The 55,286-nt window shown below is 70.9% G+C and carries 53 protein-coding genes, 1 tRNA gene and 1 pseudogene (2 of these 55 only partly in view); 22 read left to right on the top strand and 33 right to left on the bottom strand.

What is annotated here, in order from left to right:
• Together rph and ACIQ7M_RS30680 are read left to right on the top strand one after the other, a co-directional pair.
• Positions 1–1,998, top strand: the 3' portion of a protein-coding gene (gene rph / locus ACIQ7M_RS30685) for a rifamycin-inactivating phosphotransferase (protein ID WP_403650536.1). The gene continues 648 nt to the left of window position 1, outside the view; the window shows 1,998 of its 2,646 coding nt (coding positions 649–2,646); its start codon lies off the left edge, out of view; it ends in the stop codon at positions 1,996–1,998.
• A 44-nt stretch (positions 1,999–2,042) separates the two neighbouring features.
• Entirely contained in the window at positions 2,043–2,726 is a 684-nt protein-coding gene (locus ACIQ7M_RS30680) for a TetR/AcrR family transcriptional regulator (protein WP_403650534.1), read from the top strand.
• A gap of 151 nt (positions 2,727–2,877) precedes the next feature.
• Here ACIQ7M_RS30680 and ACIQ7M_RS30675 read toward each other — a convergent pair whose 3' ends face one another.
• The 3 genes from ACIQ7M_RS30675 to ACIQ7M_RS30665 form a co-directional block, all read right to left on the bottom strand.
• The gene (locus tag ACIQ7M_RS30675; protein WP_403650532.1) at positions 2,878–3,399 is read right to left on the bottom strand and encodes a hypothetical protein; all 522 of its coding nucleotides are present in this window, start codon (positions 3,397–3,399) and stop codon (positions 2,878–2,880) included.
• A 72-nt stretch (positions 3,400–3,471) separates the two neighbouring features.
• On the bottom strand, positions 3,472–4,260 hold the full coding sequence (locus tag ACIQ7M_RS30670) for an enoyl-CoA hydratase-related protein (RefSeq protein ID WP_403650530.1): 789 nt from the start codon (positions 4,258–4,260) through the stop codon (positions 3,472–3,474).
• A 50-nt stretch (positions 4,261–4,310) separates the two neighbouring features.
• Positions 4,311–5,309, bottom strand: a complete 999-nt coding sequence (locus ACIQ7M_RS30665; protein WP_403650528.1) for an NAD(P)H-dependent flavin oxidoreductase — start codon at positions 5,307–5,309, stop codon at positions 4,311–4,313.
• A 469-nt stretch (positions 5,310–5,778) separates the two neighbouring features.
• On the opposite strand from ACIQ7M_RS30665, the gene ACIQ7M_RS30660 reads away from it, so the two are divergent.
• From ACIQ7M_RS30660 to ACIQ7M_RS30645, 4 genes and pseudogenes are all read left to right on the top strand, one after another.
• On the top strand, positions 5,779–6,591 hold the full coding sequence (locus ACIQ7M_RS30660; protein WP_403650526.1) for an SDR family oxidoreductase: 813 nt from the start codon (positions 5,779–5,781) through the stop codon (positions 6,589–6,591).
• Position 6,592: 1 nt separating this feature from the next.
• Positions 6,593–6,967 (top strand): annotated as a pseudogene (locus ACIQ7M_RS30655) (acyl-CoA dehydrogenase family protein); the annotation flags it as partial.
• Between the two features lie 25 nt (positions 6,968–6,992).
• A complete protein-coding gene (locus ACIQ7M_RS30650) occupies positions 6,993–7,523 on the top strand; it encodes a hypothetical protein (RefSeq protein WP_403650524.1) in 531 nt (176 codons plus the stop codon).
• Between the two features lie 120 nt (positions 7,524–7,643).
• Complete coding sequence (locus ACIQ7M_RS30645; protein ID WP_403650522.1) at positions 7,644–8,513, top strand: SDR family oxidoreductase; 870 nt, start codon at positions 7,644–7,646, stop codon at positions 8,511–8,513.
• A gap of 96 nt (positions 8,514–8,609) precedes the next feature.
• On the opposite strand, the gene ACIQ7M_RS30640 is transcribed toward ACIQ7M_RS30645, so the two are convergent.
• On the bottom strand, positions 8,610–9,572 hold the full coding sequence (locus tag ACIQ7M_RS30640; RefSeq protein WP_403650520.1) for a LysR family transcriptional regulator: 963 nt from the start codon (positions 9,570–9,572) through the stop codon (positions 8,610–8,612).
• Between the two features lie 159 nt (positions 9,573–9,731).
• Here ACIQ7M_RS30640 and ACIQ7M_RS30635 point away from each other — a divergent pair, with 159 nt between their 5' ends.
• Complete coding sequence (locus ACIQ7M_RS30635) at positions 9,732–10,976, top strand: MFS transporter (RefSeq protein ID WP_403650518.1); 1,245 nt, start codon at positions 9,732–9,734, stop codon at positions 10,974–10,976.
• Positions 10,977–10,989: 13 nt separating this feature from the next.
• On the opposite strand, the gene ACIQ7M_RS30630 is transcribed toward ACIQ7M_RS30635, so the two are convergent.
• From ACIQ7M_RS30630 to ACIQ7M_RS30615, 4 genes are all read right to left on the bottom strand, one after another.
• On the bottom strand, positions 10,990–12,498 hold the full coding sequence (locus tag ACIQ7M_RS30630) for a serine/threonine-protein kinase (protein WP_403650516.1): 1,509 nt from the start codon (positions 12,496–12,498) through the stop codon (positions 10,990–10,992).
• A 189-nt stretch (positions 12,499–12,687) separates the two neighbouring features.
• Positions 12,688–14,133, bottom strand: coding sequence for a 3-hydroxybutyrate oligomer hydrolase family protein (locus ACIQ7M_RS30625; protein WP_403650514.1), 1,446 nt, complete (start codon positions 14,131–14,133; stop codon positions 12,688–12,690).
• A gap of 181 nt (positions 14,134–14,314) precedes the next feature.
• Positions 14,315–15,796 (bottom strand): PHB depolymerase family esterase, encoded by a 1,482-nt coding sequence (locus tag ACIQ7M_RS30620; RefSeq protein WP_403650512.1) that lies wholly within the window; start codon positions 15,794–15,796, stop codon positions 14,315–14,317.
• Between the two features lie 184 nt (positions 15,797–15,980).
• On the bottom strand, positions 15,981–16,691 hold the full coding sequence (locus ACIQ7M_RS30615; RefSeq protein ID WP_403650510.1) for a TetR/AcrR family transcriptional regulator: 711 nt from the start codon (positions 16,689–16,691) through the stop codon (positions 15,981–15,983).
• A 70-nt stretch (positions 16,692–16,761) separates the two neighbouring features.
• Here ACIQ7M_RS30615 and ACIQ7M_RS30610 point away from each other — a divergent pair, with 70 nt between their 5' ends.
• Positions 16,762–18,369, top strand: coding sequence for an FAD-binding oxidoreductase (locus ACIQ7M_RS30610; RefSeq protein ID WP_403650508.1), 1,608 nt, complete (start codon positions 16,762–16,764; stop codon positions 18,367–18,369).
• 57 nt (positions 18,370–18,426) lie between these two features.
• Here the strand turns inward: ACIQ7M_RS30610 and ACIQ7M_RS30605 are convergent, their stop codons facing one another.
• Complete coding sequence (locus ACIQ7M_RS30605; protein WP_403650506.1) at positions 18,427–19,788, bottom strand: beta-1,3-glucanase family protein; 1,362 nt, start codon at positions 19,786–19,788, stop codon at positions 18,427–18,429.
• Positions 19,789–20,148: 360 nt separating this feature from the next.
• Here ACIQ7M_RS30605 and ACIQ7M_RS30600 point away from each other — a divergent pair, with 360 nt between their 5' ends.
• Genes ACIQ7M_RS30600 through ACIQ7M_RS30590 form a run of 3 tightly spaced genes read left to right on the top strand, consistent with a single transcriptional unit; the run spans position 20,149 to position 22,385 of the window.
• Entirely contained in the window at positions 20,149–20,769 is a 621-nt protein-coding gene (locus ACIQ7M_RS30600) for a dihydrofolate reductase family protein (protein ID WP_403650504.1), read from the top strand.
• A 54-nt stretch (positions 20,770–20,823) separates the two neighbouring features.
• On the top strand, positions 20,824–21,147 hold the full coding sequence (locus tag ACIQ7M_RS30595) for a YciI family protein (protein ID WP_403650502.1): 324 nt from the start codon (positions 20,824–20,826) through the stop codon (positions 21,145–21,147).
• Positions 21,144–22,385: an RNA polymerase sigma factor gene (locus ACIQ7M_RS30590; protein WP_403650500.1), complete on the top strand. Its 1,242-nt coding sequence runs from the start codon at positions 21,144–21,146 to the stop codon at positions 22,383–22,385. The genes ACIQ7M_RS30595 and ACIQ7M_RS30590 overlap by 4 nt, the downstream gene beginning before the upstream one ends.
• Before the next feature lie 63 nt (positions 22,386–22,448).
• Here the strand turns inward: ACIQ7M_RS30590 and ACIQ7M_RS30585 are convergent, their stop codons facing one another.
• From ACIQ7M_RS30585 to ACIQ7M_RS30575, 3 genes are all read right to left on the bottom strand, one after another.
• The gene (locus ACIQ7M_RS30585; protein ID WP_403650498.1) at positions 22,449–22,826 is read right to left on the bottom strand and encodes a hypothetical protein; all 378 of its coding nucleotides are present in this window, start codon (positions 22,824–22,826) and stop codon (positions 22,449–22,451) included.
• Positions 22,827–23,317: 491 nt separating this feature from the next.
• A complete protein-coding gene (locus ACIQ7M_RS30580) occupies positions 23,318–24,046 on the bottom strand; it encodes an SDR family NAD(P)-dependent oxidoreductase (protein WP_403650496.1) in 729 nt (242 codons plus the stop codon).
• 15 nt (positions 24,047–24,061) lie between these two features.
• Entirely contained in the window at positions 24,062–24,955 is an 894-nt protein-coding gene (locus tag ACIQ7M_RS30575; RefSeq protein WP_403650494.1) for a helix-turn-helix transcriptional regulator, read from the bottom strand.
• Positions 24,956–25,140: 185 nt separating this feature from the next.
• On the opposite strand from ACIQ7M_RS30575, the gene ACIQ7M_RS30570 reads away from it, so the two are divergent.
• Together ACIQ7M_RS30570 and ACIQ7M_RS30565 are read left to right on the top strand one after the other, a co-directional pair.
• Complete coding sequence (locus tag ACIQ7M_RS30570) at positions 25,141–26,157, top strand: zinc-dependent alcohol dehydrogenase family protein (RefSeq protein ID WP_403650492.1); 1,017 nt, start codon at positions 25,141–25,143, stop codon at positions 26,155–26,157.
• A 63-nt stretch (positions 26,158–26,220) separates the two neighbouring features.
• Entirely contained in the window at positions 26,221–26,661 is a 441-nt protein-coding gene (locus tag ACIQ7M_RS30565; protein ID WP_403650490.1) for a cupin domain-containing protein, read from the top strand.
• 343 nt (positions 26,662–27,004) lie between these two features.
• Here ACIQ7M_RS30565 and ACIQ7M_RS30560 read toward each other — a convergent pair whose 3' ends face one another.
• From ACIQ7M_RS30560 to ACIQ7M_RS30550, 3 genes are all read right to left on the bottom strand, one after another.
• The gene (locus tag ACIQ7M_RS30560) at positions 27,005–28,777 is read right to left on the bottom strand and encodes an MOSC domain-containing protein (RefSeq protein WP_403650488.1); all 1,773 of its coding nucleotides are present in this window, start codon (positions 28,775–28,777) and stop codon (positions 27,005–27,007) included.
• 297 nt (positions 28,778–29,074) lie between these two features.
• Complete coding sequence (locus ACIQ7M_RS30555) at positions 29,075–29,464, bottom strand: hypothetical protein (RefSeq protein ID WP_403650486.1); 390 nt, start codon at positions 29,462–29,464, stop codon at positions 29,075–29,077.
• Between the two features lie 267 nt (positions 29,465–29,731).
• Positions 29,732–30,559: an SDR family NAD(P)-dependent oxidoreductase gene (locus ACIQ7M_RS30550; RefSeq protein WP_403650679.1), complete on the bottom strand. Its 828-nt coding sequence runs from the start codon at positions 30,557–30,559 to the stop codon at positions 29,732–29,734.
• A 63-nt stretch (positions 30,560–30,622) separates the two neighbouring features.
• Here ACIQ7M_RS30550 and ACIQ7M_RS30545 point away from each other — a divergent pair, with 63 nt between their 5' ends.
• Both ACIQ7M_RS30545 and ACIQ7M_RS30540 read left to right on the top strand, forming a co-directional pair.
• The gene (locus tag ACIQ7M_RS30545) at positions 30,623–31,297 is read left to right on the top strand and encodes a TetR family transcriptional regulator (protein ID WP_403650484.1); all 675 of its coding nucleotides are present in this window, start codon (positions 30,623–30,625) and stop codon (positions 31,295–31,297) included.
• Positions 31,298–31,320: 23 nt separating this feature from the next.
• The gene (locus ACIQ7M_RS30540; protein ID WP_403650482.1) at positions 31,321–31,989 is read left to right on the top strand and encodes an NAD-dependent epimerase/dehydratase family protein; all 669 of its coding nucleotides are present in this window, start codon (positions 31,321–31,323) and stop codon (positions 31,987–31,989) included.
• Between the two features lie 16 nt (positions 31,990–32,005).
• Here the strand turns inward: ACIQ7M_RS30540 and ACIQ7M_RS30535 are convergent, their stop codons facing one another.
• The 4 genes from ACIQ7M_RS30535 to ACIQ7M_RS30520 form a co-directional block, all read right to left on the bottom strand.
• Positions 32,006–32,938: a phytoene/squalene synthase family protein gene (locus ACIQ7M_RS30535; protein WP_403650480.1), complete on the bottom strand. Its 933-nt coding sequence runs from the start codon at positions 32,936–32,938 to the stop codon at positions 32,006–32,008.
• A 62-nt stretch (positions 32,939–33,000) separates the two neighbouring features.
• Positions 33,001–34,335: an RNA polymerase sigma factor gene (locus tag ACIQ7M_RS30530; protein WP_403650478.1), complete on the bottom strand. Its 1,335-nt coding sequence runs from the start codon at positions 34,333–34,335 to the stop codon at positions 33,001–33,003.
• Positions 34,332–34,733: a YciI family protein gene (locus tag ACIQ7M_RS30525; protein ID WP_403650476.1), complete on the bottom strand. Its 402-nt coding sequence runs from the start codon at positions 34,731–34,733 to the stop codon at positions 34,332–34,334. The genes ACIQ7M_RS30530 and ACIQ7M_RS30525 overlap by 4 nt, the downstream gene beginning before the upstream one ends.
• Before the next feature lie 107 nt (positions 34,734–34,840).
• A tRNA-Trp gene (locus ACIQ7M_RS30520) sits at positions 34,841–34,913 on the bottom strand.
• 118 nt (positions 34,914–35,031) lie between these two features.
• On the opposite strand from ACIQ7M_RS30520, the gene ACIQ7M_RS30515 reads away from it, so the two are divergent.
• On the top strand, positions 35,032–35,604 hold the full coding sequence (locus ACIQ7M_RS30515; protein ID WP_403650474.1) for a MarR family winged helix-turn-helix transcriptional regulator: 573 nt from the start codon (positions 35,032–35,034) through the stop codon (positions 35,602–35,604).
• A 99-nt stretch (positions 35,605–35,703) separates the two neighbouring features.
• Here ACIQ7M_RS30515 and ACIQ7M_RS30510 read toward each other — a convergent pair whose 3' ends face one another.
• Both ACIQ7M_RS30510 and ACIQ7M_RS30505 read right to left on the bottom strand, forming a co-directional pair.
• Entirely contained in the window at positions 35,704–36,414 is a 711-nt protein-coding gene (locus tag ACIQ7M_RS30510; RefSeq protein ID WP_403650472.1) for a gamma-glutamyl-gamma-aminobutyrate hydrolase family protein, read from the bottom strand.
• Positions 36,411–37,901, bottom strand: a complete 1,491-nt coding sequence (locus ACIQ7M_RS30505) for an aldehyde dehydrogenase (RefSeq protein ID WP_403650470.1) — start codon at positions 37,899–37,901, stop codon at positions 36,411–36,413. Before ACIQ7M_RS30505 ends, ACIQ7M_RS30510 begins: the two co-directional genes overlap by 4 nt.
• Positions 37,902–38,019: 118 nt before the next feature.
• Here ACIQ7M_RS30505 and ACIQ7M_RS30500 point away from each other — a divergent pair, with 118 nt between their 5' ends.
• A complete protein-coding gene (locus tag ACIQ7M_RS30500; protein ID WP_403650468.1) occupies positions 38,020–38,730 on the top strand; it encodes a type 1 glutamine amidotransferase in 711 nt (236 codons plus the stop codon).
• A 103-nt stretch (positions 38,731–38,833) separates the two neighbouring features.
• On the opposite strand, the gene ACIQ7M_RS30495 is transcribed toward ACIQ7M_RS30500, so the two are convergent.
• The 8 genes from ACIQ7M_RS30495 to ACIQ7M_RS30460 all read right to left on the bottom strand — a co-directional run bounded on the left by ACIQ7M_RS30495 (position 38,834) and on the right by ACIQ7M_RS30460 (position 46,860).
• Positions 38,834–40,294, bottom strand: coding sequence for an APC family permease (locus tag ACIQ7M_RS30495; RefSeq protein WP_403650466.1), 1,461 nt, complete (start codon positions 40,292–40,294; stop codon positions 38,834–38,836).
• Between the two features lie 170 nt (positions 40,295–40,464).
• Positions 40,465–41,091 (bottom strand): TetR/AcrR family transcriptional regulator, encoded by a 627-nt coding sequence (locus tag ACIQ7M_RS30490; RefSeq protein ID WP_403650464.1) that lies wholly within the window; start codon positions 41,089–41,091, stop codon positions 40,465–40,467.
• Positions 41,092–41,341: 250 nt separating this feature from the next.
• Entirely contained in the window at positions 41,342–42,187 is an 846-nt protein-coding gene (locus tag ACIQ7M_RS30485; RefSeq protein ID WP_403650462.1) for a fumarylacetoacetate hydrolase family protein, read from the bottom strand.
• Between the two features lie 9 nt (positions 42,188–42,196).
• Complete coding sequence (locus tag ACIQ7M_RS30480) at positions 42,197–43,132, bottom strand: 3,4-dihydroxyphenylacetate 2,3-dioxygenase (RefSeq protein WP_386977172.1); 936 nt, start codon at positions 43,130–43,132, stop codon at positions 42,197–42,199.
• Positions 43,125–44,588: an aldehyde dehydrogenase gene (locus tag ACIQ7M_RS30475; protein WP_403650460.1), complete on the bottom strand. Its 1,464-nt coding sequence runs from the start codon at positions 44,586–44,588 to the stop codon at positions 43,125–43,127. The genes ACIQ7M_RS30480 and ACIQ7M_RS30475 overlap by 8 nt, the downstream gene beginning before the upstream one ends.
• A 40-nt stretch (positions 44,589–44,628) precedes the next feature.
• A complete protein-coding gene (locus ACIQ7M_RS30470) occupies positions 44,629–45,435 on the bottom strand; it encodes an acetoacetate decarboxylase family protein (RefSeq protein ID WP_403650458.1) in 807 nt (268 codons plus the stop codon).
• Between the two features lie 22 nt (positions 45,436–45,457).
• Positions 45,458–46,666: an NAD(P)/FAD-dependent oxidoreductase gene (locus tag ACIQ7M_RS30465; protein ID WP_403650456.1), complete on the bottom strand. Its 1,209-nt coding sequence runs from the start codon at positions 46,664–46,666 to the stop codon at positions 45,458–45,460.
• A 5-nt stretch (positions 46,667–46,671) separates the two neighbouring features.
• Positions 46,672–46,860 (bottom strand): ferredoxin, encoded by a 189-nt coding sequence (locus ACIQ7M_RS30460; RefSeq protein WP_326783586.1) that lies wholly within the window; start codon positions 46,858–46,860, stop codon positions 46,672–46,674.
• Between the two features lie 364 nt (positions 46,861–47,224).
• Here ACIQ7M_RS30460 and ACIQ7M_RS30455 point away from each other — a divergent pair, with 364 nt between their 5' ends.
• Together ACIQ7M_RS30455 and ACIQ7M_RS30450 are read left to right on the top strand one after the other, a co-directional pair.
• On the top strand, positions 47,225–48,580 hold the full coding sequence (locus ACIQ7M_RS30455) for a glutamine synthetase family protein (RefSeq protein ID WP_403650453.1): 1,356 nt from the start codon (positions 47,225–47,227) through the stop codon (positions 48,578–48,580).
• 30 nt (positions 48,581–48,610) lie between these two features.
• Entirely contained in the window at positions 48,611–49,927 is a 1,317-nt protein-coding gene (locus ACIQ7M_RS30450; protein WP_386977157.1) for a cytochrome P450, read from the top strand.
• Between the two features lie 92 nt (positions 49,928–50,019).
• On the opposite strand, the gene ACIQ7M_RS30445 is transcribed toward ACIQ7M_RS30450, so the two are convergent.
• Positions 50,020–51,393, bottom strand: coding sequence for a DUF3500 domain-containing protein (locus tag ACIQ7M_RS30445; RefSeq protein WP_403650451.1), 1,374 nt, complete (start codon positions 51,391–51,393; stop codon positions 50,020–50,022).
• 93 nt (positions 51,394–51,486) lie between these two features.
• Entirely contained in the window at positions 51,487–52,116 is a 630-nt protein-coding gene (locus tag ACIQ7M_RS30440; RefSeq protein WP_403650449.1) for a GNAT family N-acetyltransferase, read from the bottom strand.
• A 137-nt stretch (positions 52,117–52,253) separates the two neighbouring features.
• Here ACIQ7M_RS30440 and ACIQ7M_RS30435 point away from each other — a divergent pair, with 137 nt between their 5' ends.
• Both ACIQ7M_RS30435 and ACIQ7M_RS30430 read left to right on the top strand, forming a co-directional pair.
• Complete coding sequence (locus ACIQ7M_RS30435; RefSeq protein ID WP_386977148.1) at positions 52,254–52,979, top strand: siderophore-interacting protein; 726 nt, start codon at positions 52,254–52,256, stop codon at positions 52,977–52,979.
• A gap of 144 nt (positions 52,980–53,123) precedes the next feature.
• Complete coding sequence (locus ACIQ7M_RS30430) at positions 53,124–53,723, top strand: hypothetical protein (RefSeq protein ID WP_403650447.1); 600 nt, start codon at positions 53,124–53,126, stop codon at positions 53,721–53,723.
• 131 nt (positions 53,724–53,854) lie between these two features.
• On the opposite strand, the gene ACIQ7M_RS30425 is transcribed toward ACIQ7M_RS30430, so the two are convergent.
• On the bottom strand, positions 53,855–54,700 hold the full coding sequence (locus ACIQ7M_RS30425) for an NAD(P)H-binding protein (RefSeq protein WP_403650445.1): 846 nt from the start codon (positions 54,698–54,700) through the stop codon (positions 53,855–53,857).
• Positions 54,701–54,848: 148 nt separating this feature from the next.
• Here ACIQ7M_RS30425 and ACIQ7M_RS30420 point away from each other — a divergent pair, with 148 nt between their 5' ends.
• Positions 54,849–55,241, top strand: a complete 393-nt coding sequence (locus ACIQ7M_RS30420) for a winged helix-turn-helix transcriptional regulator (protein WP_403650443.1) — start codon at positions 54,849–54,851, stop codon at positions 55,239–55,241.
• Between the two features lie 25 nt (positions 55,242–55,266).
• On the opposite strand, the gene ACIQ7M_RS30415 is transcribed toward ACIQ7M_RS30420, so the two are convergent.
• Positions 55,267–55,286, bottom strand: partial view of a hypothetical protein gene (locus ACIQ7M_RS30415; protein WP_403650441.1) — the 3' end only. Its footprint extends 973 nt past the window's final position; only the last 20 of its 993 coding nucleotides appear in the window; its start codon lies beyond the right edge, outside the window — the gene reads right to left on this strand; its stop codon occupies positions 55,267–55,269.

The following is a 55,286-nucleotide window of genomic DNA, read 5'->3' as shown; positions in this document are numbered from 1 at the left end:
ACGGGCAACCGGAAGGTCGCCACCGTGGACGCCGGGTTCGGCCTCGGCGAGGCGCTGGTCTCCGGACTGGTGAACCCGGATGTCTTCAAGGTGCGGGACGACGTCGTCGTCGAGCGGACGATCGGCGCCAAACAGCGTGCCGTTCAGGCGCTGCCGGCCGGTGGTACGCGGGACGTGGCGGTCGACGCGCGGCGGCGGGAACAGCCGGCGCTGACGGATGAGCAGGTCGTACGGCTCGTACGGCTGGGGCGGCGCATCGAGGCGCACTTCGGCAGCCCTCAGGACATCGAATGGTGCCTGGCCGACGACGACTTCCGGATCGTGCAGAGCCGGCCCATCACGACGCTGTTCCCGGTCCCGAAGGCCGACGACCAGGAGAACCACGTCTACGTCTCCGTCGGCCATCAGCAGATGATGACCGACGCGATGAAGCCGCTGGGCCACTCCATGTGGCGGCTCACGGCCATGGTGCCCATGCACGAGGCCGGCGGGAGGCTCTTCGTCGACGTCACCCGGCGGCTGGCCTCACCCGCGAACCGGGCCGCCCTCCTGGACGTCATGGGGAAGGGGGACCCGCTGGTCAGAAGCGCCCTGGAGACCGTACTGGACCGCGACGGCTTCGTCCCCTCGCTCCCCGATCCGGCCCCCGGCGGGCCCCCGGCAGCCGACGGGTCCACCCCGGCCGAGGCCGATCCCGCCATCGTCGCCGAACTCATCGAGCGGAGCCGGGCGTCCGTCGCCGACCTGGAGCGCGGCATCCGTACGAAGACCGGAACGGAACTGTTCGACTTCCTGCTGGAGGCCTTCGAGGAGCACAAGCGGGTCCTCGGTGATCCGCTGAACATGCGGGCGATCATGGCGGGGATGGAGGCCACCTGGTGGCTCAACGACAAGCTGCTGGAGTGGCTGGGCGAGAAGAACGCGGCCGACACGCTGACGCTGTCCGCTCCCGACAACATCACGTCGGAGATGGGCCTGGACCTGCTCGACGTCGCCGACGTGATCCGATCACGGCCGGAGGTGGTGGCGTTCCTGCGGGGCGTCGACGACGACGGCTTCCTGGACGAGCTGCCGAAGCTCCCCGGCGGGACCGAGGCCCGCGACGCCATCGAGGCCTACCTCGACCGGTACGGCATGCGTTGCGTAGGCGAGATCGACATCACGCGGCCGCGGTGGCGCGAGCGCCCCGCCACGCTCGTGCCCGTGATCCTCGACAACGTCAGGAACTTCGAGCCGGGCGCGGCCGAACGGCGCTTCGAGCAGGGACGGCACAGAGCGCTGGAGAAAGAACAGGACGTACTGGCACGCCTGCGAGCCCTGCCGGACGGGGACCAAAGAGCCGACGCGACCAAGCGGATGATCGACCAGGTCAGGGCCTTCGCCGGATACCGGGAGTACCCGAAGTACGGCATCGTCAGCCGCACCTTCGTCTACAAGCGGGCTCTGCTGGAGGAGGCCGAGCGGCTCGTGCGGGCGGGCGTGCTCGCCGAGAAGGAGGACGTCTTCCACCTCACGTTCCAGGAGGTTCACGAGGTCGTGCGCACGAACCGGGTGGACGACCGGCTCGTCCAGCGGCGCAAGGAGGCGTTCCGCTCGTACCAGGCGCTCACCCCTCCCCGGGTGCTCACCTCGGAGGGTGAGGCGGTCAACGGGGCCTACCGGCGTGACGACGCGCCCGACGGCTCCCTGATCGGCCTGCCCGTGTCCGCCGGGACGGTCGAGGGCAGGGCCCGCGTCATCCTCGACATGGCGGACGCCGATCTCGAACCGGGCGACATCCTGGTCACGCCGTTCACCGACCCCAGTTGGTCGCCGCTGTTCGTGGCGGTCGCGGGCCTGGTGACGGAGGTGGGCGGCCTGATGACCCATGGCGCGGTGATCGCCCGGGAGTACGGTCTGCCGGCCGTCGTGGGCGTGGAAGGGGCCACCCGGCTGATCCGGGACGGTCAGCGGATCCGCGTGCACGGCACCGACGGGTACGTCGAGCTCCTGTCCTGACCGACCGCACGGACGGGGTCGGGCACGGTGCGATGATGGGGGGCATGGGACGACAGAGGACCAAGCCGGCTCCGACGCCGCCGACCACCACGCGTGGCCGGCGGACTCGTGACGCGCTGATCCTCGCCGGGCGCGACGTCCTGGAGCGGCAGGGATGGCCGGCCTTCAGCCCCGAGGCGGTGGCCCAGGCGGCGGGCGTCTCGTACGGCACCTTCTACACGTACTTCGAGTCCCGGGAAGACCTGCTGCACCACGTCGTCCGATCGGTCGCCGGCGAGATGTTCGCGTCCAGTCTGGTGCCGCCGGACACCGCGGACGACGCGTACACGAAGCTCGTGGAGGCGAACCGTCTGTACCTGCGTGCCTGGGACAGGGCGTCGAAGGTGCTGCGGCTCGTGGACCAGGGGGCGGCCGCGGACAAGACCTTGCGCCAAATGGTCCTCGAGATCCGGGAGTTCTACGTCAGCCGCGCCACGAGGGGCGTGCGGCGGCTCCAGGAGGCGGGGCTGGCCAATCCGAACCTGGACGCCCGGCTGACGGCGCTGGCACTGGGATCGATGGTCGAGCAGGTCGCCCACGCGAGATCCTCCATGGATGAGCCGTACGACGAGGACACGGTCGTCGACCATCTCTCACGGCTGTGGGCGGCGGCCATCGGACTGCGCGGGGCACCGGACGAGGACTGGGCCGACCGTGCCGGCGCCTCCGCCGGCACACCAACCGGCTGACGCGGGGGGTCGGTTGGTGTCCGGCTGCTGAGGACGCTCCCGCGCCGCCACCGTTCGGGCTCCCGCGCCGAGGCCCTTCGGTGTCTCCCGTCACGGATCACGACACCGTTCCAGGACGTGTCGCCTCAAGGCATTGGTGCCTCGGTCGCCTTCACGGCCTGGCGGGGTCCGTGTCGTCGTCGAGCAGGGGGCTGTGGCGTTCGGTGAGGGGGCCGACTCCGAGGTCGTCACGCATCAGCCGGCGCATCTTGGCGGCCGCTATGCCGCGTGCCTCCCAGCGGGCGCGGTCCTCCGGACTGCTCACAGCGGTGCCCTCGACATAGCCGTCGCAGATGTGGCGCAGGCAGTGGAACACACCGTTGGAGGCCTTGACGACGGGTTCGGGTGCGGTGAGCCACATCCGTTCCGACGCGATGCCGATGCCGGAGTCCCGGAAGGCCTCGCGCAGCGCGTGCGCCCGCGCGTCGTCGGAAGGGTGCTCGCGCCCGGCCAGGGCCCGCAGGGTCTCACCGAGGACCTTCACGGTGGTGGTGTACTGCGTGTAGACGTCGAGCCGGAGGCGGACTCCGTCCTTGGCATCCTCGCGCTTCCACCGATTCCGGTCGGCGATGAGGGTCGAGCCGATGCCGATCGCGGCCCCGGCCAGGGTGGAGAGCAGTGGCAACCAGTCCATGCGGGCCAGCTTGGGCCATCCCGCACCGGCCGCACCAGGTGTACCCGGAAGGTCGGGGGCCGCGCGGACGGTTCAGCACCCGGTGAACTCGGGCTTCCTCTTGGCCAGGAAGGCGTTCAGGCCGGCTTGGTAGTCGACTGAAGCGCCGGTCTCGGCGATCTGTGCCGCCTCGCATTCCAGCGCGTCGTCGAGCGTCGATCCGGAGGCGAGGGTCACGGCGGTCTTGATGGCGGCGAACGCACGGGTGGGTCCGGCGGCCAGTTCGGCCGCGCTCCGGCGAACCGTGTCCTCGAACTCCTCGTCGGCGACGACCTGTTGCAGCAGTCCCAGGTCGAGCGCTTCCGCCGCACCGAGGAGCCGGGGGCGCAGCAGCAGGTCGAGCGCCACCGCGCGTCCGGCGACGCGGGGCAGGGTCCAGGAGATCCCGGTGTCGCAGGACAGGCCGATGCCGGCGAAGGCGGTGGTGAACGTCGCGGACGCGGCGGCGATCCGGACATCGCAAGCGAGCGCGAGTGCCAGGCCGGCACCCGCGGCGACCCCGTTGACCGCGGCGACCACGGGCTTCGGCATGGCCAGGAGCGTCCGTACGAGAGGGTTGTACTGCTTCCGGACGGCGTCGGCCATGGCCTGTCCGTCGCCCACGGTGCTCGCTTCCTTCAGATCCTGGCCGACACAGAAGGCCCGTCCGGTTCCGGTGAGCACGACGGCGCGCACGTCCGGGTCGTCGGCCGCGGTCCGCAACGCGTCCAGGAGACGGGCCTTGGCGTTCAGGTCCAGGCTGTTCATCCGGGTCGGCCGGTCGAGCCGGATCGTCCGGACGTGTCCCTGTGTGGACGTGGTGACAACGGCGGCGTTGGGCATGGTGATTCCGTTCCTGGCTCGGTGCCGGATCGACCGACGGGGAGTGGGCTTCAGGTGGTTGTCGACGGAGCCGCGTGGATCGAGGTTTTCGCCGCGAGACCGCGCAGCGCATCGTCGTACTGCGTCTTGAGCGTCGCGACGAGTTCGGCGACGGTGCGGCTCTCCTTGACGGCGCCGATGCCCTGTCCGGATCCCCAGATGTCCTTCCACGCCCGGGCGTTCGTGTTGCCGCCGGAGCCGAAGTCCATGGCGGAGGGGTCGGACTCGGGAAGGTCGTCGGGGTCGAGTCCGGCCGCGGTGACGCTGCCGCGCAGGTAGTTGCCGTGGATGCCGGTGAACAGGTTGCTGTAGACGATGTCCTTGGCGGTGCTGTCCACGATCATCCGCTTGTAGGCAGGTGGGTTGTTGGCCTCGGTGGTCGAGAGGAACGCCGATCCGATGTAGGCCAGGTCGGCGCCCGCGGCCAGGGCCGCCAGGATCGACCGGCCGTGGGCGATGGCGCCGGACATGAGCAGCGGGCCGTCGAACCAGTCGCGGATCTCCTGGACGAGGGCGAAGGGGGACTGCGTTCCGGCGTGGCCGCCGGTGCCGGCGGCCACGGCGATGATGCCGTCGGCGCCCTTCTCGACGGCCTTACGGGCGAACGCGTCGCTGGTCACATCGTGGAGCACGGTCCCGCCGTACGAGTGCACCGCGTCGTTGATCTCGGGACGCGCCCCGAGCGAGGTGATCACGATCGGCACCCGGTGCTTCACGATCACGTCCATGTCGCGTTCGAGGCGGTCGTTCGAGCGGTGCACGATCTGGTTGACCGCGAACGGGGCGACGACGGCGTCCGGATGCGCGTCCGCGTACGCGGCGTTCTCCTCCGTGATGCGGTCCAGCCAGTCGGACAGCAGTGACACGGGCCGGGCGTTCAACGCCGGAAACGAGCCGATGACACCGGACTGGCACTGGGCGATGACCAGTTCGGGTCCCGAGGCGATGAACAGGGGCGAGCCCACGACGGGCAGCGTGAGGGGCCGTGACAGGGCGGAGGGCAGCGGCATGGCGGGTCCTTTGACGGCGTGCGTCGAGCCCTCGGTGGCATGACGGCCAACGGCAAAGGGCTGCGGCAGGGACAAGAGCAGGGACAGGGACAGGGCAGCGATTGTGCAACTCGTTGCACAATCGGGCAAGGGCATCCACCGGCTGCCCAAGCGCCCCCGATGACGTCGACACCCGCACTCCCGACCCTCCCGCACGCGGCACGACCAGCGGCTTTCCCGAGCGCGCATCGGGCCGATCTCCGATCTGACTTTTTTGTCGAAGAGATGCGCATCACACTTGCACGTAGACGTACAGGGTGTCGCGCGCACAACCACGATCTCCAGATCTCCATGCCTATCGGGCCAGGGAGTCGTCAACTCAAGACTTGACTATTTTGTCAGCTTGATCGACGCTGCCGTCATCACAGCGTCGGCCCACCGTGAGCGGTGCGGCTGTTCGCATCCGTCAGAGGCCCAGGGAGAGACGCGCATGGACGTCCAGTTCGACTTCAGCGGCAAGCGGGTGGTGGTGTTCGGCGGCACGTCCGGCATCAACCTCGCCATCGCCGACGCGTTCGCCGCGAGGGGTGCCTCGGTGGCGGTGGCCAGCCGGAGACGGTCCAACGTCGACGCGGCCGTGAGGCGGCTCGGCACGCACGGGAACCCGGTCCGCGGCTTCGTGGCCGACGTGCGGGACATGGGCTCGGTCGCGGAGGTCTTCGCGGCGGTGCGCTCGGAGTGGGGTCCGGTCGACGTCCTGGTGTCCGGCGCGGCGGGCAACTTCCTCGCCGAGGCGGGCCAGTTGTCGTCGAACGGCTTCAAGGTGGTCGTGGACATTGACCTGAATGGCACCTTCCACGTCCTGCGCGCCGGTTTCGAGCACCTGGCGCCCGGCGCCTCGGTCATCAACATCACCGCGCCGCAGGCGACGATCCCCGTGCGCTATCAGGCCCATGTGTGCGCGGCGAAGGCCGGCGTGGACCAGCTCACCCGGGTGCTCGCGCTGGAGTGGGGCGGCAAGGGCATACGCGTGAACGCGATAGCGCCGGGACCGATCGCCGGCACGGAGGGACTGGCCCGGCTCTCCCCGTGGGACGACCCGGACGGCGCCAGGTCGGTCAGGAGCGTTCCGCTCGGCCGCCTCGGCACCACCGAGGAGATCGCCGACCTGGCGATGTTCCTGTCGTCGTCCGCCGCCGCGTACATCTCCGGTGCGGTGATCCCCTGTGACAGCGGAGGCTCGTTCGAAAGCGTCCGCGCGATCGAGGAGGCCGGCCGCCTGCTCCCCTCGGCCGCGCGATGACGCCGGAGCGGAGCGCCTGCTGGAGATCACCACACGGTGTGTGAAGGAACGTGAGGCGTTCGGGCGGCCGCCGGCCGAACTCCAGCACGTGCGCTTCGAGTTCGCGGAGATGGCGACCGAGTGCGCCGTCACCCGGGCCTTCCTGGACCGCTGCGTCGAGGAACACGCGAACGGTTCCCTGGACGCCGTCCATGCCTCGATGGCCAAATGGTGGGCGACCGAACTGCAGAAGCGTCTCGCGGACCGGTGTCTGCAACTCCACCGCGGCTACGGCTACATGACCGAGTACCCGATCGCCAAGGCGTTCACCGACGGCCGTGTCCAGACCATCCACGGCGGGACGACGGAGATCATCGGCCGCTCGTTGCTCGCCTGACCTCCGCGGTCGGTACGGTTCGATCATGTCCGCGTTTCTTCAGCAACTCCCCGCTCTCATAGGTGTCGTGATCGGTGCCCTCGGTTCCTATCTCGCACTGGTCCGCAGCGATCGCGAACGCTTCAAGCGCGATCGGGCCGGCCGGTGGGAGGAGCGGCGCCTCGCCGTGTACTCGGAGTACGCACGGTCGCTGAAGAAGTCGGTGACCCTCACCTACCGGGTCGCCGCCCACCTGGGCAACGACCCGCATCCGCACCCGTTGACGCTGGCCGAGGCCGAACCGCTCCTGGCCCGGGCCACCGACGACCGCGATCCTCCGGGAGAAGCCCTGCTCATGCTGGGGAGCCGCGCGGTGGTGGACCGGGCCCGGGTATGGGTGACCGTGGTGATGGAGATGGAACGGTTCCAGCGCGCGGGCACCCGCGATCCAGGGGCATGGCAAGCGCTCCTGGAACGTCAACGCGTCGGCCGCGAGGGCTACTACGCGGCCGTGCGCGAAGATCTCCAACTGCCTCCCGGGCACCCGGGCCGATGGCTGACGAGCCCGGAGGCGTGACCGCAGGCGTCACCCGAGGCGCGACCGAAGCGCTCTGGCGTCACACTCGTCTCGTACCGCTCGCTCGTCGTACCGCTCGCTCGTCGGACCACTGCTCCCATCCGCCCCAGGAGGAATACGTTGGCTCCCACCGATGCCACCTACGCGATCACCGGAGCCTCCGGCCGCCTGGGCGGACGGATCGCACGCCGGCTGGCCGCCACCGGCATCGCGCAGACCCTCCTGGCCCGCACCCCCTCCCGAGCGCCGCAACTCCCCGGCGCGGTCGCGGTACCCGGTGCCTACGACGACCACGAAGCCCTCGTGGCCGCCCTGCGCGGCACCGACCGCGTCCTGATGGTCTCGGCCTCGGAGTCCCCCGACCGGCTCCAGGACCACCGCACCTTCATCGACGCCGCGACCCGGGCCGGGGTCGCGCACCTGGTGTACATCTCCTTCTACGGGGCCGCGCCCGACGCGACCTTCACACTGGCCCGGGACCACTGGCACACCGAACAGCACATCCGCGCCGCCGGAATCCCCTTCACCTTCCTGCGCGACAACCTCTACGCCGACTTCATGCCCGCTCTCGTGGGCGCCGACGGCGCGATCCGCGGGCCGGCCGGTGACGGCAGCGCGGCCCTGATCGCCCAGGACGACATCGCCGACGCCGCGGTGGCGGTCCTGCGCGATCCGCGTCCGCACGCCGGCCACACCTACGAGCTCACGGGACCGGAGGCACTCACCCTCACGGAGGTCGCCCGGACCCTCACCACCATCGGCGGCAGGCCGATCACCTACGTCCCGGAGACGATCGAGGAGGCATACGTCTCCCGCGCCGGGTACGGGGCACCCGACTGGCAGCTCGCCGCATGGGTGTCCACCTACACGGCGATCGCCGACGGCTCCCTCGCCACCGTGACCACAGCCGTCGAGGATCTCACCGGGCACCGGGCGACATCGCTGGACGAGGTCCTGCGGGCAGGGGCCGACGGATCGTCGACCGACTGAGGAACCGTCTCGGAAGCAGCCGGGGGAACGGTCTCAGGAACTGCCAGAGGAACAGCTTCAGAAACTGCCTGCGGGCGGCGAGTCCCGCGGCCGCGTTCAGCGCGGGATCACCCAGCGAGGGGTCCAGGTCCCGGCCGCGTCGTGACCGGCCGCCGCACCGGCGAGGTAGGCGCGGAGCGTGGTCAGCGCCGGATGGGGATTGTCCCGGTGCCACAGGAGCGAGTGCGGATAGACGGGGGCCGGGTCGGTCACCGGGATCAGCCGCAGCCCGCGCTCGTCGCGCCAGACGTTCGGAGCACCTCCCGGCGACAGCCTGGGGAGGGTCCGCTCGCCCATGAACGTGGCGAGCGCCGGGGTGTCGGCGACGGTGTCGAGGAGCGCGTCGGAGCCGAAGTTCGGGCCGGTCGCCTCGATGGTGAGTCCGAACTCGGCGGCGAGGTCGTCGTAGTACGCGGCCCACTCGGTCCCGGGGACGATGCCCGGCATCCAGATCCGGTGCCCGACGAGCTCGGCGACGGTGACCGAAGGGGCCCCGGCCAGCGCGTGGGCGGGTCCGGTGAGCAGGTGGAGCGGCTCGTCGAGCACACGGACCGACTCGATGTCCTCGGGCAGGGGCCGGCCCGGCGCGGCGACGGCACGGAAGGACGCGTCGATCGCACCGGACCGGACGGCGCCGACGGCCGTCTCGATCTCGAACAGCATGACCACGTCGAGGTCGATCTCGGGGTACGTACCGTGGAAGCCGCGCATCAGACCGGACGCCGCGCCGCGCGAGGCGATGATGTCGACGCGCAGTGGACGGCGGCCGGTGCGCACGGACGCGACCGCGCGTTCGGACACGCGCAGCAGCTCCCGCGCGTGGGGCAGGAACGCCTGACCGTCGATGGTGAGCTCGGCGCCTCGCGGAGTGCGGGTGAACAACCGCACCCCGAGGGTCCGCTCCAGCACGGCGACGCGTTTGGAGACGGCCTGCTGGGTGACCGCCAGCTCGGCGGCGGCCTCCTGGAACTGCCCCGCGTCGGCGACGGCGACGAACGTCCGGACGGCGTCGAGGTCCACATGGCCACCCTAACGCCACAACCGATGGTTGTGGCGTGCGCTCATGCGGTTGTTTGATCCCCGGTCGCCGTGCTCGCTTTGATGTCCTCGGACGCGGATCGGTCATGCGGGTGCCGGTACGAGTGCGGGACGAGGGGCGAGGTGCGAGGGGTGTCGGGCATGCGGAGCGGGCACCGGCTGGGGCGGCCGTTCGGATGGCTCTGGGCTGCGTACGGGGCGAGCGCGCTCGGCACGTGGCTCGCCTTCGGCTCGTTCGAACTGATCGCCATCCGGGTGCTGCACGCCGGGACGGCCGAGGTGGCCGTGCTCGCCTCCGTGGGGGCGGCGGTGGGCGCGGCCGTGGCGGTGCCGCTGGGCCCGTGGGTGGAGTTCCGGCGCAAGCGGCCGGTGCTCGTGGCGATGGACCTCGTGCGGTTCGCGGCGCTGCTGACGATCCCCGCCGCGTTCGCGCTCGGTGTGCTCACCTTCGTTCAGCTCCTGCTCGTCTCGATCGTCGTCGCGGCGGCCGACATCGCCTTCCGGGCCGCCTCCGGCGCCTATCTGAAGACGCTGGTGGCGGCGGAGGACCTGCTGGTCGCGGGCGCCCGGTTCGAGTCGACGGCCTGGACGACCACGATCATCGGACCACCGCTGGGCGGCGCGGCGATCGGGCTGCTCGGTCCGGTGGCGACGGTGGTGGCCGACGGGATCAGTTACCTGCTCTCCGCTCTGGGCGTCCGCGCGACGGGCGGGCACGAGCCGCGTACCGAACGCCGGGAGGCCCCGCGGGTGCGGGCCTCGGACCTGCTCGACGGCTGGCGGTACATCCTCGCCGACGGCACCCTGCGTCCGCTGTTCTTCAACACCGCCTTGTTCAACGGCCTGGTGATGGCCGCCCAGCCACTGCTGGCCGTCCTGATGCTCGGCAGGCTCGGGTTCACGCCGTGGCAGTACGGCCTGGCCTTCGCCGCGCCCTCGATCGGCGGACTGCTCGGGTCACGGCTGGCCCGTCCCCTGGTCACCCGGTTCGGACAGCGTCGGGTTCTGGTCGTGTCCGGGGCGCTGCGCGCCGTCTGGCCGCTCGGCCTGGCCTTCGTGGGGCCAGGCACCGGAGGGCTGCTGCTGGTGATGGGCGTAGAGCTCGGGCTCATCTTCTGCTGCGGGGTGTTCAACCCTGTCTCCTCCACGTACCGCCTCGAACGCACCGCGACGGACCGGGTCGCCCGCACGCTGACCGCCTGGGCGGTGACGACCAAGGGCACGACCGCGCTCCTGACGGCCCTGTGGGGCGTGCTGGGCACCCTGCTCGGCCCGCGCACGGCCATCGCCCTGGCCGGAGTGCTCCTGCTGGCGACCCCGCTGTTCCTCCCCCGGCACACCCGAACGAACCCGACGACCACGGAGGCGGCACCGGAGCACGTCTGAAACGGGTGCCGGCTCAGCCACGCCCCTTGATGTAGCGGCCGATGCAGCTGTTGGTGGTCGTACGGCCGCGTTCCGCGCAGAACGCGAGGGCCGCGCGGTTGTCGGCGAACGGACCGGGCGCGTAGATCACCCAGTAGCCGGGGCGCAGGGGCGCGTAGTCGTCGCTGCGCAGGACGAGCGCTTCCGGCACGGACAGGCGAATGTCCGCGAGATGCCGGTCGCGGGCCGCGGTACCCGCGGAGAAGGGTTCGGAGGACAACTGGGCGATCCAGCGACCGGATTCCGCCGGAGCGGGCGGCGACTCGGAACGTGCGGGGGTGGACGCCACCGCATCGATACGGGTGGGACTGGACACCACCGGATCACTGGTCGCGGGTGCCGGACTCGCGCTCCGCTGGGGCGGCGAACTCTGAGTCGTGGTGGCGGGTGCGGCGGATGTGCTCGGGGCGGCACCTCCTGCCCGGGCGGACGGCTTGTCGTCGCCGAACGGTGCCAGGGTGAGAACCAGCGTGGTGACCGCGACGACGGTCAGGGTGAGCACGACGGCGAGGACGGTGCCGCGATGCCGGTGCGGATGTCCTGGGAGCGGGGAATCCGGCAGGGTCTGCGGTGTCGGGAAGAACGGGGCCGGGACGGGCGGGGCCGCGAAGGACGGTGCCGGGACCGCCGGGGCCGGGATCGACGCCGCCGTCAGCGTCGGCGGGTCCCATCGCGGTGAGGCGCCCGACTCGACCTGGGCAAGCATCGCGTCCAGTCGCGCACCGTCGGGGCGGGCGGCCGGGTCGCGTACGAGGAGGGACCGCAGGACCTCGGAGAGGGGACCGGAGCGCACGGGCGGTGGAACGGGGTCGTCGAGGACGGCGGCCAGGGTGGCGAGCGTGGTCACACGGCGCAGCGGGCTCACACCCTCCACGCACACGTACAGGAGCAGCCCGAGGGACCACAGGTCGGAGGCCGGGTCGTCGTCGTGGCCGCGGATGCGCTCGGGGGCCATGTACTCGGGGGAGCCGACGAGTTCGCCGGTGGCCGTGAGTGCGGTCGCGCCCTGGAGGGCGGCGATGCCGAAGTCGGTGAGCACGGCCTGGCCGTCCGGGCGGAGCAGGACGTTGGCCGGCTTGACGTCCCGGTGCTGAATGCCCGCCGCGTGGGCGACACGTAAGGCGGCGAGCACCTGCCGGCCGACGCGCCCGGTCTCCGTCGGGTTCAACAATCCTTCGGACAGACGTTGTTGCAATGACTGGCCGGGCACCAGCTCCATCACGATCCACGGGTGGGGCTGGGTGTCGACGATCTGGTGGACGGTCACGACGTGCGGATGGTTGAGCCGTGCCAGGGCCTTCGCCTCGCGCAGGACCCGTTCGCGGACGGCGTGGGACGCCTCCGCCTCCGGGTGTACGGCCTTGAGGGCGACGTCCCGGTCCAGCACGGTGTCACGAGCCCGCCATACCGTGCCCATTCCCCCGCTGCCGAGCCGGTCGATCAGCTCGAAGCGTCCGTCGATCATGTCCCCCGATGCGTTCATACGCGTCACATTAGGGCAGTTCGCGAGGGCCGAGACACGGTTGCCGTGATCGGTACGACCGACGGCGTACGGGGGTGCCGGTGCCGATGTTCACCATGAGGCGGCGCGGCACCACCGCGCCCCACGCGGCCGGTGTCCCCCGCCGGGCCGCTGCGGATGCGGCCTGGCGGGCGGGCGGCTGTCAGGGCGCTATTCCAGGGGGCATTGGGTCAGCAGTGTCGTAGCGTCCGCGTCGGCCGGGCGCGGCACGGTGTGGCCGGCCGGAGGGCGTCCGTCGCCGGCCAGCCAGCGTTCCAGTGCCGTGAAGGCCGAGCGGTGGCACGGTGTCATCGGGCGGAGCCGGTCGGGGAAGGCGTCGACGAGCGAGTCGGTGTGGGTCCCGTCCGCGATGCGGTAGTACCGCAGCAATGGGCCCCGCCCGGCCTCGCGCACCATGCGGGCGTAGACGTCCCCGTCGCGGCTGATCGGCAGCAGCACGTCGAGCGTGCCCTGAAGGGTGATCAGTGGTTTGCCGATGCGTCCGGTCAGCGCGATGCGGTCGACGGCGCGGTGCACGGACCGCGGTCTCGCGCCGTAGTCGTAGTCGGCGTCGCAGCCGGGGGTTCCGGAGGCGCAGAACGGGGTTCCGGCCTCGGTCGCCCCGTCGTAACCGGGGTCCAGTTCCTCACGATAGATGCGCTGGGTCAGGTCCCAGTAGGTCTTGTAGTGGTACGGCCACAGGAACTCCGACCCGGCCGGATAGCCGGCAGCGTGCAGGGCGTCCTGAGCCTCGTCGGCGCCGGGTCCGCCTGCCGCGTAGTCCGGGTAGGCGCGCAGCGCGGGCGGCAGGAAGGTGAGCAGGCCGCCGTCGGAGTTCCAGAGCGTGCCCTCCCAGTCGACTCCCCCGTCGTAGAGCTCGGGGTGGTTCTCCAGTTGCCAGCGGACCAGATAGCCGCCGTTGGAGATGCCCGTGGCGATGGTGCGGGAAGGGGACTTCCCGTAGCGCTCCTTGACGACCGTGCGGGCTGCCCGGGTGAGCTGCGTGAGCCGTGTGTTCCACTCGGTTATGGCATCACCGGGCCCGCGGCCGTCGCGGTGGAAGGCGAGACCGGTGTTGCCCTTGTCGGTGGCGGCGTAGGCGTAGCCGCGTGAGAGCACCCAGTCGGAGATCGCACGGTCGTTGGCGTACTGCTCGCGGTTGCCCGGTGTTCCGGCGACGACGAGTCCGCCGTTCCAGTGATCGGGGAGCCGGATCACGAACTGCGCGTCGTGATTCCAGCCGTGGTCGGTGTTGGTGGTGGACGTGTCGGGGAAGTAGCCGTCGATCTGGGTCCCGGGCACTCCGCTGGGCGTCGGCAGGTCCTTGGGCGTCAGGCCGGCGTAGTCGGCGGGGTCGGTGTGGCCGGAGGCCACGGTCCCGGCGGTGGTCAACTCGTCCAGACAGACGGCCTGTTGGTGGGCGGCGCCGGGTACCCGCGGCTGATCGTCCGTGGAACAGGTCCCGGTGTGCAGGCCGTGGCCGCCGAGAGCGGGTGACGGGCCGGCCGACGCGAGCACGCCCGAACCGGCGGTCGCGAGCACCAGCACGCAGAGCGCGGCCCGCCATCTGGGCCGTCGTCGGCCGGGTGGGGTGACGTCCGTACTGGGGTGGAGCATCCGGGACCTCGAATCCGAGTGGGATGGGGTGGGGCGGGGCAGGGTGGGGTGGACGCGCTGGAGGCTAGTGAGGCGGGACCCGTGGGGACATGTGTCGGGCCGCCATGACGGCGGTGGCGGGAGCAGCGTCGGCCACCATGGCGATCCAAGTCCCCTCGTGTGCCGCAGACCTGAGGCGCGATCAGGGGCAGCCGCCGTCGGCGATGGTGTAGGTGCCGACGGGTGACTCCTTCAGGGTGTGCGTGACGAAGGTGTTGTACAGCCCCATGTTCTGGTTCGAGCCCTTGGCGTAGGTGTAGCCGCCGCCGGTGACGGCCCGGCCGGCCTGGACGTGGGCGTAGTTGCTGCTCGTCCAGCAGGCGGCGGTGCCGCCGCCGGTGGTCGTGGCGGTGACCGTTCCCGAACGGGGGCCCGCGGTACCGGTGTTGTCGCGCGCTGCGACCGCATAGGTGTGCGTGGTGCCCGCCGTCAGTCCGGTGTCCGTGTACGACGTACCGCTCGTGGTCCCGACCGGGGTGCCGTCGCGGAACACGGTGTAGTCGGCGGCGCCGCTCACCGCCTCCCAGGTCAGACTGACGCTGGTGCCGGTGACCGCGCCCGTGGCCAGTCCGGTGGGCGCGGGCAGTGAGCCCCCGCCGGATCCGGTGTCGTCGAGACCGAAGAAGCGGGCGATCCAGTAGCTGGAGCAGATCGAGTCGAGGAAGTACGGGGCACCGGTGGCACCGCACTGCTGGGCACCACTGCCCGGTTCGACCGGGGTGCCGTGCCCGATGCCGGGTACGGCGTCGACCTCGACGGCGACCGTGCCGTCCGCCGCCAAGTATTCGTCGTGCCGGGTGGAGTCGGGTCCGATGACGGAGCTGCGGGTGGGGGTCTGGGACAGCCCCTGGACCGCCGTCCATTGGTCGCGCAGCTCGGTGGCGTTGCGCGGCACGACGGTGGTGTCCTGCTCGCCGTACCAGATCGCCGTACGGGGCCAGGGGCCGTCGTACGACGGGTAGGCGTCGCGGACCCGCTGGGCCCAGGCGCTCGGGGCGAGGTCGACTCCCGGGTTCATGCAGGTGTACGGGCTGTTGTCGCGGGTGCAGTCGTAGGGCAGACCGGCGACGACCGCGCCGGCGGCGAAGACGTCGGGGTAGGCGGCCAGCATGACCGAGGTCATGGCGCCGCCCGCGGACAGGCCGGTGACGTACACGCGTCCCGGGTCGGCCCCGTAGGCGGAGACGGCGTGGCTCACCATCTGGCTGACGGAGAGGGCCTCGCCCTGCCCACGTCGGTTGTCCGTCGTCTGGAACCAGTTGAAGCATTTGTTGATGTTGTTCGAGGAGGTCGTCTCCGCGAGCACGAGGACGAAGCCGTCCCGGTCGGCGAGTCCGGGCAGTCCGGAGTTGTCGGCGTAGGCCTGGGCGCTCTGTGTGCACCCGTGCAGGGCGACGACCACGGGCGGGTTCGCGGGCAGGGACGCCGGACGGTACACGTACATGTTCAACTGGCCCGGGTTCGAGCCGAAGCCGGTGACGCGGGTGACCGGCACGGCGGCCTGGGCGGCGGGCACCGGGCCGGTCAGGGCGGCCCCCAGGACCAGGGCCGCGATGGTGAGGAGGCGGCTCAGCAGGTGGACCGGACGGTTCCGGCGCCTTCGGGGCGGTGAGGGGCGTTGCATGGGCGGCTCCTTCTGGGGATGTCCGGCCCCCCGCACGTCCGGAGCCGTCCCTGGCTCCCCGCATGCGGGGCGTTGCGGAACCCCAGAGTCGACCGCCTGTGACCGCCATGACATGGCGTCAAGCACCACAACCGTCCGCACGTCAGTCGGCAGCGCGCGGATTGCGGGAGCGCCGCCCGGTCTGCTAGGCCGGGCCGCTGCCGGAGGGGCCTCCGGGCATGCCGGAGGCCCCTCCCTCCATCCCGGATACCCCTCCGGTCGCGTCGGATGTCGCCCACAGGTCCGGGCACAGCACCGCGACGATGCGTTCGAAGCGCGCGGCCATCTCGTCGGCCGTCTGCTCGGGGTGATGCCGCCACCAGACGACGGCGGCGCTCACGGTCCCGTACCAGAGATGGGTGACGAGATCGGCGTCGAGGGGTTCCACGGCCGGGGATGTGTGCAGGAACTCGGACACGCCCACGGCGCCCATCCGGTTGAGTTCCCTCCGGTACACCGCCGCGGCGTCGTGCAGCGGGCCCTCGGCGGGAAGCGTCCCGTCGTAGACGAGTTCCCAGTCGTGCAGGCGCGATTCGAGCGCGCGGAAGACGGCTTCCAGGGTGCGCACGGCGCGCGAGAGGTCGGAACGCCCCCGCTGGGCGGACCCGACGGCCTCGACGAGGCGGGTGCCGGCCTGGTCGAGGCAGGTCAGATAGAGGCTGTCCTTCGACCCGAAGTACTCGTAGATCATCGGTTTGGTGATGCCGGCCCGCTCCGCCACGTGCGCGGTCGACCCGCGCGCGTAGCCCTTCACGCCGAACTCCTCGGCGGCCGCCTCCAGGATCAGCCGCTCCCGGTCCTTGCGTGGCATCCCCTTGGTTCCCACGCCCTGCGTCGCCCTCGGCTGCTTGCTCATGACTCCACCCTATGCCAAAGTGACCGAGCGGTAAGTTACCCAACGTTCAATTCAAGCGCCTGGGGAGACGATGAGCGGCAAGACGCGTTCGTGGTGGGGCTGGGGAAACGTCGAGGACGCGGTGACCGGCGCGGAGCGGGCGGAACTCACCCGGCGCACCGCCGAGTTGCTTCCGGACGCGGACCTGACCGTGCGTTCGACGCCTCCGGTGGAGTCGTTCGAGGTGGCCCCGAGCCGGGTCACGGCTCCGCCCGCGCTGGCCCGGCTGGCGTCGTACGACATTCGCGACCGGCTGGCGCACAGTCACGGTCAGGCGTTCCGTGACGTCGTCCGCGCGCTGCTCGGAAAGCTGCCCCATGTGCCGGACCTCGTCGTGCGGCCCACGTCGGAGGCCGAGGTGGTGCGGACGCTGGAGTGGTGCGACGGCGCCGGCGTCGCGGTCGTCCCGTTCGGCGGCGGCACCTCCGTGGTGGGAGGCGTCGAAGCCCGTACGGGTGCCGAGTACGCCGGAGTGGTCAGCCTGGACCTCGGCTCCATGGACCGGGTCCTGGAGGTCGACGGGACCAGCCGGGCCGCGCTCGTCCAGGCCGGTGTCCTCGGCCCGCATCTGGAGGAGCAGCTCAGGCCGCACGGACACACGCTCCGGTTCTTCCCCCAGTCCTTCGAGTTCTCCACACTCGGCGGCTGGCTGGCGACCCGGGCCGGCGGTCATTTCGCGACCGGCCTCACCCACATCGACGACCTCACCGAGTCGCTGCGGGTGGTCACCCCCGCCGGTGTCGTGGAGAGCCGCCGCCTCCCGGGTTCCGGTGCCGGTCCCTCGCCCGACCGGATGTTCCTCGGCTCCGAGGGAGCGCTCGGTGTCATCACCCAGGCCTGGGTACGACTTCAGGACCGGCCACGTTGGCGGGCCGGGGCGTCGATCGCATTCAAGGACTACGAGGCGGGGGTCCGGGCCGTCCGGGCCCTGGCGCAGTCCGGGCTCGACCCGGCCAACTGCCGTCTGCTGGACCCGATGGAGGCGTTCATCAACGCGGGCAGTCCGACCGCGGTCCTCGTGCTCGGCTTCGAGTCCGCCGATCATCCCGTCACCGCCTGGATGGAACGCGCCCTGGAACTCTGCCGCGACCACGGGGGCACGCTGCCGGAGCCGCCGCGCCATACCGACACCGCGGACACGGCCGCGCGGACCTCGGCCGCCGACACCTGGCGCTCCTCCTTCCTGCGGATGCCGTACCAGCGGGACGCCCTCGCGGCTCAGGGCATGATCGTGGAGACGTTCGAGACGGCCTGCACCTGGGACCGGTTCGCCGGACTCCGCGCGGCCGTCGACGCGGCGGCCCAGGACGCCATGCGCCAGGTCGGCGCCACGGGTGTCGTGACCTGCCGGTTCACCCACGTCTACCCCGACGGCCCCGCCCCGTACTTCGGCGTCTACGCCGCGGGCGCCTGGGGCAGGACCGTCGAGCAGTGGGACGAGATCAAGCGGGCGGTCTCCGAGGCACTGATCGCGCACGGCGCCACCATCACCCATCATCACGCGGTGGGCCGGGACCACCGGCCGTGGTACGACCGGCAGCGCCCGGACCTGTTCGCCGCGGCCCTGCGGGCGGGCAAGGCCGTACTGGACCCGTCCGGGATCCTCAATCCCGGAGTCGTGATCGACCCCCTTCGCTGAGTCGACGCTGTGGGCCGCGGTCACGGGGCCGAGCCGCCCCGTGACCGCTCCCCCCGGCTACCAGCCGACGGCGACCAGCAGCCACTGCGGGCTGCCGTGGGAGATGAAGGAGGACTGGCCCGACACGTCGTCGTAGGGGAAGCCGTAGGCGAGGCCGTTGATGGCGTTGTCGTGCCAGAACTTGGCGTAGTAGTTGGCGGGCGCCGCCTTGTAGTACTGGGCGGGATCGCCCTGTTGGGAGGCCGGCAAGGTCGCCACATGACGGTTGAGCGCTGCGCACATGTTCGGGTTGCTCGCGAGGGCCGCCGCGCAGCCGAAGATGTCGGAGGTGGCCGCGTTCACGCCCACGGACTGGGCGTAGGAGGTGAAGTAGTTGGCGTTGGCGCCGCCCGCCCGGAAGCTCGGGTCGCTGCCGGGCGCGATGATCCGGTACGGGGACTGGGTCTGGGCCAGCACCTTGAACTGGTCGGGGACGGCGGCCGTGAAGCGCTGGAAGGTCGTCGCGCGGTCCTCGGCGAAGGTCTGCCGGTTCTCACCGACCTCGGCGTCGTACCCGTCCTTGGAGTGCAGGCGCATGGCGATCTTCAGCCCGAAGGCGTCGACGCGTGTGGTGTTGCCGTTGAACACGTTGCCGCCGACGGTGAATTCGATGAAGTCGTAGTAGGAGCTCGCCGGTGAGCCGAGGTAGAAGTACATGCGGCCCGCGGAGTTGGCCGGCATGTCGAGGTAGGGCTGCTCGGCGATGGAGTGGACCTGGCCGTTGAAGCTCCAGTACACCTGGCTGTCGGGGTACTTGCCGTTGGTGCGGTTGAGGACCTTCACCTCGACGGCGTTGTTCGCGGCGGGAATGTCGCTCGTGCTGCCCCAGAAGTCGTCCGGCGGGGTGGTGCTTCCGGGCCCGTACACCTGGAACTCCCACAGGGAGTAGCCGTACGGGGTGGCCCGCGTGGTTCCGAGGACGCGTACGTATCGGCCGCTGCCGGTGACGTTGATGTTCTGGGTGCCACCGGTGCCGGTCGTCGTGGAGTACACGGTGGCCCAGGTGTTCGCGTCGGTGGAGGTCTGGATCTGGAACGCCTTGCCGTAGGCGGCCTCCCAGTTCAGGGCGACGCGGGTGATCTGCTGGACCGACCCGAGGTCGACGCGCAGCCACTGGGGGTCGGAGAAGGCCGAGGACCATCGGGTGCCGGTGTTTCCGTCGACCGCGGCTCCCGCGGGGAAGGAGCCGTTCTCGACCGAGGAGGCCGTGGCGGGCCGTCCCTGGGACAGCAGTTGGTCGGCGGCGTGCGCGGGTGCCGGGCTCAGGAAGGCGACGCAGGCGGCGAGCAGGACGACGACGAGACCGAGAGCGGTACGGGCCCGAGCGGTTCTGCCCGACGACCGCCGGGGAAGGGCGCTGGCGCTGGCTAAGGACTGCATGCGGGATCTCCTCATGCCGGGTCGGCGTGTGTGGGGGCGGAGCAACAGCAGACGGAGAGCGCTCTCTCCGGGTTGTATCCCCGCATGTTCCGGACGTCAACAACTGAAGCTGAAATAGCGGGAGTTGCCGTACCGCGCCTCATGGAGCCCCGTCTGCCGCAGGCTTGCCCCCAGTCCGGGGCTCACCGTGTTCGAACTCCGACGACGCGACCGGCTCCGCGCCGGATGGGGTATTCAAGAGTTGGCCGGCCAAGAGTCTTCGAAAGAAGTCCGGGAGGCGGTGTCGGATCGGGGCGGAGTCGTTCGTAGCAAGGGTGAGACCGCCGGCGAGCGGCGGCTCCGAGGAAGGGAACCCCGATCATGAAGCTGACGACCATGACCCAGGTCAGCGTCGATGGAGTGATGCAGGGAAACGGCGGAGCGTCGCACGAGGACCGCAGCAACGGATTCGAGCGCGGCGGATGGGCGATGGGAAAGGGCGACGACGAGACCAGGGCGTTCATCAAGCGGACCTACCAACGAGCCGGAGCGTTCCTGCTCGGCCGACGGACCTACGAACTGTTCGCCGGCTCCTGGGGGACCTGGACGATCGGGGAGGCCGCCGATTGGGAGCCCGTCCGGCAGGCGTTGAACACACAGCCCAAGTACGTGGTGTCGACCACGCTCACCGATCCTGCCTGGTCGGACACCACCGTCCTCGCCGAGGACCTCGTGGCCGCCATCGAGGACCTGAAGGCGAAGCCGGGTGGTGAGCTGCAGGTGCACGGCAGCCGCACCCTGACCCGGTGGTTGCTGGACAACGACCTGGTCGACGAAATGACGCTGCTCACCATCCCGGTGATCGTCGGCCAAGGCATGCGGCTGTTCCCCGACGCGGGCCAGGACACCGCGCTCGACCTGGTCGAGTCGCGAGTCGACTCGAAGGGCGTGACGATCCAGGTCTACCGGCCGGCCGGGCGCCCGCGGTACGCAGGGAGCTGAGGCACTCGACCGCCGTGCCACCACGCCGTGAACCCACAGGAGATGATCTACACGATGCAGTACCTGGTTTCCGTGATCCACGACAGGACGGCCTCGGGTACCCCGGAGGAAATGGCTGCCATCGACGCGTTCAACGACCGGCTCCAGACCGAGGGACACTGGGTCTTCGCCGGCGGCCTCGCCGCGCCCGACGCGGCCACCGTCATCGACAACCGGGGCCAGGAGGCGCTGTTCACGGACGGGCCGTTCCTGGAGTCCAAGGAGTATCTGGCCGGCTTCTGGGTCATCGAGGCGCCCGACCTCGACGTGGCGCTCAAGCTCGCCGCCGAAGGGTCCAAGCACTGCAATCGGAAGGTCGAGGTGCGGCCGTTCCTGTGAACGGGGCCGACGTCAACGAGGCGGTCACCCGGGCCCACCACGAGGAGTGGGCCCGGGTGGTCGCCGCTCTGACCAGGCGTTTCGGCGACCTCGACATCGCGGAGGAGGCGGCGGCCGAGGCGTTCGCGATCGCCGTCGAGCGGTGGCCGGCCGACGGCGTGCCCCCCAACCCCGGCGCCTGGCTGACCACCACCGCCAACCGCAAGGCCATCGACCGGATCCGGCGCGAGAACAAACGCGACGACAAGCACAGGGAGGCTCGGCTGAGGTACGACGGCGAACCCCCCGAGCCTCTCGGGGCCATTGACGACGACCGACTCCGGCTGATCTTCACCTGCTGCCACCCTGCACTGTCGATGGAAGCCCGCGTGGCGCTGACACTCCGCATGGTCTGCGGTCTGACCGTGCCCGAGATCGCCCGCGCCTTCCTCGTGCGGGAGACCACCTTGGAACAGCGGATCACCCGCGCGAAGGCCAAGATCAAGGCGGCGCGCATCCCCTACCGGATGCCGGGTGACGAGGACCTCCCGGCACGCGTCACCGGTGTACTCGCCGTACTGTACGTCGTCTTCAACGAGGGCTACCTGGCCACCGGCCCCGGCACCGATCCCCTGCGTCCCGGCCTGACCGGCGAGACGATCCGGCTCGCCCGCCTGATCCGCGCCCTCATGCCCGACCACGGCGAGGTGACCGGGCTGCTGGCCCTGATGCTCCTCACCGAGGCCCGCCGCACCGCCCGGGTCTCGGCCGGCGGCGAACTGGTCCCCCTCGCCGAGCAGGACCGTGGGGCCTGGGACGCCGCGCTGATCGTCGAGGGCCACCGCCTCGTGCGCGAGCGCCTCGCCGCGGCCGCCGCCGGGGTGGCTCCGGGGCGCTACCAGATCCTCGCGGCGATCAGCGCCGTACACACCTCAGTCCGCGACGTACGCGACACCGACTGGTCCCAGGTCGTCGCGCTCTACGACCGACTCGTCGGCCTCGACTCCTCACCGATCATCGCCCTCAACCGGGCCATCGCGGTCGCCGAGCTCGACGGCCCGGACGTGGCGCTGGCGGCCATCGACCGACTCGGGGACAAACTGAACGGCTATCACGCCTACCACGCCGCCCGTGCCGACCTGCTGCGCAGGCTGGGCCGGAGCCAGACGTCGCGCGCGGCCTACACCAAGGCCATCGAGCTGGCCGGCAACACCGCCGAGACCGCCTACCTGACCCGCCGCCGCGACCAATTGCGTTAGCGCCCGGTGGAGGCCATGACCCCTGCGCCACGGCGGGTGGGTCGACGGAGGTCCGCCAAGAATCTATTCTCCTCGTGCCTTCTCGAGCTCAAGCGTGATCGGCGTCGTGATCCGCACCCGGGTGCCGGGGCCGGGAGTGCTGGACTTCACCGTCCACGCACCCAGCCCACTGGCCGGGTCACTCATCACATCGCGTCCGTCCGGGGCCACGGCCTCGATGTTGTCGAAGCACATGAGGTCTTTGCCGAGCGGTTCGAACGTACGGCCCTCGACGTCGGGCATGGGCTGAGGCCACTCCTGCGCCTGGCAGCGCGCGTGGACACTGTTGGCGTTGACCGACGGGGACGCTCCACCGGCCTGGGGAGCGGAATCGGCGCCGCAGCCGGTCAGGACGCCGACGAGCACGGCAGGGACCGCGATGGCCGCGACGTATCGGTGCATGGTGTTCTCCATCTACTTGCCGATGCCAACAGTTCTCGGTGTCGAGCAGCCCTGCGGGCGTCGCGGACACGACCATCAGAAACCTCAGGAGGAAACCGGCCGGGCCCTTCGGGGCGTGGCCGCTGATGACGGTCGAGAAGGTAAGAACGCCGACGTCGGCGATGACGTGCACCAGCATGCCGCCGACCCGCCCAAGGGTCCGGATGACCTGAGCGAGCGGGGACGACGTACCGCCGGAACCGGACCGGCGTGATCCGAGCGGTCACGTGGGAGTTCGGGGTTCCACGTCATCGGCACGCCCCCAGAAACGTGTACGGAGTCTGGCCATTGTGTGGAGGTTGACCACCTGAGGCCACAGGCTTCCCTCACCCGTGATCGAGCTGTGACTCTGTGCCATGGGGCTTGACGAGCGACCGAGGCCCCCGAGCCGCTCGCGCCGGACGGGGCCGATGGCGCGAACTCTGCTGACGCCCCCGTGGTGGTCCGCCCGGTCAGGCGAGGGCGGTACCGGTTTCTTCGCCCAGCGTGCGCACCAGGCGGTTCTGGAAGTCCTGGTCGTACACGGCAGGGTGCGGCTGCTGCCGCTGCCGGTGGTACCAGTAGCCGCCGCTGGTCAGTGCCTGCGGATCGTCACTGGCGGCCAGCCACGCCTGCGTCCGGTGGCCGAGCTCGAGATCGTCGGGCGCCCCCGGGCCACCCATCCTGGTGGGCACCCAGCCCGGGTCCACGGCGTTGCTCAGCCCGTCGCGGCGCAGGCGGGCCAGCGCGGCCGCGAGCGCCGTGACGAACAGCTTGCTGTCCGCGTACGAGCCGGGCTCGTCCCCGTGCCAGTCGATCCCGTCGGTGGAGGCGCGCCCCTGGTAGTGCGAGCCGCTGCTCAGGTAGACGAGCCGACGCGGTCCGCGCAGCAGGGCCGTGAGCAGGTACGGGGCGATGATGTTGACCGGCATGACGGCCGGCCCGCTCCATACGCCGGCGTTGTGGATCACGGCGTCGAGCGGTGCGGTGTCGTCGAGTTCGGCGGCGATGCGCCGCACCGCGTCGCGATCCGTGAGATCGCCCAGGACCAGGCCCGCCCCGCGGCCGACCAGGTCCTCCACGGCTGCCGCGCGCTGCTCATTGCGGGCGTGCACCACGACGTCATGGCCGGCGGACAGCAGGGCGTCCGACGCGGCCCGTCCGAGCCCGTCCGTCGAGCCGGTCACCAGGATGCGACTCACGGGAATGCACCGCTTTCAGCTCGTCGTGGGTTGCTGCCGCGCGGGCGGCTGGGTCGCGTGCGTGGCGGTCCAGGAGGCCAGCAGACGCAGGCCCTCTTCGGATGCCGAGCCGGGCTCGGCGGCATAGATGGTCAGGGTGAGGCCGGGCTCGGCAGCGAGTTCCAGTCCCTCGAAGGCGAGCGTGAGTTCGCCGACGATCTCGTGGTGGAAGCGCTTGGTTCCCGTGCCGTGGTGGCGGACGTCGTGTCGGCCCCAACGGGTACGGAACTCCTCGCTCCGGGTGGAGAGTTCACCGACGAGGTCGTGCAGGTCCTTGTCGTAGGGGTCGCGGCCGGCCTCGGTACGCAGGATGGCGACGGCTATGTCGGCGAACAGGTCCCAGTCCGGGTAGAGGCGCCGGGAGGCGGGGTCGAGGAACTGGAACCGCGCCAGGTTCGCCTCGTTGCCAGGGGTGGAGTAGATGTCGCGGTACAAGGCGCGGGCGAGCGGGTTCGTCGCGAGGACGTCCATACGGCCGTTGCGTACGAACGCCGGGCCCGCGGTGATGGCGTCCAGCGTCCACTGCAGGCTCCGGTGAACCTTCCGGGCCCCCTTGGCGCGCCGTCCGGGTCGGGTGAGCGCGTCGGAGCCGTCGGCCGCCTGCGCCAGATTCAGCAGGTGGGCGCGCTCGGCGTCGTCCAGCCGCAGCACCCGGGCGACCGCCTCCAGAACGGCCGGGGAGACACCGGCGAGGTTGCCGCGCTCGAGCTTGGCGTAGTACTCCACGCTCATGTCGGCGAGCGCCGCGACCTCGCTGCGGCGCAACCCCGGCACGCGGCGTCGGGACCCTGTGGGCAGTCCGGCCCGCTCGGGGCTGATCCTGGCGCGCCGCGAGGTCAGGAACTCGCGGACCTCATGACGGTTGTCCATGCCTCGACGGTAAGGCCCGCGGGCCGCCGGAGCGATGTACTGCCGGTACACCCCTCACCAGTGACTCGCTGCCCGCCGCGCGACGCGGTCTCCTGGAGGACGTGGGTACCCGCCCTCCTGGACGGGTTCGCACCTCTTCACGCGGGCCAGTGGCCCGACCTCAGAACGTAAAGGAATCTCTCCTCATGCGCGGAGCAGTGATCCACGCCCCCGGTGACGTGCGCTTCGAGACCGTCGACGACGCGAAGATCCTCAAGCCGACCGACGCGGTGATCCGGACGGCCGTCACCTGTGTGTGCGGCTCGGACCTGTGGCCCTATCGCGGGGCGGAGCCGACCGAGCACGCCCACCCCATGGGGCACGAGTACGTCGGTTTCGTGGAGGAGGTCGGATCCGACGTCACGTCGGTGAGGCCGGGGCAGTTCGTCGTCGGTTCGTTCGCGACCTCGGACAACACCTGTGCGAACTGCCGGAACGGCTTCCAGTCGAACTGCCTGAACCGCGAGTTCATGTCCACGTGCCAGGCCGAGTACGTGCGCATCCCCAACGCCGAGGGCACCCTCGTCGCCACCGCCGAGGTGCCGGGCGAGGAGCTGTGGCCCGGGCTGCTGGCCGTGTCCGACGTCATGGGGACCGGTTGGTGGGCGGCCGACGCCGCCGAGGTGAAGCCCGGCTCCACCGCCGTCGTCGTCGGCGACGGCGCGGTCGGGCTGTGCGCGGTGATCGCCGCGAAGGAGATGGGCGCCGAGCGGATCATCGCCATGTCACGGCACGAACCGCGACAGAAGCTCGCCCTGGAGTTCGGTGCCACCGACATCGTCACCGAGCGCGGCGAGGAGGGCGTCGCCCGGATCAAGGAGCTGACCGGCGGCATCGGCGCCGACTCCGTGCTGGAGTGCGTGGGCACCGCCCAGGCCATGCGGCAGGCGCTGCACTCGGCCCGGCCGGGCGGCAACGTCGGCTTCGTCGGCGTCCCTCACGACGTCGCCGTGGACGGTCAGGAACTCTTCTTCTCCCACGTCGGCCTGCGCGGAGGCCCCGCCCCCGTACGCCGCTACCTTCCCGACCTCATCGACCGCGTGCTGACCGGAAGCATCGCCCCCGGCAAGGTCTTCGACCTCACCCTCCCCCTGGAGCAGGTCGCCGAGGGCTACAAGGCCATGGACGAACGCCGCGCCATCAAGGCCCTTCTCAAGCCCTGACCCCGGACGAACGCGCTGGTGCCGCACAGCGCCCCACCCATCGCTCACCGAAGTGGAATGACCATGGACATCACCCGAAGCTCGATCGCCACCCTCAAGGGTCCGGCCGACTGGTTCACCGGCGACGTCTACATCGACGCCGTCGCCGCCGCGCCCGAGCCCTCACGTGTCAGCGCCAACCTGGTGCACTTCATGCCCGGCGCCCGCACCCACTGGCATCGCCATCCACTCGGCCAGACCGTGTTCGTCACCGAAGGCATCGGCCTGTGCCAGCGCCGCGGCGGACCGGTCGAAGTCATCCGGCCCGGCGACCGCGTCCTCTTCGAGGCCGACGAGGAGCACTGGCACGGCGCCGCCCCGGACCGGCTGATGGTCCACCTGGCCATCAACGAAGCCGACACCGACCACGACGTCGTGCACTGGCTGACCCCCGTCACCGATGAGGAATACACCGCAGCCCCGGCCACGGACCGACACACGGCAAGCCAGGAAAGAGCGTCCTGACGACGGATGTCGAGCTCTCGCTGGACCCGGGCCACGTCGCGGCCGTACACACATAGCTCGTTCGCGCGATTTCGCCCCCGCCTCGAAGCCTTCCGAAGGTGGCCTCCCGCAGTCCCGCCCGGGGCCGGATCCACGGCCGCCACCGGCAGCCTCGCCCGTCCGCCCAGGGACTGCGGTGACGGTCGAAGCGGGACGGCGAACCTGCGCGACCGTCAGCAGGAAATGGAGGAGTTCGCGTGCTCTTGTGCAGCGTCAGCAGGGCCACCCGCTCGGTGACCCGTTCAGGTCCTGCTCAGGGTCGCGCTCGGTCGGTGCGCGCGTCGAGCATCGAGCAGAGGGACGGTCAAAGATCGAGGATCACGTCACGGTCGGGCCGGGAACAGCAGATCAGAACGTTGCCGTCGGTCGGCGCGTCGATGGGGTCGGGGGCATAGTCGACCCGGCCGGAGACGAGGGCGGTCTCACAGGTGTGGCAGACCCCGCTGCGGCAGGACCACCGGACAGGTACGTCGCAAGCCTCGGCCAGATCGAGGAGCGTGCCGTAGCCGGGGTCCCAGGGCACGGTGAGGCCGCTGCGGGCGAACGAGACGGACGGGCCGGTGCCCGGCCCGGGCGGGGAGGCGGGCGTGTGGGGTGCGGGGGCGTCGACCGGCACGACGCCGGGTGTGATCGCGGAGACCGACCCGAAGACCTCGGTATGGATCCGCGACGGGTCCAGGCCGCAGTCCGCAAGAGCCGTGGTCATGTCGTCCATGAAGGCGATCGGCCCGCAGACGTATGCCTGCGCCTCCGGCGGCAGGTCCAGTCCGCTCAGGACGGCGCCTGACAACCGGCCCACGCCGGTGTAGTCCTCGCCGAGGCGGTCGCCGTCGCGCGGACTGCTGTACGCGATGTACCTGCGGCCCGCGGGCAGACGGGTCAGCAGGGAGCGGACTTCCTGGGCGAAGGGGTGTTCGGCGCCGTCGCGCGCGCCGTGGATCCACCACACCGGACGGGGGTCCTCGCTCGCGGCCAGGCTGTGCAGCATGGCCAGGACAGGTGTGGCACCCACCCCCGCCGAGATCAGCACCACCGGCGCCGGGGCCTTACCGAGGACGAACGTCCCTCGGGGCGCCGCCACGTCCAGGGTGTCGTGGACGGCGATGTGCAGACGCAGATAGCCACTGCCGGCACCGTGGGGTTCTTGTTTGACACTGATCCGGTACGAGGCGTCACCGGGCCGGCCCGACAGGGAGTAGCTGCGGATGACGGAAGGTCCCTGTGGGTCCGGCAGCATGCGGAGGGTGACGAACTGGCCGGGCAGGGCGGCAGGGAGCGGATCACCGTCGGGGGCACCGAGGACGAGTGAGAGGACGCCGGCGCTCTCCGGGACGATGCCGGTGACCGCCAAGGGGCGAAATCCCTGCCAGGCTGGGGGCGGAGCCGCCCCAGCGGTGGTCAGCCCGGCATTGCCGGTGGAGCTTCCCGCTCCACGCGCCGCATCGAGGAGCGACCGCATCGAGCCCCGCCAGCCGGGGCTCAACGCGGGGATGCGCAGGGCGCGTTCGAGCTGCGTGACCGGGTGGTCGGCCTTGTAGAGAAGGGCGTCCATGTCCGCCACGGTCATGCCTTCCGGACCGTCGGCGATCTTGACGATGTCATCGCCTGCCTGCACGCGGCCTTCGGTCAGCACCTTCAGATAGAAGCCGGGACGGCCGTGGGCCACCAGCAGAGCGGGCATCCGGGGTTCGTTCATGCGCAGGCCGACGCGGTAGCACGTCACACGGGGCTGTGTGACCTCGAACAGTGCCTCCCCGATGCGGTACTGGTCCCCGATGCAGACCTCGTCGTCCGGCAGGCCGTCGACCGTGAAGTTCTCCCCGAACTGGCCGTGGACGAAGTCGTCCCGTCCCAGATGCTCCTGCCAGTGCCGGTAGGAGTCCAACTGGTAGACCAGTACAGCGCGGAAGGGGCCGCCATGACCGCCCAGGTCACCCTGACCGTCACCGTCGATGTTGAGCCGCCGGACCATCCGCGGCCCGGTGACCGGCCGCTTCCAGATACCCGTGTGGGTGGTGCGGCCCTTCCAGGGCACATCCTGCGGCAACCCCACATTCACCGCGATCAGTGTCGCCATGCGCGGCCGTCTCCCGTCGAGTGGTCTTCGTTCTCGCGCGCCGGTACTCCGAGTCTCCACGGCAACGCGACGCCGCGCATCCTCGGCCGTCGGCGGGGCACGGGTCCAACCCGCTTCCGCCGGTCGACGGGAGCTGTGTTTCGGTGCGGACGACCTGTCACCAGCGCCGTCGCCCACTGCGTCGATCGCCGCAGACGGCCAGGTTTCCGGGGAGACGACACACCAGAGAACCGGATTGAGCAGACACGTCGGCCCCTGCCGTGCGGAGCAGCGGGAGCGGACACGCCCGTGAACCCGCTACGCGAGGAACGGCCAGAAGAACACCGCTCCCGCGATGCAGACCGTGGCCGAACAAACAGTCCAGTACAAGGCAAAGGTGTTGAGAGGCACCTTGTCCCAGGGCTTCCGCTCCTGCTCCGCGATGTCGGACGCCACCCTGCTGGCAACCGGCACCACCATGACGATGAACATCGCCAGAGCGCAACTGTAGAAATACAGGGTCTGCGAGACGGAATACCCTTCCAGCACGGCGTTGGGCACCAGGTACATCCAGCCGACCAACGGGGCCGCGAGAACACGCCGCTTGGCCCTCGGTGTCGGCATGCACCAGTACATCGCGACCGTGTAGGCGACGGTGACACCGGCTGCGACGAGCCACCAGTCGTCCGTGGACAGGTGGGCGGACACGATCGCGGCTCCTCCTGAGGCGAAACAAGACGTAACTCTCCAAGGCCGGGAGTCAGGGCGCACGCTCCGCGAACGCTTCGGACCGTCGTCGCGATCGGCGGACCCCGAATCCTCTCGGCGAGAAGCGCTCGAACAAGCCTACGTAGCTGATCATCCGGCGTCAGCGGCGACGTCCGGCAGCGCAACCCGGCCGAAGCCTGCCGCTCTTCGGCAACCACGGGCCGCCGCGGCCTCACCGGACGCATCTTCCCGACGCGACCAGGCTCTTCAGCCCCAGACGGACTCGGAGAGCCGGCGCCACTCCTCGTCGGACTCGGCGAGGAACCGGGCGGCGGCGCCGGCGTACTGGACCGCGTCCTTGCCCAGCAGGAGGCGGACCGGGGCGTCGTCGCGTCCGGCCAGTTCCACGACGGTCCGGGCGACCCGCGCGGGGTCGGCGGAGTTCGCGGCCGCCACCCGGGCATCGGCGTTCCTGAGCATGTCGGCGAAGGCGCCGACCGTGGGCCGGTACGGGGCGCTGATCGGCGGGACGGTCATGGAGGAACCGGCCCAGTCGGTGCGCATGCCGCCCGGTTCGAGAACGGTGACCTTGACGCCGAAGGGGGCCAGTTCCTGGGCGAGGACGGTGGAGAAGCCGCCAACGGCCCACTTGGCACTCTGATAGGCGGCCAGGCCCACCGAACCGATCCGGCCCCCCAGGGAGGAGACCTGGAAGACATGGCCGGAGCCCTGCTCCCGCAGTATCGGCGTCATGGCCTTGCTGACGTAGTAGACACCGTAGAAGTTGGTGTCGATCTGGGCGCGGAAGTCGTCGACCGTGCCGTCCTCGACGGAGGCGAGGTCGCCGTACCCGGCGTTGTTGACGACCACGTCGTAGCGGTCGAACACCTTCAGCCCCTCCCGCACGGCACGCTCCACGGCGTCGTGGTCGGTGACGTCGAGGGCGACGGGGCGGACGCGGTCGCCGTGGCGGGCGACGAGGTCGTCGAGTTTCGTGGTGTCGCGCGCGGTGGCGACCACCTGGTCACCCGCGTCGAGGGCCGCGGTGACGATGGCACGGCCGAGGCCGCGGGAGCTTCGCCGGTCCGTTGGAATATCTCCAACGTAAGGGACCGGTGGTCTGATGTCAAAAGACTGGCGGTCTGTAACATGTGGGGCATGAGTACTTTCCAGCGGGCACGCAGCGAGGAGCAGCGGGAGGCACGACGGCGGGCGATCCTCGACACCGCCGCCGCCATGCTCGACGAGATGCCGGTGAGCGCCGTCAGCCTCAACGAGCTGAGCCGCCGTGTCGGGCTCGCCAAGTCGAACGTCCTGCGCTACTTCGAGTCCCGCGAGGCGATCCTGCTCGAACTGCTCGACCACGCCTGGAAGCAGTGGACGGCCGCGTTGCCGGAGCCGCTGTCCGTCGGCGTCGACGCGTCCGCTCCTGCGGGCGTGCGGGGCGAGCAGTTCGCCGCGGTGATCACCGCCTCCCTCGCCGAGGGCCGGGTCCTGTGCGACCTGCTCAGCGCACAGGCCGGCGTACTGGAGCACAACGTCTCCCCGCAGGTCGCGGCACGCTACAAGAGGGCCGCCATCGCGAACGTCGACGAGCTCGCGGCACTCGTCAGGACGCACCTGCCCGAGCTCGGAGACGGTGCCTCCCAGCTTGCCGCGTCCATGCTCATGGTGATCGGCGCGGTGTGGACACACGCACGCCCGTCGCAGGCGATGCTCGCCGCCTACGAGGCCGACCCCGCCCTCGCCGTCCTGAAGATGGACTTCGCCACCTCTCTGCAAGGGCTGCTCGCCACCCTCGCCGCGGGCACCCTCGCCCGCACCCGGTCCTGACCCACCCAGCCCCTGGAGCCATCGTGCGCGTCATCGTCTTCGGAGCGTCCGGCATGATCGGACACGGCGCCCTGCGTGCCTGTCTGCTCGACGACAGCGTCACCGACGTACTCGCCGTAGTGCGTAGTCCTCTGCCCGTCGCCCACCCCAAGCTCCGGCAGATCATCCACACCGACTTCACCGATTTCACCTCCGTCCAGGACCAACTGGAGGGCCTGGACGCCTGCTTCTACTGCCTCGGAGTCTCGGCGGTCGGCAGGACGGAGCAGGAGTACACCCGCGTCACCTACGACTACGCCCTCGCCGCCGCCCGTGCCCTCCACACCGCGAGCCCCGCGCTCACCTTCGTCTACGTCTCGGGGGAAGGCACGGACTCCACTGGCAAGAGCCGTCAGATGTGGGCCCGGGTCAAGGGCCGCACCGAGAACGATCTCCTCGCCCTGCCGATGTCCTCGTACATGTTCCGTCCCGGCTACGTTCAGCCGATGGACGGAGCCACGTCCCGCACGCCCGTGTACCGCGTGATGTACCGCGTCATGGCGGGCCTCTACCCGCTCCTGCGTCGTGCCTTCCCCCGCCACGTCACCACCACCGCGGCCGTCGGCCGCGCGATGCTCGCCGTCGGCCGCACCGACCGGCAAAGCCCCACTGTCGTGCGCAACTCCGACATCAACCGGCTCGCGATGACGTGACCGGCGCCAGGCCGGTTCATCCGGTCGTCCGCTTCGTCCGCCGCACGGCCCCGTACTGACGTGCCAGCACGCCCAACAGCGCGGGTACAGAAGGACGCGCGCCGCCGTCGGCCAGACCGCCGCCCTTCCGGCTCACCGCGCGCAGCCGAAGGTCCTGCACCTGGAGAAGCGCGGTGACGAAGGGGCGGGTCCGCGGTTGCACCAAGTCCGCCAACTGCCTGCTCGCGGACAGTCGCGGGCGCGCCAGTTCGGCCTGCTCCAGGACCAGTCGGCCCAGTCGCGCACGAACATCGTCCGTGGGGTTCCGCAGAACCTCGACGGACAGGCCGTGACGCTCCAGATCCTTGCCCGGGATGCCGACCCGCCCCTCTCCCGCGTCCTCGGCGAGGTCGTCGAGGAAGTCGATGCGCTGCATCGCCTCGATGAGGTCGCGGCAACGCCGCACGAACACATCGTCCCGCGTGGTGTCCCGTCGCTCCAGCAGGCAGGCCAGCAGCATGAAGGCGGGCAGTGAGTAGCTGTCGACGTAGGACTGCAGTCCGTCCTCGGTGTCGAAGCCGGTGTAGTCGACCTCGTGTCTCGCTCCTCGCAGGAAGGCCTCGACGTAGTGCCGCAGTCGGGGGTACCGCCCTGTCGCGTCCGCGAGCGCTCCGAGCGTCGCGTCGGAGGCGGTCCCGCCGTCGAGCGCCGCGTGTGTGGCGGACGCCCACGACTCCAGCGCCTGGGCGCGCGCTTCGCGCGTACCGGTGTCGACGCGCTCGTCCGTCTCGTGCATGAAGGCGACCCCGGCGATGACCGGCGGGTGCAGGTACGCCGGAAGCAGGAGCCGGACGGTCAGATACTCCGCGCCCCTGAATCGCCTTACGAACGTGCGCTGTTGGCTGTACGCGGTCCGCAGGTCCGGCTCGGTGATGCCGGCCTCGCGCAGCGTGCGGGTCCACGTGGGCATGTCGCGTTCCTTACTCTGCCGGTGGCTTCCGGGACGGAAGTGTGCTTGCGAAGGGTACGAGTTCACCCTCGGGGCGTGTGCGTGGTCGCCCGCCGGTCGGGTGGTAGGGGAGAACTCTCGTACAGGTGGGCCGCCTTGGTCGTGAGGTAGCGCCGCTCGGGGGTGCTGGTGGTGAGGGCTGCCGCCTGGCGGTAGTGGTGCATCGCCGGTATCGGGTCTCCTGCCATCTCCAGCAGGTGGGCCCGTACCGCGTGCATCCGGTGGTGGTCAGCGAGGGCGCCGCGGTCGTCGGCGGCGAGGCGGTCGAGCAGCGCCAGGGCGGCGGTCGGACCGTCGGCCATCGCGAGGGCTACCGCACGATTGAGGGTGACCAACGGGTTGCCCGTCACGTGTTCGAGCACCTCGTACAGGCCGTGGATCTGGGGCCAGTCGGTGTCCTGCGCGCGACCGGCGGTCGCGTGAACGGCCGCGATGGCCGCCTGCAACCGGTACGCGCCGGGCCGCCCTCGCCTCGCGGACGCGCCGGGCTGTGCTCCCTTCCCCCGCGTGCCGGGCCGTTCGTCCTTCGCGAACGTGCCGATCAACAGCGCCGAACCCTCTTGAACCAAGCGGCGGTTCCAGAGTGTGCGGTCCTGGTCGGCCAACGGGATCAGCTCGCCGTGCGGGCCGGTGCGGGCCGGACGGCGGGCCTCCGTCAGCAGCATCAGGGCCAGCAGCCCGGCCACCTCGCCCTCGTCAGGCAGGAGTCGGTGCACCTGCCGGGCCAGCCGGACGGCCTCTCCGGACAGTTCGGCCCGGTGCAGCACCGGGCCGCCCGAGGCGGTGTATCCCTCGTTGAACAGGAGGTACAGCACGTGCAGGACGGAGCCGAGCCGCGCGGGCCAGTCCGGTGCACCCGGTACGGGCACCTCGAACCGCGCCGATGACGCCTTCAGGCGCTGCTTGGCCCGGCTGATGCGCTGCGCCATCGTCGCCTCGGGCACCAGGTGGGCGGCCGCGATCTGGGCGGTCGTCAGGCCCCCGACGGCCCGCAGGGTCAGGGCGATCGCCGAGGCGGGCGTGAGCGCCGGATGGCAGCACATGAACAGCACCGCGAGCGTGTCGTCCTCGGCCGGACCAGCGGCCTGGGACGGCTCCCTCGCGACGCGTTCCTCACGACGCCGCCGTGCCGTCTCGCTGCGCATCCGGTCGGTGTAGCGGTGCGCCGCGGTCCGCAGCAGCCAGCCACGGGGGTTCTCCGGCACCCCTTGCTCGGGCCAGTGCCGGGCGGCGGCGATCAAGGCTTCCTGGACGGCGTCCTCACACGCCTCGAAGTCCCCCAGCCGATGCGCGAACGTGCCGAGGACCCGCGGTGCCAGCTCGCGCAGCAGGTCCTCGACGGTTCGACCGTCGGTCACAGGTCGAACGCGATGTCGTTCATGACCTGGCGCACCTCGACCGGCTGCCGCGTCGGCACCCCGCCGGGACCGGGCACCGCCGAGATCCTGGCGGCGATCTCCAGGGCCCGGGCCTCGGACTCCACGTCGATGACGTTGAACCCGGCCAGGACCTCCTTGGACTCAGGGAACGGCCCGTCGGTCACCACCGGTGCCGAAGCCCCGTCCGCGCGCACGATCCTGGCCAGACGCGGGTCGGCCAGCCCGGTGAACTGCACCATCTCACCGCTCTCGACCAGTTCCTTGGTCAGCGCCTCGTAGTAGTCGAAGTGCACCGCGATGTCCTGCGGAGCCCACTCGTCCATGGGCTGCTCGAACTCTCCACCGTCGTGGTTGACCAGCAGCAGGAACTTCGGCACGGGAACTCCTCGATCTTCGGCGCGCCCAGTGTGGCGCACTCCCCCTACGAACGGAGCCGCCTACGGGTTCTCTACATCGCCGGAAGGAAATTCCCGGGAACCCACAGCAGGGGAGGCAGGAGTCGAACCTGCGACGTCCGGATTTGGAAGCCGGCGCTCTGGCCTCTGAGCTACACCCCTTCGACACGTGCCAGCTTGCACGACCTGCCCGGTTCGTCTCCACGGGTTTTCCGCCTCCCCGGGCCCGGTGGAGTCCGTCCCGTACAATTTGGGTCCGAACGACCAAGGGAGTGCGCCTGTGCCCGGCCATCGGTCCATCACCGAAGCGGAGAAGCTGGCGGCTGCGAAGCTGGGCGGCATCCCGGTACACCGCGAGCAGATGGCGGTGGTCGCGAACATCTACCGCGCCGCCTCCTCGGTCCGCCAGCACCTGGAGAACTCGGTCCTGCGCGACGCGGATCTGACCTGGACGTCCTTCGTCGTGCTCTGGGTGGTCTGGGTCTGGGGCGAGTCGGAGACCCGGCACGTCGCCGAGGAGGCCGGCATCTCCAAGGGCACGCTGACCGGTGTCTCACGGACCCTGGAGGGACGGGGGCTGATGACACGGGCCGGTCATCCCTCCGACGGCCGGCTGAAGCTGCTCAGCCTCACCGACGAGGGCGAGGCGCTGATGCAACGCCTGTTCCCGCGGTTCAACGAGGAGGAGGCGTTCGTCGCCTCGCGGCTCAGCGCCGAGGATTGCCACACCGTCGCCGAGGGACTGCGGCAGGTCGTGCGCCAGGTCGAGGAGGAGGGCGAGGAGCGCCGCCTCACCCTCCTCGACGGCGCCGAACCGGCACCCCGCCGCAGCGGCCGCAGGGCGAAGGGCTGAGGGGCCCCACAGCCCCAAAGCCCCGCAACCCGTCAACTCCACAGCCCGACGGCCGTACGGCCCCATGGCCCGACAACCTGATGAACGTCCCCTCCCGGATCAACTCCCCCCGCCGGCCGCACCGACCAGCGCGTCGAACAGCGCCTGCTGGACGGAGTCCTCGGCGGCCGTGTCCTCCGGGTGCCACTGCACGGCCGTGAACCACCCTTCGGCGTCCGGGAGTTCGATGCCCTCCACGGTCCCGTCCGCGGCGCGTGCGGCGACAGTCAGGCCCGAGCCGAGGCGTTCGACCCGCTGGTGGTGGTAGCAGGACGCCTCCACCTTCTGTGCGCCGGTGGCCCGCTCCAGCAGGGTTCCGCGCTCGACGGCCACCGGGTGCACGACGTGCCGGTGTTCGCGCTCGGGACCGCCCATGTCCTGTTCCAGGGTGCCGCCGAGGGCCACGTTGACGACCTGGAGGCCGCGGCAGACGGCCAGCAGTGGGATGCCCAAGTCCAGTGTCCGGCGGGCGACTTCGAGGTCGAAGGCGTCCTGGAGGTCGTCGACGTCGTAGACGCTGTCGTGGGTGTCGGCGGCTCCGTAGCGGTGGGGCGCGAGGTCACCGCCACCGGGGAGCAGGACACCGTCGAAGCGGGCGAGGCGGGCGCTCACGTCCGTGACGGCGGGATCGGCCGGGTGGATGGTCGCCGGTTCGCCGCCGGCCCGCCACACCGCCTCGATCAGGGCGCGGGCGTTGACCTCGGCGGCGTACCGAAGGGCGGACGTCGTCGCGGCGAAGCGGGCCGGAACGGCGATCAGGGGACGCGTCACAGCTGGATCCAGGTGGTCTTGAGTTCGGTGTACTTCTCCAGGGCGTGGGCCGACTTGTCGCGGCCGTTGCCCGACTGCTTCATGCCTCCGAAGGGGACGGTCAGGTCGCCCTCCTCGTAGCAGTTGACCCAGACCGTGCCGGCCCTCAGCGCGCGGGAGACCCGGTGCGCGGTGAAGAGGTCGGAGGTCCACAGTCCCGCGGCGAGGCCGTACTCGGTGTCGTTGGCCAGCCGTACGGCCTCGTCCAGGTCGTCGAACGTGAGGACCGACAGGACCGGGCCGAAGATCTCCTCGCGGGCGAGCCTCATGCCAGGCTCCACCCGGTCGAAGACGGTGGGTTCCAGGTAGCTGCCGCCGGTGCCGGTGAGCGTGCGGGAGCCGCCGGTGCGCAGCCGGGCGCCGTCGGCCAGGGCGGTGGCGATGTGGTCCTGTACGCGCCCCAGATGCGCTTCGCCGACCAGGGCGCCCATCTCGGTGGACGGGTCGAGGGGGTCGCCGATCCGCAACTCGCGTGCGCGTCGTACGACGGACTCGGTGACCTGTTCCGCGATCGAGGCGTGCACGAGCAGCCGGGAGGGGGCCGTGCACATCTCGCCCTGGTTGAAGAAGATGCCCCAGGCCGCGGTGGCGGCCGCCTTCTCCAGGTCGGGGGCGTCGGGAAGGATGATGTTCGGCGACTTGCCGCCCAGTTCGAGCCACACGCGCTTGAGGTTGGAGTCGGCGGCGTAGTGCAGGAAGTGGCGGCCGACGGCGGTGGAGCCGGTGAAGGCGAGGACGTCGACGTCCGGGTGGAGGCCGATGGCCCGGCCCGCCACGGGGCCGGTGCCTCCCACGACGTTGAGGACGCCGGGCGGCAGTCCCGCCTCGGTGGCGATCCGGCCCATGAGGAGCGCGGACAGGGGCGAGTTCTCCGACGGCTTGAGGACGACCGTGCAGCCGGCGGCGAGCGCGGGGGCGACCTTCCAGCCGGCGAGGGTCAGGGGGAAGTTCCACGGCACGACGGCGCCGACGACTCCGGCCGGTTCCCGGGTGACCAGGGCGAGCGCGTCCGCGGCGGTGTGCGGGGACTCGTCGGTGAGCTTGTCGGCCAGTTGCCCGTACCAGCGGAAGGTGTTGATGAGGGCGCGCAGTTCGATCTCGTAGGCGTCGGTGACGGGCTTGCCCATCTCCAGGCTGACGGTGAGCGCGAGGTCGGCGCGGCGCTCCTGGAGCAGGTCGGCGATACGCAGCAGCGTCGCGCCGCGCTCGGCGGGCGCGAGGCGCGGCCAGGGGCCGGTGTCGAAGGCGCGACGGGCGGCGGCGACGGCCGCGTCCACCTCGGCACTGCCCCCGTCGGCGACCTGGGTGAGCACCTGGCCGTCACGGGGCGAGACGGCGTCGAAGGCCGCCCCCGAGCCGTCCTCGTCGGCGCCGTCGATGTGATGGGCACCGGAGAGGTTCAGGGACTTGGCCCGGAGCAGCCACTCCTCGTGGGTGACGTCCGTCATGCGGGACCTCCAAAATATTATTTGAACCCAAACGATAGAGTCGGCGCGGAGCCATCACAAGGGCCTGAGGAATCGATTGCCGACAGGTCCGAGAACCTGTCAGGGAAGGGAGCGCGAGGTGCGCGCACTCGTCATCCAGCACGACCACGTGACGGAGCCGGGGCTGGTCGGCGCCCGGCTGGAGGAGCGTGGGTACGACCTCACGGTCGTGACGGTCGTCCCCGAGCACCGCCACCACACGCCGGACGTCGCGTTCGACTTCCCCGACGCCGACGACTGGGACGTGATCGTGTCGCTCGGCGCCCCGTGGTCGGTCTACGACCGGACGGCTGTCGGCTCCTGGATCGACGGCGAACTCGCGCTCCTGCGCAAGGCGTACCATTTCGGTGTCCCGGTGCTCGGCGTCTGTTTCGGCGCCCAGGCGCTGACCACCGCGCTCGGTGGCCATGTGGAGGCGTCGCCGCGTCCGGAGATCGGCTGGGTCGAGGTCGCCACGGACGATCCGTCCCTGGTGGTGCCGGGCCCTTGGTTCCAGTGGCACTTCGACCGCTGCGTCCTGCCGCCGGGTGCCGAGGTGGTGGCCCGTAACGAGGTGTGCGTCCAGGCCTTCAGGACGGAACACGGTCTGGGTGTGCAGTTCCATCCGGAGATCACCACCGCGATGGTGCGCGGCTGGATCGAGGCCGGCGGCGCGGAGCAGTGCGTACGCCACGGCGTGGACCCCGGCGAACTGCTGGCGCGCAGCCGGGCCATGGAACCCCTGGCCCGGACGAACGCCCGCCGGCTGGTGGACGGCTTCCTCGGCCGGCTGGTGGACCGGGCCGGGTGACCGAGCGGACCCGCCGACCGGTGTACGGCGGAACCGGGCCGGGTCACCGGGCCTGCCGACCGGCGTACGGCGGAACCGGGCCGGGTGACCGGCCCGGTCCGTGTCAGCCTCGGGTGGCACCCGCCTTGTCACGGGTGAGCCGTGCCGCCGCGAGGCCCAGGAGGAGGACGACCGGGACGGTCAGCTCCAGCACGAGAGCGGTACTGCCCTCACCCCCGATGAGCGTGGTGAAGTTCTGGACGATCAGCCAGATCGCCCCGGCCACCCCGAGGGCCCCCAGGGACGGGGCGATCAGGGTGTTCCACGGCCGGGTGTCCAGGCGCTCGCGGCGGAAGAAGGCCACTACGGAGACCGAGGTCAGCAGGTACAGCGCCATGATGCCGAGGACGGCGACGCCGCTGCCCCACGAGAACAGGGTGAGCACGGGGTCCTTGCCGGCCAGCGCGAACGGGATCACCAGCAGGACCGCGACGCCCGTCTGGACCCAGCCGGCCACGCTCGGGGAGTGGCGGCGGTTGATCGACGACAGCCTGCCGGGCAGCAGTCCGTCGCGGCTGAGCGAGAACAGGTAGCGGTTGGCGGAGTTGTGGAAGGCGAGGATGCCGGCGAAGAGCGAGGTGGCCAGCAGGACGGGCAGGACGTCGTTGACCCAGGTGCCGAGCAGGTCGGCGATGGGCGCGAACACGAAGCTCGTCGAGTCGCCGCTCTCCAGGGCCTTGCCCGCGGCCGCGGATACCTTCGAGGGGCCATAGGAGGAGACCAGCATCCAGGAGGCGAAGCCGAAGAAGCCGGTGACGAAGGCGACGGCCGCGTAGGTGGCCCGCGGGACCGTCTTGCGGGGTTCGCGCGCCTCCTCGCCGTAGATCGCGGTGGCCTCGAAGCCGATCATCGACGCCACGGCGAACATGAGCGCCACGCCCGGGGCACCGTCGAAGGCCGCGCTCGGCGAGAAGGACTCCGTGAAGGCCAGTCCCTCGGGGCCGCCGCCCTTGAAGAAGGTGACCAGCGCGAAGACGCTCAGGATGCTGAACTCCGCCAGGACGAAGACCGCCAGAACCTTCGCGCCCATCTCGATGCCCGCGCTGCCGAGCACCTGGACGATCACCATCGTGACCAGCGCGCACGCCCACCAGGGCACGTCCAGGCCGGTGTAGTGCGCGAGCAGTCCGTTGACGGTAGCGCCGTACAGGCCGTACATGGCGGCCTGGATCGCGCAGTACGCGAAGAGCGCGACGCCCGCGCTGCCGGTGCCGACGGTCCGGCCGAGGCCCTTGCCGATGTACGTGTAGAACGCGCCGGCGTCGACGACGTGCCGGCCCATCGCCACGAAGCCGACGGAGAAGAGCAGGGTGATCAGACCCGCCACCACGTAGGCGGCGGGCGCCCCCGCGCCGTTGCCGACGCCGACGGCGATCGGGACGGCTCCCGCGACACCGGTCAACGGCGCCTGTGCGGAGAGGACGAAGAAGAGGATGCCCAGAACGCCGAGCGAGTTGGGCTTGAGCTTGCCTGCTGTGGGGGCGTCGGCCGCGGTCTGGTTCTCGACCGCTGTCTGACTGTCCACTCGGATCACCTGCCAGGGAGGAAGAGGGATTCGTTTCAGGCCAAACGAGTTGCCTCATACTGGGCTGGAACTATCCGTTTGACAAGGGGCTGCGCCCGGTTTCCCCGCACGGAACGCGACAGGCCCCGGACGACAGGCGTCCAGGGCCTTCAAACGCGGTGGGCGGAGCCTCAGTCGCGGCTCTCGGCGTCGGTGTTTCGCCGCTCTTCCAGCAGCCGGAGCAGCGACCGCAGCTCCTCGATGGCGGCGTCGGTGATCTCGGGGCCGCCGAAGACGAGTTGGTGCAGCACCAGGCCGTCGAGGGCGGCGAAGACGAGCCGGGTGAGTGGCTGCCCGGCACCGTCGGGAAACATGCGGGACAGCTCGCGTCCGGTGGCGTCGAAGTACTCGTCGTACAGCGCCCGCAGGTGCGGAAGGAGTTCGGGACGGCGCCGGGCCTCCAGGAGCAGCTCGTACTGGAAGGACTGTATGTCCGGGTCGGCGGTGACCATCTCGGACACCCCCACCGAGAAGTCGTCGATCCTTCCGGTGCCGGGCTCCAGGGCGCTGGTGTTCAGGGAGGTGCGGATCGCGTGCGCGACCGCCTCCTCGATGAGCGCGTCGCGGGAACCGAAGTGGTGCACGACCAGTCCGTGCGTGGTGCCCGCCTCCTCCGCCACGGCCCGGTAGGTGAGCCGGCGGAGCCCGCCCCTGGCCACGACGCGCACGGCGGCGTTGAGCAGGGCTTCGCGGCCCTCCCCGTAGTTCATGCGCCGACGCGGCTTGCGGGGCTCAGGCGTCTCGGCGGATTCGGTCATGGCTGCGACCCTACCCGCCTGGTCCCGGGGCTCGGCACAGGCCCGAGCGGGGCCGTGGACCGGTCCGGGAACCCGTCGAAGAACCCGCTCCGGCCCGTGTCGGCGTGGTCGCGCCAAGGGCTGGGGCTGGGACTGGGACTGGGACTGGGACTGGGACTGGGACTGGGACTGGGACTGGGGCTGGGGCTGGCGCGCCGTACCGGGCGTCCTTCTCCGTGACACCCGGTACGGCGCGGTCGCGTCGCCCGCATCAGCGCCGGGGCGGGCGGATGCCGCGGAACTCCCAGTCCCCGCCGAGCGCGGTGGACAGGACCTCTTCGGACTCGGTGGGCTGGGCGCCGACGTCGCCGCGGATCGGGGTCGGGCCGGTCACGATGTGGTTGGTGAGGCGGCCCAGGCCCTCGACCTCGACCTCGACGACGTCACCGGGCTGTACGGGGCGGGAGTTGGCCGGGGTGCCCGACAGCAGGACGTCGCCGGGGTACAGCGTGATGGTGCGGGCGATGTCGGCGACGAGGTAATGCATGTCCCACTGCATCTCGTCGGTCGAACCGTCCTGCACCACCTCGCCGTTGACGAACGTGCGCAGGCTCTTGCCGCGGAAGTCCCAGTCGGTGACCAGGCCGGGGCCGAGCGGGCAGAGGGTGTCGGAGCCCTTGACGCGGAGCATGGAGCCCGCGTCGGTGTCCCTGAAGTCGTGCAGGCCGTAGTCGTTGGCGACGGTGTAGCCCGCGATGTACTCGCCCGCCTCGGCCGGGGAGATGTTGCGTGCCGTCCGGCCGATGACGATGGCGACCTCGCCCTCGTAGTTGAGCCACTTGCAGCCCTCGGGGCGGACGATGGCGCCCTTGTGGGAGTTGAGGGAGGAGGTGGGCTTGTGGAAGTACGTCGGGGTGTCGGGCAGGGTGATCCCGAACTCGTCGACGCGGCTGCGGTGGTTGAGGTGGACGGCGATGACCTTGGAGGGCACGACCGGGGGCAGGTGGTGCGCCTCCTCGGTCTTGACGCGGCGGCCGTCTCCGGCGACGAGTTCGTCCCCGTCGACGGTGACCTGGACGGCGGCGCCGTCGAGGAGGATGCGGCGGTATTCGGGCATGGCGGCTTCCTAGGAACGTCGGTGCGGGTTGTGGGGTGCGGCGGCCGCGGGGGTTCCCGCGCCGGTCCAGCCGCCGGCCGGGCGGTCGAACCAGAGGTGGACCTGGCCGGTGCCGATGGAGTTCTCGTACTCCCCGTACTGGCGGGCCTTGGCGGCGCAGGCCTGTTCGCCGAGGGCGCCGGCCATCATCAGGTAGTGGAAGAACCTGGCCTCGGGCTTGTACTTCCAGAACTCGTCCATGGTGGCGAGGACCTTGTCGTGGCGGCCCTCCTTGAACCAGGCGATGCGCTCCAGGTCGGCCTCGCGCGCCTCGGGGGTGAAGATGTGCGCCGGGTCGCTGGACTCGTGGTCGCGCAGTTCGCGCAGCGGCCAGAAGGTGTGCGAGAGGGCGCCCGAGGCGATGATCAGCACGCGGCGGCCGGGGGTGGCGGCGATGCCGTCGGCGAGGGCGCGGCCGAGCCGGAGGTGGTCCTCCATGTCGCCGGTCTGGCACACACCGATGGTCACCCACCGCTTGTCGGGCAGTCCCTCGCCGAGGAACTTCCAGAGGTTGATGGTGGCGTAGTAGACGGGCAGGTACGCGTCGTCGATCGCGGTGATCCATGTGCCGTGCTTGTCCGCGAACTTCGCGATGTTGTGGGCGAGTTCGGGATCTCCGGGGTAGTCGTACGGCATCCGGCTCATGCCGCGCGGCAGTTCCTCGGAGGTGAACAGGCCGGCCCTGCGGTGCTGGGCGGTGGCGACGAACTCGACGGTGGTGGCCCAGTGCGAGTCGAGGACCACGACGGTGTCGTAGTCGTCGCGTTCGAAGACCTCCTTGCGCAGCTCCTCCAGGCCCGTGACGAGGGTGATCTCCTTGCCCTCGTTCAGCTCCAGCCGGGTCTCCTCCGGGAGCACGATGGTGGGGACGTGGGCGAGCAGCCCCGCCCCGACGATCTCACCCATGGTCGTTCCATCCCTTCGGCGCGGTCACGGTGTTCTTCAGGTCGCAGTAGAAGTCGAAGCTCCAGGTGCCGCCCTCCCGGCCGACGCCGGAGTGCCGGGAGCCGCCGAAGGGTGCCTGGAGGTCGCGTACGAAGAAGCAGTTGACCCAGACGGTCCCGGCGACGAGCTGTCGCGTGACGCGTTCGGCGCGGTCCCGGTCGCCGGTGGCGAGGGTGGCGGCGAGCCCGAAGCGGGTGTCGTTGGCGAGGCGGACCGCCTCGTCCTCGGTGGTGAAGGTCTGGAGGGTCAGGACGGGGCCGAAGACCTCTTCCTGGACGATCTCGGAGTCCTGGGCGACGTCGGTGAGGAGGGTCGGCGCGTAGTACTGCCCGTCGCCCCGGTGGCCGCCGATGACCGCGCGGGCGCCCGCGTCGAGGGCGCGCCGCACGAATCCGTCGATCTTCTCGAGCTGGCGCTCGTGGATGTTCGGGCCGATGTCGGTGGCCTCGTCGCGCGGGTCGCCCTGGACGATCGTCGCGGCCTTCTCGGCGAAGCGGCGGGTGAACTCCTCGGCGACGGACACCTCGACCAGGATGCGGGTGGCGGCGAGACAGACCTGGCCCGCGTTGTCGTACTGCTCCACGGCGAGGTCGACGGCGAGGTCGAGGTCGGCGTCCGCGAAGACCAGCAGCGGTGACTTGCCGCCGAGTTCGAGGCTGAGCGGGGTGAGGTTCGTGGCCGCCGACGCCGTGATCCGCTGGGCGGTCGGCACGGAGCCGGTGAAGCTGATGCGGCGCACGTCGGGGTGCGAGGTGAGGGCGTCGCCGATCTCGGAGCCGTACCCCTGGACGATGTTGAGGACGCCGGCGGGCAGTCCGGCCTCGGCGGCGATGTCCGCGAGCAGGGACGCGGTGAGCGGGGTCCATTCGGCGGGCTTGAGGACGACCGTGTTGCCGGCGGCGAGGGCCGGGGCGACCTTCCAGGTCGACAGCATCAGCGGGGCGTTCCAGGGGGTGATGAGCACGGAGGGGCCCGCCGGGTCCCAGCTCACGTGGTTGGTGTGGCCGCGGGTCTCGAAGTCCTCGTGGTCCAGGGGCAGGAGCCAGTCGGCGAAGAAGCGGAAGTTGTGGGCGACGCGCGGCATCACGCCCCGGCGGTGCGAGCGCAGGAGGGCGCCGTTGTCGGTGGTCTCGACGATCGCCAGGTCCTCGATCCGCTTCTCCACGCCGTCGGCGACGGCGTGGAGGATGCGGGCGCGTTCGGCGCGGGGGGTGGCGGCCCAGGCGGGGAAGGCGGCCTTCGCGGCGGCCACGGCCGCCGCGGCCTCCCGCTCGGTGCCGCGGGAGATCTCACCGAGGACGCTTCCGTCGATCGGTGAGACGTCGGTGAACGTCTCGGCGGAGGCGACGCGTTCGCCGCCGATCCAGTGCCGGGTGTCGACGGCGACCCCGGCCACCGTGAGGGTGTGCTCGGTCATGTCCGGACTCCAAGTCCTGTGGTGGGTACGGTGGTCGGGGTCACTCGGCGCCGGAGGTGCCGGACTCCAGAAGGCGTCCGCCGTCCCAGACGACGCCGACCTGCCGGTAGTAGGCGGCGATCGGCTCGCGGATCTCCAGTCGGGCCAGCTCCTCGGTGGGCGCCTCGAACAGCTCCAGTTCGGCGTCGCCGACCCAGGCCTGTCCGCCCTCGAAGGAGGCCGCGCCCGTCTCGATCAGTTCGTCGAGCGCGAGGCCCTTGCCCTTCTCGATGGAGGGCAGCCAGCGGTGGTGGGCCATGGGGTGGCTGTTGACGAAACCGTTGGTCTCGGACGGCTCCCGCAGGGTGACGACGGTCTGGGCCAGGCGCCGGTCGGCGGCGGCGAGGGTGGCGCCGAAGCGGGCGCCGGCCTCGATGCGCGGGGCCGGGCCGTAGGGGTGCGGGCGGGTCTGGTGGATCGACCCGAGCTTCTTCGGGTAGCCCTGGTGCAGTCCGCGGGCGATGGCGAAGTCCTTGTCGACCCAGATGTACACGCAGCGGCTGTAGGTCTGGCCCCGGTACGCGCAGCGGACGACCGCGAAGGCCTCCTTGTACTGGGCGAGGACCGGGTCGAGCAGTTCGTCGCCGGAGCCGGAGCAGGACTGCCAGTCGGCCCAGATCAGCGCGACCGCGCCCGGGTCCTCTTCGGCCAACTCCAGAGGCTCGGGGAGCAGTTCACGCACACGCGCGGGGTCCGTGCGGTACTCGACGGTGAGCAGGTCGCCCGAGTAGCGCCACGGCGGGGACGGGACGAGCGACGAGGTGCCGCCGGCCGTCTTGGGGTGGAAGAAGCCACGGACAGGGGACATGACGGGGATTCCTTACGCTTCGTTACGCGGTGAGGGCGGGCTGCTTCAGCAGGTGGGCGCGGTAGCGGGCCGCGCGCAGCGCGGCGGCCTGGCCGCCGAGGGCCACCACGCCGACCAGCAGGTCGCCGGTGTGGTAGCCGACGACGACGTCGCCGTCCGGGTCGCCTTCGAGGATCCGCACGTCGTCCTTGCCGAGCAGGGGCGAGCCGAAGGACTGGAGCCGGAACTCGTGCTGGTCGCTCCAGAAGGTCGGAAGCGGCGCGAAGGGAGCCAACTCGGCTTCCCTGCCGTCGAGATGGGCGGCGAGGACCTTCGCGGCGTGCTTCGCGGTGTCGGTCGGGATGGACCAGTGCTCGACCCGGCGGGGCAGGCCGTCGTAGCGGGCGTTGGGGAAACGGGCGATGTCGCCGACCGCGACGACCTCGGGGCGTCCGCCGACCCGCAGGTGCTCGTCGGTGAGGACGCCGTCGGTCAGGTCGAGGCCGTTGCCGTCCAGCCACTCGGTGTTGGCGACCGAGCCGACCGACTCCACGACCACGTCGGCCGGGAGGACCGTTCCGTCGCCGAGGACGACTCCGGTGACGCGTTCGCCGCCCTCGAATCCGGCGACTCCCGTGCCGAGCGCGAAGCGCACTCCGCGCTCCTCGTGCCGCTCGAGCAGCGCGCGGCCCAGCAGTTCGCCGAGCGGTCCCACCATGGGCAGCGGCAGCGGGTCGACGACCGTGACCTCCGCCGCGCCGAGTCCTACGGCGGTGGCGGCGACCTCGCAGCCGATGAATCCGGCACCGACGACGACCACCCGCGCTCCGGGCCGGATCAGGGCGTCGCGCAGGATCTGGGCGTCGGCGAGGGTGCGGACGGTGTGGCGTCCGACGAGCGGGCCGGGGCACCGGAGCCGGCGGGGGCGCATGCCGGTGGCGACGACCAGTCCGTCGTACGGAATCAGCTCGCCGTCGGCGAGTTCGACGACGCGCTCGTCCAGGCGGGCCGCGGCGATCCGCGTCCCGAGCCGCCATGCGACGTCGGCGGCGGCCGCCTTCGGGGTGAAGGCGAGGGACTCGAACGACGCCTTGCCCGCGAGGACTTCCTTGGAGAGCGGGGGCCGGTTGTACGGCATGTGCGGCTCGTCGCCGACGACCGTGACGGCGCCGGTCCAGCCCGCCGCGCGCAGTTGTTCGGCGGCGCGCAGACCGCCCATCGAGGCGCCGGCGACGACGACGTGTCCCGTCATCGGGATCAGCCCTCGATCCGGATGGCCTGGAGCGGGCACACGTCGGCTGCTTCCTCGACCTCGTCGCGCAGCGCCTCGTCCACGTCGGAGACGTAGGCGAGGTGGCCGTCGTCGTCCATCGAGAAGACGTCGGGGGCGGCGAAGACGCACTGGCCGTGGTCCTGGCACTTGATCATGTCGACGACGACCTTCATGGCCGGTCCTCCTGTGGATACGGGCGTCGGAGCAGGGAGGGAAGGGGGAAGAGAGGGGCCCGACCGATGCCGGACCGGGCCCCTCGGCCAAGGGGATGCGGGACCTCGCGGAACCGCATCCCCGACTCGTTTGGCTTCAAACAACATAGGAAGCCGTTCGCCCCTGGTCAATACCTGTCCAGGTGGATAAATTCTTACCGCCGACCCCTTGCGGGACCAGAACCCGACTCATACCGTTCGGATTCAAACGACCGACTCGGGGTTCGACTCACTCCCCCGCACCCCGGCTCCCGTTTCTCTGCACACCACGCGTCCCCGGCCTCAGTCCACGGGGACACCCCACCCTTCCGCCAAGGAGACAACGGTGAGCGCATCCGACACCCCAGACATCCGCCGGCACATGGAGCGGCTCGCCGCCGAGGGCGTCGACGTGGTCCGGGTCGTCTATCCCGACCTGATCGGCACCGACCGCGCCCGTGACGTCCTGCTCGACCACCTGCCGTCGGCCTGCGAGCACGGACTGGCCTTCTGCCGCGCCGTCTACCACACGACGCCGCAGGGCGACGTGGTCCCCGTCGCGGGCGGCCTGGACGCCGGCCTGCCCGACGTGTCCGTCCGCCCCGACCTGTCCACCGCGGCCGTACTGCCCTGGGAACCCGGCGTCGCGACCTGTCTCGGCGAGGTCACCGACCCGGCGACCTCGGCCCCCGCGCCCGAATCACCGCGTGACCTGCTGCGGACCGTCCTGGCCCGGTGCGCCGAGCACGGGCTGCGCCCGGTCGTCGGCCCCGAGCTGGAGTACTTCCTGCTGGAGGCCGCGCCCGGCACGCCCACCGGCTGGCGCCGCTCCCCGGAGGCCACCGGCGCCGTCTACACCGCCGGTCTGCGCGCGGACCCGGGCAACCATCTGCTGCGCACCCTGCGCCGGCTGCGCGACCTGGGCATCGGCGTCATCACGGGCAACCACGAGTTCGACGGCGGCCAGTACGAGATCAACCTGACCCACTCGGAAGCCCTGGACGCGGCCGACCGCGCCTTCCGCTTCAAGGCCGCCGTCAAGGAGCTCGCCCGCCAGGAGGGCAACCTCGCCACCTTCATGGCCAAGCCCTTCGGCGACGCCGGCGGCTCCGGTTTCCACCTCCACCTGTCCTGCGAGGACACCGGGGGCCGCAACGTCTTCGACGACCCGTCGGGCGCCCACGGTCTCTCGGCGACGGCCCGCCACGCCATCGCGGGCATCCTCGCCCACGCCCCCGCGCTCGCCGCCCTCGCCAACCCCACCGTGAACTCGTACAAGCGCTTCGGACCCGACACCCTCGCGCCCTGGCTGATCGACTGGGGGCTCGACAACCGCAGCGCCATGGTCCGCATCCCGCCCGAGCGCGGCTCGGGCGCCCGCCTCGAACTGCGGCTCGGCGACGCCAGCGCCAACCCCTACCTGCTGATCGCAGGAACCATCGCCGCCGCCCTGCTCGGCGTCCGGGCCGGCGAGGAACCCGAGGCCCCCCTGGAGGGCTACGGCTACGACACCGCGCGCTCCGCCCTGCTGCCCACGAGCCTGGCCGCGGCGCTGGACGCCCTGGAGGCGGACACCGCCCTCACCGACATCCTCGGCAAGGACTTCGTCTCGTCCTTCCTGACCTACAAGCGGGACGAGGTCGAGCGCTTCGGGCGGCACGTCACCGACTGGGAGTTCACCGAGTACGCCTACCACCTCTGACCCTTCGAAGCCCGGCCCAGGAGAACCACCATGACCAGCCCCACCGTTCCCGCCACGCCCACCACCCAGGCCGAACTGCGCGCCGCCCTCGCCGAGCCCCTGCCGCTCGAAGAGGTGGACCTCGCGAACCTCGACAACTTCGCCGACGGCATCAAGCCGTGGCGCATGTTCCACACCCTGCGCCACGAGGACCCGGTGCACTGGCAGCCCGAGGAGGCCCCCAACTCCGGCTTCTGGGCGGTCACCCGGCACGCGGACATCGCCACCGTGGACCGCGACGCGGAGACCTTCACCTCCTCGAAGTTCGTCAACCTGGAAGAGCTCGACGACGACCAGATCAAGAAGCGGGCGTCCATCCTGGAGCTCGACGGTGTCCGCCACCGCGCGATGCGCAGCGTCATCCAGCGCCAGTTCGGCGCGAGCGTCATCAACAGCTACGGCGACTTCCTGCGCGGCCTGACCGCGCAGACCCTGGACGCGGCCCTGGCCAAGGGCTCCTTCGACTTCGTCGCCGACGTCTCCGCCGACTTCCCCATCAACGTCCTCGCCCGCCTCCTCGACGTGCCGCCGGAGGACAACCAGCGGCTCATCGACTGGGGCAACCGGATCATCGGCAACACCGACCCCGACTACGCGGACGTGCTGCTGCACAGCGCGGAGAGCGACAAGTACCGCGATCTGCCGTTCCGTTCGCCCGCCTCCCTCGAAGTCTTCGAGTACGGGCGCGAACTGGCCCGGCAGCGCCGCGGCGGCAACGGCACGGACCTGGTCTCCAAGCTGGTCAACACCGTTCCGCGCGACGGGATCCCGCTGACCGAGCAGGACTTCGACAACTACTTCCTGCTCCTGGTCGTCGCGGGCAACGAGACCACCCGCCACACCATCTCGCACTCGATGCTGGCGCTCCTCCAGCACCCCGAGCAGCTCGCCCGACTCAAGGACGACCCGTCCCTGATCCCGGGCGCCGTCGAGGAGTTCCTGCGCTGGGCCTCTCCCGTCTACCACTTCCGCCGCACCGCCACCCGCGACGTCGAACTCGGCGGCAAGCGGGTCAAGGAGGGTGACAAGGTGGTCATGTGGTTCGCCTCCGGCAACCGTGACGAGGAGGTCTTCGGCAACCCGTACGACTTCGACGTCACGCGGACCAACAACGACCACATCACCTTCGGCAAGGGCAGCCCTCACCTGTGCCTGGGCAACCTGCTCGCCCGCACCGAGATCCGCATCATGTTCGAGGAACTGATCCCGAGGATCGCCGACATCAGGCTGGCCGGCGACGCGCCCCGCGTCCTGTCCAACTTCGTCAACGGCATCAAGAAGCTCCCGGTGGAGGTCACGCTCGCCTGACGACGCCGTCCGCGGACGGCGCTCCGCGCCATGCGTGGCGCACGGGACGCGGCTGTCCCCCCGCCCCACCGGACGGGGGGATTGCCGTGTCCTCAGTGGTCCGTCTCCAGGTGGAGTCTGAGCAGGTCCACTCCGTAGTCGTTGCCGTTGGGCGTGCGGACGATGGTGTGGATGTGCTGCTGGGTCGGGGTGCCCTGGGGGCCGCCCGGCCCGCCGGGTCCCCCGCTCGCGGACGCGGAGGCCGAGGCGGACTCGGAGACAGAGGCGGAGGGGGAGGCCGAGGTGTCGCCGTCGCCCTCGTGGTAGCCGAGCGGGGACTCGGCGTCGTACTCGATCAGTACGACGGGGCTGTGGACTCGGTAGTAGAACGCCGAGTCGTCGTCGTACGCGCCGATCCAGTAGAAGTACGTGTCGTCGAGGTGCTTCTCGATCTCGCGCAGCCGCACCCGGGCGTGCCCTTCGTCCTGATAGCCGACGTACACCCCGGCCAGGTCGAGCAGCAGGCGCCGCTGCCCGCGGTTCAGGGTCGAGCCCTTGACCCCGGCGTACGGGACGACCGCGTTGTCCTGGCCGGCGCCCGCGAGGAGGTCGGTGCCGGACTTCTCGTCCGTGGACAGCGCCTGGGCGAGCTGGGTGCCGTTCAGGGAGCGGAGGAGTTCGAGGCCCGCGACGGTCTCCTCCCGGAACAGGTGGTAGTCCTTTCCCTCGTACGTGATCTTCGTCGGCTCGGATCCCATGAACGTCGGGGTCATCACGACCTGGTCGCCCAGGACGAAGTAGTTGATGACGAGGTGGTGGCCCTCGAACTGGAAGCCCCAGGCCTCGGTCGCCGAAGGGGTGCCCATGACGGTGAACCAGTAGGCGTCCTCGTTGAGCGCCTTCGAGGTGTCCCCCTCGTACTCGCCGAGGAACTGGTTGAGCTTGCGGATGTTGTCGGCCTGCCGGAGCCCGCGGGCCGACAGGGACGCCCTGAGGAGCCTGATGCCGAGCGCGTACTGCCTCTCGGTCAGGTCGCGCAGGGCGACCCCGTCGCGGTCGTTGGAGTCGACGTTGGTCCAGTCGAGCCATTGGTCGGAGTCGATGTCGAAGAGGGTGGCCGCCTTCTGATCGTCCGTGAGCGCGTCGACGAAGGCCCGGGCCGCGCGGACGACCGGGACGGTGGAGACGCCGGTGGAGTGGACGGCGTACAGGTCACCGACGACCGTGCCGTCCGTGGTGACGCCGACGAAGTCGTCGTACGCGATCGTCTGACCGAAGCCGCCACCGGGCGGCGGGCCCGACGGGGACGCGCTCGCCGTGGCGTCCGCGGCGCCCGTCTCCTCGGCGCCGGCCGAGGTGGCGGCCCAGCCGCCCATGGCCGCGACGGCGGAGACGCCGCCCGCGAGCAGGGCCTTGTTCATGAACCAGCGGCGGGAACGATGGGCCGCCCGAGTACGCGGCTTGTGTCCGTGATTTTCGTTGACCATGCCCCCAACGATTTCGTCAACACTTCAGTGGGCCTTAGCAGCGACCTGTGCATGACATAGGAATCGGAGGCGGTCCTGTGCGGCGGCGCGCAGTCAGGCCGAGCGGTCCTGGACGCTCCGGGGGAAGACCGTCTCCCGCGCGAGGAAGGCGAGTTGGGCGCGCTTCTCGGGGAGCTGGACGTCGGGAAGGTCGACCTCGGGCAGCACGACCACCGGGCCCGGTGTGAATCCCTGGCGGTGGAAGCGGGCGATGGCCCTCTCGTTGCGCACGTCGGGGTCGACCACGACGCGGTCGCGGTCCAGGCCCAGCAGGACGTACGAGGCCGCCGCGCGCAGCAGTGCCGTGGTCCAGCCGGGACGCCCGCCGCCGGGTCCGGCCGGCGCGATCAGCAGGTGGACGCCGATGTCGCCGGGTTCGACCGGGTAGCACTCGCCGACCCGGTCGGCCGACGGTTCGTACGTCTGGAGGAGCGCGACCGGCTCGCCGTCCTTCACGAGGAGGTGGGCGTGATGGGTGTCGAGCGTTCCCATGTGGGCGTATATCGCGGTCACCTGATCTCTCGTCAGGCTTCTCATGCCCCAGAAGGCGGCCCGGTCCGCGTTCACCCAGCCATGGACCACGGGACCGTCGAGCCCCGCGTCCACGGGCAGGACGCGGACGGTGCCGTAGCCGTCGACGGCCTGCTCGTACAGGGCCGCTCGCGTGGCGTATGCGTCGGACATCGGTCTCCCTCGTTCAGCCGGTCACGGGCGTGCCCGGCGCTTTCCTGTGACCACCCTGTGCGCGTCACGCGGCCATATTAGGTTAGGCTCACCTAACTGATTGACCGGGTGAAGTCGTACCGAAGGGTGAGGAAGCGATGGGGCAGGCGCAGGGGCGGGGTTGGGAAGGCGCGGTTCTCAAACTGCTGCGTGCGAAGGACTACGTGTTCACCGTGACGCGATCGGAGGATGTCACCGCTGGGTACCGCCGGGTTCGCTTCACCGACGGGGGCATGCTGGCGGTGACCGGCGTCCACCCGACCATGTGGGTGCGGCTGTGGTTCGACAACGCGGGCAAGCCCCACCAGCGGGCGTACACCCTGGTCGACCCGGATCCGGTGGCCGGCACCTTCAGTCTGGAGTTCGCCCTGCACGAGGGGTGCGCGAGCGACTGGGCGAAGGCGGCGAAGCCGGGGGACACCATCGAGGCGACGGTGCAGGGCACGGGCTTCGAGCACCCCGAACCCGCGCCCTCGCATGTCGTCGCCGTGGCCGACCCGGCCTCGCTGCCCGCCCTGAACTCCCTGCTCTCGGCGCTCGGCCCGGTTCCCGCGACGATCTGGTTCGAGGGCAGTCTGGAGGGTCTGCCGTACCGGGCCGCCGAGCACCACGACGTACGGCAGGTGGAGCGCCGGGACGCCGGACGTCATCTGGTCGACGAGGTGAAGGCGGCCCTGCCCGAGGTGCTGAAGGACAGCCCGCAGCCGTATGTGTGGATCGCGTGCGACACCGCGACCACGCGCGCGCTGTCGGCACACGTCCGCAAGGAGTTGTCCGTGCCCAAGCAGCGGGTCAACGCCCTCGGGTACTGGCGGGCGGGCTGAGCACGCACGCCTGACCGTGCGCAGCGGGTACGGCGGGGCCGCCCGTTCCGCCGCCCCGCCGCCCCGCCGCCGCCCTGCCGCCCCGCGCCCGGTACCGCCCGTTCGGCGGCGCTGAACGCGGGGCGCGCCAGGAATCCATCCACCATGCAGTCCCCCACGCACTTCCCCACGCGGGCCGTCACCGCCGAAGAACCGCCATCCGGACACGCCGGAACCGCGCCACCCGCCGCCGCTAGGCCCGAGGTGCATCCCGGCGACGGTCTGGAGGCCCGCCTGGCCGCGGTCAAAGACGAGATGGACGCCCGTCTCGCACTGGCGGCCGTCGCCTACGAGGTGAACACGGCGCACATCGCGACGCCGCCGGTCGACTGGTCGCGCATCGGAGCTCCACCGGCTCCGGTCACACCGGTCCCCGCCGCTCCCCCGGTCCCGGCTCCCGGTGCCACTCCCATCGCGGCCCTCCTGCACCGCGCGTCACTGCGGCTGCGGACGGACGGCTGGTGCGCGGGAGCGCTGGTCGACGAGGAGGGCCACGTGTGCGCGCAGGGCGCGATCCGCAGGGAGTCCGGCGGTGACCGCCATGCCGAGACGGAGGCCATGGGCGTGCTGCTGGAGGCGATCCGCAGACGGTTCGGACCGCACGTGGAGTCCGTACCCTCCTTCAACGACGCCTGGGGCAACGGCCGCGAGCCGACCCGCATGCTGGAACAGGCCGCGATCCTCGCCGACGCCCGCGGCATCTGAAGGACGGGCCGCCCGGCCGTCGGCGCCGCGATCGCCGTCAGCCAGGGCCGAGGACGGTACGCGTCACCGACACCCGCCGACCTCTCGGTGGCCCCGGGCCCGAAGCCTGACCAGGGCCGGAGGCAGCGGTCTCAGCGGAAGGCCGCGATGTGGCGCCGGGCCCAGTCGGCGAACGAGCGGGGTGCGCGGCCGAGGACCCGTTCGACGTCGGGGCTCACGCGCCGTTCGGCCGGGGTGGGTTCACCGAGGATCGCCAGCGTCGTCTCGACCACGGGCTCGGGCATGAAGCGCAGCATCTGCGCGCGGGCCTCGCCGCGGGTCTGCTCGACGAACCGGACGGGTTCGCCGAGTGCGTCGGCGATCGCCTCGGCCCGCTCGCGAGGCGTGCTGAGCGCGGGCCCGGTCAGCTCGTAGATCCTTCCGGCGTGGCCGTCCTCGCGCAGGACCGCGGCGGCGACCTCGGCGATGTCGTCCGGGTCGACCGTGGGCAGGCCGGTGTCGGCGAACGGCGCGGCGACGGTCCGCTCGGCACGGACCGACTCGGCCCAGGCGTACGCGTTGGAGTCGAAGCCCCCGGGACGCAGGATCGTCCACGCCATGCCCGATTCCCGGACTGCGTCCTCGATGGAGCGTGCCATGTCCCCGTGCGAGGCCGAGTCCGGCCGGGTCGCGACTCCCTGGGAGGACAGCAGGACGACTCGCCCGACGCCGCCGGCCTTGGCGACGTCGAGGATGTCCCGCGGGCTCAGCAGGTGCGCGCCGGCGCCACCGTTCTGCAGGAACAGCGCCTCGGCTCCGTCGAACACGGGCCGAAGGCTCTCGGGATCGGCGAGGTCGGCCCGCGTGTGTCCGACGCCCCGCGGCACATCCGCGTCCGAGATCCCCCGCGATGTCGCGGTCACCCGTACGCCACTCGTCGCGAGGATCCGGACGAGCGACCCGCCCACGTTGCCGGTTGCCCCCGTCACTACAAGCATGAACAACTCCCCAGTCGATGCGGCATGGTTGTCCCACCCGGGAGGCTGGGACCGTCGCGGAGAACCTTGCTCTCCGGGCGACACGGGGACGCTAACACCGCCGATATAGTAGGTACCTAGAGGAAAGTGACTATCCCGAGGGGTGCGCATGGCCGGCACGACCGACCGGGCGGCGGCTGCCGACGTCGACCCTCAACTCGCCTGTCCCACCAGCGCGGTCGTCGACATCGTGTTCAGCCGGTGGACCACACCGATCCTGTGGACGCTCAACACCCATGGCCGACAGCGTTTCGTCGAGCTGGAACGACGGATCGGTACGATCACCCCGAAGGTACTGACCCAGCGGCTGCGGCAGTTGGAGCGCGACGGCATGGTCGTCCGTACGTACCACCCGGAAGTCCCCCCTCGGGTCGAGTACGACATCACCGAACTGGGCCGCAGCCTGGCCCCGCTCTTCGCCCACCTCGCCGGATGGGCCGCCGCCAATCTGGACAGGGTCGAACAGGCCCGGCAGGACTACGACACCGATCCGCCCCGGTAGCCCGCGCCGCGCTCGCGCCCGCGCCTTACGCGGGTTCCCCCTGAG

Origin of the sequence: Streptomyces sp. NPDC096324 (assembly GCF_044763015.1) — a bacterium.
In the GTDB taxonomy this organism is placed as follows: Bacteria; Actinomycetota; Actinomycetes; order Streptomycetales; family Streptomycetaceae; genus Streptomyces.
Note: the sequence above shows the minus strand (reverse complement) of the source record. Positions and strands in the feature narration are given on the sequence as shown.

Bases quoted from the DNA above. Each gene is read 5' to 3' on its own strand.
- ACIQ7M_RS30680 (WP_403650534.1), top strand. From the start codon at position 2,043: ATGGGACGACAGAGGACCAAGCCGGCTCCGACGCCGCCGACCACCACG.
- ACIQ7M_RS30675 (WP_403650532.1), bottom strand. From the start codon at position 3,399: ATGGACTGGTTGCCACTGCTCTCCACCCTGGCCGGGGCCGCGATCGGC.
- ACIQ7M_RS30670 (WP_403650530.1), bottom strand. From the start codon at position 4,260: ATGCCCAACGCCGCCGTTGTCACCACGTCCACACAGGGACACGTCCGG.
- ACIQ7M_RS30665 (WP_403650528.1), bottom strand. From the start codon at position 5,309: ATGCCGCTGCCCTCCGCCCTGTCACGGCCCCTCACGCTGCCCGTCGTG.
- ACIQ7M_RS30660 (WP_403650526.1), top strand. From the start codon at position 5,779: ATGGACGTCCAGTTCGACTTCAGCGGCAAGCGGGTGGTGGTGTTCGGC.
- ACIQ7M_RS30650 (WP_403650524.1), top strand. From the start codon at position 6,993: ATGTCCGCGTTTCTTCAGCAACTCCCCGCTCTCATAGGTGTCGTGATC.
- ACIQ7M_RS30635 (WP_403650518.1), top strand. From the start codon at position 9,732: ATGCGGAGCGGGCACCGGCTGGGGCGGCCGTTCGGATGGCTCTGGGCT.
- ACIQ7M_RS30630 (WP_403650516.1), bottom strand. From the start codon at position 12,498: ATGAACGCATCGGGGGACATGATCGACGGACGCTTCGAGCTGATCGAC.
- ACIQ7M_RS30625 (WP_403650514.1), bottom strand. From the start codon at position 14,133: ATGCTCCACCCCAGTACGGACGTCACCCCACCCGGCCGACGACGGCCC.
- ACIQ7M_RS30620 (WP_403650512.1), bottom strand. From the start codon at position 15,796: ATGCAACGCCCCTCACCGCCCCGAAGGCGCCGGAACCGTCCGGTCCAC.
- ACIQ7M_RS30615 (WP_403650510.1), bottom strand. From the start codon at position 16,691: ATGAGCAAGCAGCCGAGGGCGACGCAGGGCGTGGGAACCAAGGGGATG.
- ACIQ7M_RS30610 (WP_403650508.1), top strand. From the start codon at position 16,762: ATGAGCGGCAAGACGCGTTCGTGGTGGGGCTGGGGAAACGTCGAGGAC.
- ACIQ7M_RS30605 (WP_403650506.1), bottom strand. From the start codon at position 19,788: ATGCAGTCCTTAGCCAGCGCCAGCGCCCTTCCCCGGCGGTCGTCGGGC.
- ACIQ7M_RS30600 (WP_403650504.1), top strand. From the start codon at position 20,149: ATGAAGCTGACGACCATGACCCAGGTCAGCGTCGATGGAGTGATGCAG.
- ACIQ7M_RS30595 (WP_403650502.1), top strand. From the start codon at position 20,824: ATGCAGTACCTGGTTTCCGTGATCCACGACAGGACGGCCTCGGGTACC.
- ACIQ7M_RS30585 (WP_403650498.1), bottom strand. From the start codon at position 22,826: ATGCACCGATACGTCGCGGCCATCGCGGTCCCTGCCGTGCTCGTCGGC.
- ACIQ7M_RS30575 (WP_403650494.1), bottom strand. From the start codon at position 24,955: ATGGACAACCGTCATGAGGTCCGCGAGTTCCTGACCTCGCGGCGCGCC.
- ACIQ7M_RS30570 (WP_403650492.1), top strand. From the start codon at position 25,141: ATGCGCGGAGCAGTGATCCACGCCCCCGGTGACGTGCGCTTCGAGACC.
- ACIQ7M_RS30565 (WP_403650490.1), top strand. From the start codon at position 26,221: ATGGACATCACCCGAAGCTCGATCGCCACCCTCAAGGGTCCGGCCGAC.
- ACIQ7M_RS30560 (WP_403650488.1), bottom strand. From the start codon at position 28,777: ATGGCGACACTGATCGCGGTGAATGTGGGGTTGCCGCAGGATGTGCCC.
- ACIQ7M_RS30545 (WP_403650484.1), top strand. From the start codon at position 30,623: ATGAGTACTTTCCAGCGGGCACGCAGCGAGGAGCAGCGGGAGGCACGA.
- ACIQ7M_RS30535 (WP_403650480.1), bottom strand. From the start codon at position 32,938: ATGCCCACGTGGACCCGCACGCTGCGCGAGGCCGGCATCACCGAGCCG.
- ACIQ7M_RS30505 (WP_403650470.1), bottom strand. From the start codon at position 37,901: ATGACGGACGTCACCCACGAGGAGTGGCTGCTCCGGGCCAAGTCCCTG.
- ACIQ7M_RS30490 (WP_403650464.1), bottom strand. From the start codon at position 41,091: ATGACCGAATCCGCCGAGACGCCTGAGCCCCGCAAGCCGCGTCGGCGC.
- ACIQ7M_RS30485 (WP_403650462.1), bottom strand. From the start codon at position 42,187: ATGCCCGAATACCGCCGCATCCTCCTCGACGGCGCCGCCGTCCAGGTC.
- ACIQ7M_RS30480 (WP_386977172.1), bottom strand. From the start codon at position 43,132: ATGGGTGAGATCGTCGGGGCGGGGCTGCTCGCCCACGTCCCCACCATC.
- ACIQ7M_RS30475 (WP_403650460.1), bottom strand. From the start codon at position 44,588: ATGACCGAGCACACCCTCACGGTGGCCGGGGTCGCCGTCGACACCCGG.
- ACIQ7M_RS30470 (WP_403650458.1), bottom strand. From the start codon at position 45,435: ATGTCCCCTGTCCGTGGCTTCTTCCACCCCAAGACGGCCGGCGGCACC.
- ACIQ7M_RS30465 (WP_403650456.1), bottom strand. From the start codon at position 46,666: ATGACGGGACACGTCGTCGTCGCCGGCGCCTCGATGGGCGGTCTGCGC.
- ACIQ7M_RS30460 (WP_326783586.1), bottom strand. From the start codon at position 46,860: ATGAAGGTCGTCGTCGACATGATCAAGTGCCAGGACCACGGCCAGTGC.
- ACIQ7M_RS30450 (WP_386977157.1), top strand. From the start codon at position 48,611: ATGACCAGCCCCACCGTTCCCGCCACGCCCACCACCCAGGCCGAACTG.
- ACIQ7M_RS30445 (WP_403650451.1), bottom strand. From the start codon at position 51,393: ATGGTCAACGAAAATCACGGACACAAGCCGCGTACTCGGGCGGCCCAT.
- ACIQ7M_RS30440 (WP_403650449.1), bottom strand. From the start codon at position 52,116: ATGTCCGACGCATACGCCACGCGAGCGGCCCTGTACGAGCAGGCCGTC.
- ACIQ7M_RS30435 (WP_386977148.1), top strand. From the start codon at position 52,254: ATGGGGCAGGCGCAGGGGCGGGGTTGGGAAGGCGCGGTTCTCAAACTG.
- ACIQ7M_RS30430 (WP_403650447.1), top strand. From the start codon at position 53,124: ATGCAGTCCCCCACGCACTTCCCCACGCGGGCCGTCACCGCCGAAGAA.
- ACIQ7M_RS30425 (WP_403650445.1), bottom strand. From the start codon at position 54,700: ATGCTTGTAGTGACGGGGGCAACCGGCAACGTGGGCGGGTCGCTCGTC.
- ACIQ7M_RS30420 (WP_403650443.1), top strand. From the start codon at position 54,849: ATGGCCGGCACGACCGACCGGGCGGCGGCTGCCGACGTCGACCCTCAA.